This window comes from Secundilactobacillus silagei JCM 19001 (genome assembly GCF_002217945.1).
In the GTDB taxonomy this organism is placed as follows: domain Bacteria; phylum Bacillota; class Bacilli; order Lactobacillales; family Lactobacillaceae; genus Secundilactobacillus; species Secundilactobacillus silagei.
On sequence record NZ_BCMG01000012.1, the window covers coordinates 1 to 57,671 of the forward strand.

The 57,671-nt window shown below is 41.9% G+C and carries 56 protein-coding genes and 1 pseudogene (1 of these 57 running past the window's edge); 39 read left to right on the forward strand and 18 right to left on the reverse strand.

Going from position 1 to position 57,671, the window contains the following annotated elements; genetic code table 11:
- The first annotated feature begins 176 nt into the window (after positions 1-176).
- Complete coding sequence (locus CES79_RS10505) at positions 177-1,280, forward strand: DNA/RNA helicase domain-containing protein (RefSeq protein WP_235870465.1); 1,104 nt, start codon at positions 177-179, stop codon at positions 1,278-1,280.
- Positions 1,281-1,496: 216 nt separating this feature from the next.
- On the opposite strand, the gene CES79_RS12870 is transcribed toward CES79_RS10505, so the two are convergent.
- A complete protein-coding gene (locus CES79_RS12870; protein ID WP_089137154.1) occupies positions 1,497-2,492 on the reverse strand; it encodes a hypothetical protein in 996 nt (331 codons plus the stop codon).
- A 524-nt stretch (positions 2,493-3,016) separates the two neighbouring features.
- The gene (locus tag CES79_RS10515; RefSeq protein ID WP_089137155.1) at positions 3,017-3,745 is read right to left on the reverse strand and encodes a matrixin family metalloprotease; all 729 of its coding nucleotides are present in this window, start codon (positions 3,743-3,745) and stop codon (positions 3,017-3,019) included.
- A gap of 497 nt (positions 3,746-4,242) precedes the next feature.
- On the opposite strand from CES79_RS10515, the gene CES79_RS10520 reads away from it, so the two are divergent.
- The 4 genes from CES79_RS10520 to CES79_RS10535 all read left to right on the forward strand — a co-directional run bounded on the left by CES79_RS10520 (position 4,243) and on the right by CES79_RS10535 (position 7,531).
- A complete protein-coding gene (locus CES79_RS10520) occupies positions 4,243-5,349 on the forward strand; it encodes a hypothetical protein (RefSeq protein ID WP_089137156.1) in 1,107 nt (368 codons plus the stop codon).
- 362 nt (positions 5,350-5,711) lie between these two features.
- The gene (locus CES79_RS10525; protein ID WP_054655778.1) at positions 5,712-5,939 is read left to right on the forward strand and encodes a hypothetical protein; all 228 of its coding nucleotides are present in this window, start codon (positions 5,712-5,714) and stop codon (positions 5,937-5,939) included.
- Positions 5,940-5,997: 58 nt separating this feature from the next.
- Positions 5,998-6,936, forward strand: a complete 939-nt coding sequence (locus tag CES79_RS10530) for a DNA-methyltransferase (RefSeq protein WP_089137157.1) — start codon at positions 5,998-6,000, stop codon at positions 6,934-6,936.
- Between the two features lie 43 nt (positions 6,937-6,979).
- On the forward strand, positions 6,980-7,531 hold the full coding sequence (locus CES79_RS10535; protein WP_089137158.1) for a PDDEXK family nuclease: 552 nt from the start codon (positions 6,980-6,982) through the stop codon (positions 7,529-7,531).
- A 513-nt stretch (positions 7,532-8,044) separates the two neighbouring features.
- Here CES79_RS10535 and CES79_RS10540 read toward each other — a convergent pair.
- The 5 genes and pseudogenes from CES79_RS10540 to CES79_RS10560 form a co-directional block, all read right to left on the reverse strand.
- A complete protein-coding gene (locus tag CES79_RS10540; RefSeq protein WP_089137159.1) occupies positions 8,045-9,217 on the reverse strand; it encodes an IS256 family transposase in 1,173 nt (390 codons plus the stop codon).
- 107 nt (positions 9,218-9,324) lie between these two features.
- Positions 9,325-9,585, reverse strand: a pseudogene (locus tag CES79_RS10545) (IS4 family transposase); the annotation flags it as partial.
- Between the two features lie 395 nt (positions 9,586-9,980).
- Entirely contained in the window at positions 9,981-10,406 is a 426-nt protein-coding gene (locus tag CES79_RS10550; RefSeq protein ID WP_089137160.1) for a hypothetical protein, read from the reverse strand.
- 19 nt (positions 10,407-10,425) lie between these two features.
- Complete coding sequence (locus tag CES79_RS10555) at positions 10,426-10,848, reverse strand: hypothetical protein (RefSeq protein ID WP_089137161.1); 423 nt, start codon at positions 10,846-10,848, stop codon at positions 10,426-10,428.
- A gap of 27 nt (positions 10,849-10,875) precedes the next feature.
- A complete protein-coding gene (locus tag CES79_RS10560; protein WP_089137162.1) occupies positions 10,876-11,307 on the reverse strand; it encodes a hypothetical protein in 432 nt (143 codons plus the stop codon).
- 198 nt (positions 11,308-11,505) lie between these two features.
- Here CES79_RS10560 and CES79_RS10565 point away from each other — a divergent pair, with 198 nt between their 5' ends.
- The 6 genes from CES79_RS10565 to CES79_RS10585 all read left to right on the forward strand — a co-directional run bounded on the left by CES79_RS10565 (position 11,506) and on the right by CES79_RS10585 (position 17,898).
- Positions 11,506-12,207 (forward strand): leucine-rich repeat domain-containing protein, encoded by a 702-nt coding sequence (locus CES79_RS10565; RefSeq protein ID WP_054655787.1) that lies wholly within the window; start codon positions 11,506-11,508, stop codon positions 12,205-12,207.
- A 501-nt stretch (positions 12,208-12,708) separates the two neighbouring features.
- A complete protein-coding gene (gene nrdJ / locus CES79_RS10570; RefSeq protein ID WP_054655789.1) occupies positions 12,709-14,958 on the forward strand; it encodes a ribonucleoside-triphosphate reductase, adenosylcobalamin-dependent in 2,250 nt (749 codons plus the stop codon).
- A 260-nt stretch (positions 14,959-15,218) separates the two neighbouring features.
- Entirely contained in the window at positions 15,219-15,308 is a 90-nt protein-coding gene (locus CES79_RS12725; protein ID WP_204772910.1) for a type I toxin-antitoxin system Fst family toxin, read from the forward strand.
- Between the two features lie 504 nt (positions 15,309-15,812).
- Positions 15,813-16,457 carry a hypothetical protein gene (locus CES79_RS10575; RefSeq protein WP_054655791.1) on the forward strand — a complete coding sequence of 215 codons (645 nt, stop codon included), beginning with the start codon at positions 15,813-15,815 and terminating at the stop codon, positions 16,455-16,457.
- A 188-nt stretch (positions 16,458-16,645) separates the two neighbouring features.
- On the forward strand, positions 16,646-16,810 hold the full coding sequence (locus tag CES79_RS12875; protein WP_159459491.1) for a hypothetical protein: 165 nt from the start codon (positions 16,646-16,648) through the stop codon (positions 16,808-16,810).
- A gap of 134 nt (positions 16,811-16,944) precedes the next feature.
- Complete coding sequence (locus CES79_RS10585) at positions 16,945-17,898, forward strand: helveticin J family class III bacteriocin (RefSeq protein WP_089137165.1); 954 nt, start codon at positions 16,945-16,947, stop codon at positions 17,896-17,898.
- Positions 17,899-17,977: 79 nt separating this feature from the next.
- On the opposite strand, the gene CES79_RS10590 is transcribed toward CES79_RS10585, so the two are convergent.
- Together CES79_RS10590 and CES79_RS10595 are read right to left on the reverse strand one after the other, a co-directional pair.
- Complete coding sequence (locus CES79_RS10590) at positions 17,978-18,796, reverse strand: hypothetical protein (protein ID WP_054655799.1); 819 nt, start codon at positions 18,794-18,796, stop codon at positions 17,978-17,980.
- Between the two features lie 334 nt (positions 18,797-19,130).
- A complete protein-coding gene (locus CES79_RS10595) occupies positions 19,131-19,970 on the reverse strand; it encodes a D-alanyl-D-alanine carboxypeptidase (protein WP_089137166.1) in 840 nt (279 codons plus the stop codon).
- 484 nt (positions 19,971-20,454) lie between these two features.
- Between CES79_RS10595 and CES79_RS10600 the strand changes: the two genes are divergently transcribed.
- On the forward strand, positions 20,455-21,411 hold the full coding sequence (locus tag CES79_RS10600; RefSeq protein ID WP_089137167.1) for a helveticin J family class III bacteriocin: 957 nt from the start codon (positions 20,455-20,457) through the stop codon (positions 21,409-21,411).
- A gap of 9 nt (positions 21,412-21,420) precedes the next feature.
- Here CES79_RS10600 and CES79_RS10605 read toward each other — a convergent pair whose 3' ends face one another.
- Positions 21,421-22,281 (reverse strand): IS982 family transposase, encoded by an 861-nt coding sequence (locus tag CES79_RS10605; RefSeq protein ID WP_089137168.1) that lies wholly within the window; start codon positions 22,279-22,281, stop codon positions 21,421-21,423.
- A 241-nt stretch (positions 22,282-22,522) separates the two neighbouring features.
- Between CES79_RS10605 and CES79_RS10610 the strand changes: the two genes are divergently transcribed.
- From CES79_RS10610 to CES79_RS10635, 7 genes are all read left to right on the forward strand, one after another.
- Entirely contained in the window at positions 22,523-23,125 is a 603-nt protein-coding gene (locus tag CES79_RS10610; protein ID WP_054655807.1) for a hypothetical protein, read from the forward strand.
- 244 nt (positions 23,126-23,369) lie between these two features.
- Entirely contained in the window at positions 23,370-23,546 is a 177-nt protein-coding gene (locus tag CES79_RS12880) for a hypothetical protein (RefSeq protein WP_159459492.1), read from the forward strand.
- A gap of 977 nt (positions 23,547-24,523) precedes the next feature.
- Positions 24,524-24,916 carry a DUF722 domain-containing protein gene (locus tag CES79_RS10615; RefSeq protein WP_089137169.1) on the forward strand — a complete coding sequence of 131 codons (393 nt, stop codon included), beginning with the start codon at positions 24,524-24,526 and terminating at the stop codon, positions 24,914-24,916.
- Positions 24,917-24,935: 19 nt separating this feature from the next.
- On the forward strand, positions 24,936-25,346 hold the full coding sequence (locus tag CES79_RS10620; RefSeq protein ID WP_054655811.1) for a hypothetical protein: 411 nt from the start codon (positions 24,936-24,938) through the stop codon (positions 25,344-25,346).
- 1 nt (position 25,347) lies between these two features.
- Positions 25,348-25,947, forward strand: a complete 600-nt coding sequence (locus tag CES79_RS10625) for a GH25 family lysozyme (RefSeq protein ID WP_054655813.1) — start codon at positions 25,348-25,350, stop codon at positions 25,945-25,947.
- Positions 25,948-26,098: 151 nt separating this feature from the next.
- Entirely contained in the window at positions 26,099-27,037 is a 939-nt protein-coding gene (locus tag CES79_RS10630) for a helveticin J family class III bacteriocin (RefSeq protein ID WP_054655815.1), read from the forward strand.
- 152 nt (positions 27,038-27,189) lie between these two features.
- The gene (locus CES79_RS10635; protein WP_089137171.1) at positions 27,190-27,870 is read left to right on the forward strand and encodes a hypothetical protein; all 681 of its coding nucleotides are present in this window, start codon (positions 27,190-27,192) and stop codon (positions 27,868-27,870) included.
- Positions 27,871-28,117: 247 nt separating this feature from the next.
- Here CES79_RS10635 and CES79_RS12885 read toward each other — a convergent pair whose 3' ends face one another.
- Positions 28,118-28,264, reverse strand: coding sequence for a hypothetical protein (locus CES79_RS12885; protein WP_159459493.1), 147 nt, complete (start codon positions 28,262-28,264; stop codon positions 28,118-28,120).
- Between the two features lie 170 nt (positions 28,265-28,434).
- On the opposite strand from CES79_RS12885, the gene CES79_RS10640 reads away from it, so the two are divergent.
- The 5 genes from CES79_RS10640 to CES79_RS10660 all read left to right on the forward strand — a co-directional run bounded on the left by CES79_RS10640 (position 28,435) and on the right by CES79_RS10660 (position 32,432).
- A complete protein-coding gene (locus CES79_RS10640) occupies positions 28,435-28,833 on the forward strand; it encodes a hypothetical protein (RefSeq protein WP_089137172.1) in 399 nt (132 codons plus the stop codon).
- 127 nt (positions 28,834-28,960) lie between these two features.
- Positions 28,961-29,998: a nicotinate-nucleotide--dimethylbenzimidazole phosphoribosyltransferase gene (cobT, locus tag CES79_RS10645; protein ID WP_089137173.1), complete on the forward strand. Its 1,038-nt coding sequence runs from the start codon at positions 28,961-28,963 to the stop codon at positions 29,996-29,998.
- Positions 29,999-30,190: 192 nt separating this feature from the next.
- Positions 30,191-30,667 (forward strand): GNAT family N-acetyltransferase, encoded by a 477-nt coding sequence (locus CES79_RS10650; RefSeq protein WP_054655825.1) that lies wholly within the window; start codon positions 30,191-30,193, stop codon positions 30,665-30,667.
- A gap of 168 nt (positions 30,668-30,835) precedes the next feature.
- Entirely contained in the window at positions 30,836-31,639 is an 804-nt protein-coding gene (locus tag CES79_RS10655) for a hypothetical protein (protein ID WP_133286369.1), read from the forward strand.
- Positions 31,640-31,739: 100 nt separating this feature from the next.
- On the forward strand, positions 31,740-32,432 hold the full coding sequence (locus CES79_RS10660; RefSeq protein WP_054655831.1) for a B3/B4 domain-containing protein: 693 nt from the start codon (positions 31,740-31,742) through the stop codon (positions 32,430-32,432).
- Between the two features lie 87 nt (positions 32,433-32,519).
- Here the strand turns inward: CES79_RS10660 and CES79_RS10665 are convergent, their stop codons facing one another.
- Entirely contained in the window at positions 32,520-33,953 is a 1,434-nt protein-coding gene (locus tag CES79_RS10665) for an aminotransferase-like domain-containing protein (protein WP_089137176.1), read from the reverse strand.
- 112 nt (positions 33,954-34,065) lie between these two features.
- Between CES79_RS10665 and pdxS the strand changes: the two genes are divergently transcribed.
- Both pdxS and pdxT read left to right on the forward strand, forming a co-directional pair.
- The gene (gene pdxS, locus CES79_RS10670; RefSeq protein WP_054655835.1) at positions 34,066-34,950 is read left to right on the forward strand and encodes a pyridoxal 5'-phosphate synthase lyase subunit PdxS; all 885 of its coding nucleotides are present in this window, start codon (positions 34,066-34,068) and stop codon (positions 34,948-34,950) included.
- A gap of 16 nt (positions 34,951-34,966) precedes the next feature.
- Positions 34,967-35,539, forward strand: coding sequence for a pyridoxal 5'-phosphate synthase glutaminase subunit PdxT (pdxT, locus tag CES79_RS10675; RefSeq protein ID WP_054655837.1), 573 nt, complete (start codon positions 34,967-34,969; stop codon positions 35,537-35,539).
- A gap of 65 nt (positions 35,540-35,604) precedes the next feature.
- Here the strand turns inward: pdxT and CES79_RS10680 are convergent, their stop codons facing one another.
- Together CES79_RS10680 and CES79_RS10685 are read right to left on the reverse strand one after the other, a co-directional pair.
- Positions 35,605-37,062 (reverse strand): peptide MFS transporter, encoded by a 1,458-nt coding sequence (locus CES79_RS10680; protein WP_089137177.1) that lies wholly within the window; start codon positions 37,060-37,062, stop codon positions 35,605-35,607.
- A gap of 96 nt (positions 37,063-37,158) precedes the next feature.
- Entirely contained in the window at positions 37,159-37,857 is a 699-nt protein-coding gene (locus CES79_RS10685; protein WP_054655843.1) for a FadR/GntR family transcriptional regulator, read from the reverse strand.
- Between the two features lie 141 nt (positions 37,858-37,998).
- Between CES79_RS10685 and CES79_RS10690 the strand changes: the two genes are divergently transcribed.
- Positions 37,999-38,889: a 3-hydroxyacyl-CoA dehydrogenase gene (locus CES79_RS10690; protein WP_089137178.1), complete on the forward strand. Its 891-nt coding sequence runs from the start codon at positions 37,999-38,001 to the stop codon at positions 38,887-38,889.
- Positions 38,890-39,106: 217 nt separating this feature from the next.
- Entirely contained in the window at positions 39,107-39,796 is a 690-nt protein-coding gene (locus CES79_RS10695) for a matrixin family metalloprotease (RefSeq protein ID WP_089137179.1), read from the forward strand.
- 576 nt (positions 39,797-40,372) lie between these two features.
- Here the strand turns inward: CES79_RS10695 and CES79_RS10705 are convergent.
- Positions 40,373-40,930: a TetR/AcrR family transcriptional regulator gene (locus CES79_RS10705; RefSeq protein ID WP_054655854.1), complete on the reverse strand. Its 558-nt coding sequence runs from the start codon at positions 40,928-40,930 to the stop codon at positions 40,373-40,375.
- Between the two features lie 117 nt (positions 40,931-41,047).
- Here CES79_RS10705 and CES79_RS10710 point away from each other — a divergent pair, with 117 nt between their 5' ends.
- From CES79_RS10710 to CES79_RS10725, 4 genes are all read left to right on the forward strand, one after another.
- On the forward strand, positions 41,048-42,517 hold the full coding sequence (locus tag CES79_RS10710; protein ID WP_054655856.1) for an MDR family MFS transporter: 1,470 nt from the start codon (positions 41,048-41,050) through the stop codon (positions 42,515-42,517).
- A complete protein-coding gene (locus CES79_RS10715) occupies positions 42,514-43,380 on the forward strand; it encodes a DUF4811 domain-containing protein (protein WP_089137180.1) in 867 nt (288 codons plus the stop codon). The genes CES79_RS10710 and CES79_RS10715 overlap by 4 nt, the downstream gene beginning before the upstream one ends.
- 128 nt (positions 43,381-43,508) lie before the next feature.
- Positions 43,509-43,928, forward strand: coding sequence for a MarR family winged helix-turn-helix transcriptional regulator (locus CES79_RS10720; protein ID WP_054655862.1), 420 nt, complete (start codon positions 43,509-43,511; stop codon positions 43,926-43,928).
- Positions 43,921-44,784, forward strand: a complete 864-nt coding sequence (locus tag CES79_RS10725; protein WP_089137181.1) for an SDR family oxidoreductase — start codon at positions 43,921-43,923, stop codon at positions 44,782-44,784. Before CES79_RS10720 ends, CES79_RS10725 begins: the two co-directional genes overlap by 8 nt.
- Positions 44,785-44,842: 58 nt before the next feature.
- Here CES79_RS10725 and CES79_RS10730 read toward each other — a convergent pair whose 3' ends face one another.
- Positions 44,843-45,568: an SDR family NAD(P)-dependent oxidoreductase gene (locus tag CES79_RS10730; RefSeq protein WP_089137182.1), complete on the reverse strand. Its 726-nt coding sequence runs from the start codon at positions 45,566-45,568 to the stop codon at positions 44,843-44,845.
- 369 nt (positions 45,569-45,937) lie between these two features.
- Here CES79_RS10730 and CES79_RS10735 point away from each other — a divergent pair, with 369 nt between their 5' ends.
- From CES79_RS10735 to CES79_RS10770, 7 genes are all read left to right on the forward strand, one after another.
- Positions 45,938-47,326 carry an amino acid permease gene (locus CES79_RS10735; RefSeq protein WP_089137183.1) on the forward strand — a complete coding sequence of 463 codons (1,389 nt, stop codon included), beginning with the start codon at positions 45,938-45,940 and terminating at the stop codon, positions 47,324-47,326.
- A gap of 331 nt (positions 47,327-47,657) precedes the next feature.
- Positions 47,658-50,240, forward strand: coding sequence for a GbpC/Spa domain-containing protein (locus tag CES79_RS12730; protein ID WP_133286368.1), 2,583 nt, complete (start codon positions 47,658-47,660; stop codon positions 50,238-50,240).
- Positions 50,241-50,638: 398 nt separating this feature from the next.
- Positions 50,639-51,838, forward strand: a complete 1,200-nt coding sequence (locus CES79_RS10750; RefSeq protein WP_054655869.1) for an aminotransferase-like domain-containing protein — start codon at positions 50,639-50,641, stop codon at positions 51,836-51,838.
- Positions 51,839-51,955: 117 nt separating this feature from the next.
- Positions 51,956-52,558: a sugar O-acetyltransferase gene (locus tag CES79_RS10755; RefSeq protein ID WP_054655871.1), complete on the forward strand. Its 603-nt coding sequence runs from the start codon at positions 51,956-51,958 to the stop codon at positions 52,556-52,558.
- Positions 52,559-52,630: 72 nt separating this feature from the next.
- The gene (locus CES79_RS10760) at positions 52,631-53,476 is read left to right on the forward strand and encodes an aldo/keto reductase (RefSeq protein ID WP_089137184.1); all 846 of its coding nucleotides are present in this window, start codon (positions 52,631-52,633) and stop codon (positions 53,474-53,476) included.
- A 648-nt stretch (positions 53,477-54,124) separates the two neighbouring features.
- Positions 54,125-54,985, forward strand: a complete 861-nt coding sequence (locus tag CES79_RS10765; RefSeq protein WP_054655873.1) for a LysR family transcriptional regulator — start codon at positions 54,125-54,127, stop codon at positions 54,983-54,985.
- Between the two features lie 285 nt (positions 54,986-55,270).
- On the forward strand, positions 55,271-55,888 hold the full coding sequence (locus tag CES79_RS10770) for an LCP family glycopolymer transferase (RefSeq protein ID WP_089137185.1): 618 nt from the start codon (positions 55,271-55,273) through the stop codon (positions 55,886-55,888).
- Positions 55,889-55,951: 63 nt separating this feature from the next.
- Here the strand turns inward: CES79_RS10770 and pepI are convergent, their stop codons facing one another.
- Both pepI and CES79_RS10780 read right to left on the reverse strand, forming a co-directional pair.
- Positions 55,952-56,830: a proline iminopeptidase gene (pepI, locus tag CES79_RS10775; RefSeq protein ID WP_089137186.1), complete on the reverse strand. Its 879-nt coding sequence runs from the start codon at positions 56,828-56,830 to the stop codon at positions 55,952-55,954.
- Between the two features lie 323 nt (positions 56,831-57,153).
- On the reverse strand, positions 57,154-57,671 hold the 3' portion of the coding sequence (locus tag CES79_RS10780) for an amidohydrolase family protein (RefSeq protein WP_054655877.1). Its footprint extends 427 nt past the window's final position; the window shows 518 of its 945 coding nt (coding positions 428-945); its start codon lies beyond the right edge, outside the window — the gene reads right to left on this strand; the stop codon is at positions 57,154-57,156.

Genomic DNA, 57,671 nt, shown 5'->3' on the forward strand with positions numbered 1-57,671 from the left:
CGGATCCACCGAGGGTTCAAAGGACTCCAGGACACCTTGGAAGCATCATTTATTTAAGTTAGATACATATTATATGTACGAAGGCATTTCATTTACACAAGATTCTTGACGCTACCCAAAATTTTGTAATTAATGGTGATGCTGGTACTGGTAAGACAGTATTATTAACGCACTTAATCGCAAGAATTTTGAACCAAGAACCAGACTTTAATATCGGTGTTGTCGTACAACCAAATTGGGAAAAAACGGGTAAAGAAATTTTTAGGGTTTATGGAATGAATAAGCGTAATTTAACGGTTACGACTTCAACTAAAATGATAAAAAGTGGTAAAAAGTATGATGTCGTTGTGGTTGATGAATCGCATAAGTTATCGCGTAGGTATGGGAAGCAGCATCCGTCCTTTAATGCTGTTTATAAAATTAATGGATTTGAAAAATGTCAATCACATTTAGAGATTTTAAAGGCTCTCGGTAAGCAAATTATATTGATGTATGATGTTTTACAAGCAATTCGTCCAGCTAATGTAACTAGAAAACAATTCCATCAACTGACTTCAGAATTTGAACAGCGATATTTAACTACTCAATTTAGAATTCAAGCACCAAAAGGGAAAAAATATACTTCGGATGATTATATCAATGGTATTAAATATCTTCTCTATAAAGATACAGGATTGTTAAAATATACAAATTTTGATTCTAACTTTAATCGTGATGTATTTAAAGACAGTACGCCTGATGCTTATTTTGGTTACTTTACCGAACAACCATTACATAACCTGATTGATTGGGTTGAGGAAGATCGAAATTTTCATCCAGAACATGTTAACCGAGTTTTAGCAGGATTAGTTGAGCCTTGGCAACAAAAAGATGGTAAAGATAAAAGTATTATGCATTGGCATGAAGGAGATATTTATAGAAGATGGAATTCTAGTCAGGAAAATTGGATTAATTCTAAGGATGAGGATGCTGAAGATCAAATTGGGTCAGTTTTTGCAGTGCAGGGAATTGATTTAAACAAAGTAGGCGTTTTGATTGGTAATGATCTTCAAGTAGACCCAAATGGTCATCTATTTGGTAATCCTGAGCACTTTTTTAATACAAATGGGAAATTTACTAAGACGGACTTTAAGGCTCCTAAAAATCGTAAGGAATTTACTTTCTTTGTACTCAACATCTATTATGTTTTGTTGACACGGGGAATTGATGGCATCCGTTTAGGCTTTTGGAAAAACAATGAATTTAAAATGTATATGGAGGAGACGTTGGATATAATTTAAGCTTTAATAATAAGTACAAGAAGCTTGTTGTTACGAGGAAAGATAGTACGACTCCCCCGTACCTAACGAAATAAAAAGACTTTTTACTGATCAATAGCCAGCGCATAGCAATATACACAACATCCTGAAATAAATTTTTGCTGGAATAAAAAGAACGACCTAGTATTCTTAAAGAGTATTAAATCGTTCTTTTTAATTAAATGTGTAAATTAATAGTTATTTGTTAGTTGGATTAAATTGTTTTTGTAGCTCATTCATTTGATTGATATCCTGTTGAAGTTCACTTTTTGCAGTACGGTACTCATTTTCGTAGTTAGGATCATTTTTAACTGTTTGTCTAGCTTTTTCGACTAAGCTATCGTGTTGCTGTGTTTCATTAAGTTCAGTTGTGATATTGTCAACCAAATCATCAGCAAGCATACGTTCGTTTAAGGTTGAAGTTTTTGATGAATCAAGACTGTCCCTATCAGTTTGAGCTTTTTTTAATTGAGCATTCATGTTTTGATAGTATAAAGCACTTTCTGTAGCTGTTTCAGTAGCTGTATCAAGTGTTCCTTTCATACTGTTCACTTTAGACAGTAGAGAGTTAATCGTTTCTCCTAACTGACTAATTTGATGTTTAAGTTGTTCATTTTTACTTTGAGTGGAATCACTAGTTGAAGCAGAATCAGTGTTAGAAGATGAGTTGATTGATTGGGCAGTTGAGAATGTTGTACTGCTGGTATTAGTGGTACTAGAAGAGGTGGCTGAGCTTGATACAGTAGGTGTGCTGTTTGTAACACTATTGATTTGATTATTACTTGATGATGGTTGATTAGAGGTAATATTATTTGCATTAGTTGTAGAGGTGTTACTTGTAGTATTTTTTACATTGTTTGATGATGATGCTGGGATTTTAGCACTTTTAACATACGTGGTTGTTGTCTTATATCCCTTTTTAATAACAGTTAAACGATATTTCCAATTAGCATGCAGCTTATGTTTTAATTTTAAGCTGAATTGACCTTTGCTATTGGCTTTTCCATAAGCATAAGTAGTGTGATAGCGGCTAAGCTTGATGGTAGCCAGTTTTGTGGCTGATCCTTTCACATATGTACTTTTGCTAGTTAATTTAGCAAATTTAACACTTGTACTTCTAACATTAGCTTGAGCAATTCCGCTAACTAGAAAAATACTAGCAGCGGTGGCAATGGTGACAACGGATTTATTCATAATTTCTCCCTTATGAAGTCTTTGATACTATTAATATAGTCCTACTTTTATTACTTGAATAGAGCATTTGGTAAATGGTTTTAAATGTATGCTGCTTTTGACATATAGGAGTAGGCAATATACTGTTTTATGACCTAATTCAAGTTTTAAATGGTCAAAAATACGGAATAAAATCAAGTTTTTATCAAAACACCTTTCAATGTGCTATAAAGCCCGTTGTAAAGGCGCTTTTGATTTAAATATATTAGCTATATTTAATTGTGTTCTGTTCCATTATTGCCTTATCAAAAAAGTGATGTAATTATCTCCGTTGAGATTGATTACATCACTAATATTAGTAAGTTTGTGTATCAGCGAAAGAGGTGGAAGTTGGCTGTCTAGTAGGGGAGGACTGGATAGTTGAACAAAAGCACTGATACACGATTTGAATAGATGAAAAAATTTAATGGAAAGAAATAGAAAGTGAGAAAGTGAATTTATGTTTGCAAGTGATGCAAGCCGTTAATGCTTATTACAACGGTAAGTTATGCGGGGCGGGCAGTATCTACCGCTGTAAAATCAGAAACGGTTTTCACCTGGCAAAACGCATTCACTGAATCAGCCTGGAGAACGGCTTTTTTGGGGACAATTGGCTCGAAAAAGGTTTGCTGTAAAATTGGGGCATTAGTTGTAGTGTCATTAGCGATCAACGTGTGATAGTCTTTTTCCACCGCTGCTATATCGACTGGTTGGATGGATAAGTAGCGGTTTTTATAATACATCACACTTTTTTGCGAGGGGTTATGCAATAAGCCCATCGTATGACCGAGCTCATGTTCTGCCACGTTGGTTTTCTCGGCATTGGTGTAACGGTATTTGTTTAGGATGCCCGTATTGAGCCGAGTTTGAGCTGACAGCAGTTGGGTACCAGTATAGTTGGAATAAGTGATACCAGCGATCGTACTGTAGGCTGGTGCCAAACTTGAAAAACTATCAGCTTGAATAGTGCCACCAGTAGAAACAAGTTTAAAATCAAAGGCATGAGTAGCGTTCCACTTCTTAATAGCGGCGTCCCAAATGGACTTGGTTGAGGTAGTTTTAACTTGAATCGTGGCACTAGGAGATTCGTATCGATAGGAGCTATACGGGGTCGCAGAGATGGTTTGAGCACGAATAGAATGACTTAGGAATCCGAAACCTAGCATGGTTGTCAGGATGACAATGGCAGCCATGCTTAAAACATAGTGAATGAAGCCATCTTTAGTTTTTTTCATTGCTACTCCTCCAAAGTAAACACATCAAAAAAATAAATTAGTTAATGGCATATACAAGCTGTGATAATGGGATGAGTATAGCACCGGCAAAAATACAGCTCCAAGAAAAAGACTTATCTTTACACAAATAAAACATAAATGTGAAAAGACCAAGAAAATGTTCTAACAAGCCTGTGCGTAGGGCGTTTTATGCTCAGAAAAATTGACCTTTAGAGATAAAAAAGAGCTTCTCATAATGAGGAGCTCCGTGACTTTGAGGTGATGCCAAAAAAGTCACCCTGATAACTTTAGCTGGTTTAGATATCTTGATTGTACCACGGTTAAAGCTTGAAGGCTGGATTGAAAAAAAGAGTGAAAAAACTGGTGTTAATAAAGCGTACGTTCAGTGAACGATTTATTTTAACCAATTATGTAAAACTATTTCGTTGAATTAACTATTAGTTTAAGGCCTAACGAGTATAATTAAACTCATATTAAAATAATAAGAGGTAGAGAAATTGGATTTCTTAGGTAAGACAGTGGTTTTAGGGTTATCGATTACATGTTTAGGGGTTGTTGGGAATAGTCAAACAGCAAAAGCGTCAACAGTAAAAGTAATACAATATAAGAACTTGAAGGCTGCTCAATATAAGGTAGTTAAAGATGCTAAGGGTTACTTGTACAAGACTGCAACACTAAAGACTAAAGTACATAGCATTAAGAGTTATTCAAAAACAAAGTTTGCTGTGTCTAAAGAGGCCATTGTAAGACAGCATAATGGTAAAAAGGCTGTATATTATCAGGTTAAAAGTAGCAAGGTTTCAGGGTGGTTCTGGCACGGTTATTTAGTCAAGGTAGCGTCTAAAAAGCCTACAATGACTCAGACTGCGGCTCAGCAACAACAAATTACTAATTTACAACAACAGATAAGTGATTTAAAACAGCAATTAAGCGATTTAAAGACTCAAAATTCTAATTCTACAACCACAACACCAGTTTCCACATCAACTGATGTTTCAGCACAGATTGCTAGTTTACAAAACCAATTAAACACTCTTAAGAGTGTTGGAACTGCTTCTGTTTCAAAATCAACTACCATGGGGAGCACCGGTGATGATACAACTAACCCAGATGATATTGCTAAAATGGCAACCACCGATGATGTGTTTAACGGAACACCTACGGAATATTATGTAGAGAATGGAGACACGATCTATTTGTATCCAGATAATCATGGTGATGGATATCCCACTATTATTGGCAATAATGATGGTTTACACTCTAGTGACTATTTAAAAACTTTACAAACTTATTCTGAAACCTCCACAAATAACTACGGTACTTTTTGGCTCACAGGGGGATATGTTCCTGTAGAGTATAAAGGGCAAAAAGGTTATGTAGATCCAGGGCATATATCTATTGTTCCTGTAAACAAGCCCTTTTATCAATTGGGAAATAGACCAGATGATGCTGGTTATGGCAATGTGGCACCTACAGACACAAAAGTTAAATTTACCAATTCGCTGGTAGATGGTGCTACTTGGACGCAGTATAGTAAAGACGTAAAAAATGGTAATACAATTAGATGGTATTACAATGCTACTACAAAGACTTGGAAAAATTAGAACGATTAGAGTAAAAGCGATGTTTAACGACACCGCTTTTTTTGTTCTAATTGTATTTAGAAATATGAAGACTAATTGGGGACAGCATGTTTTAAAGATAGGTGTTAAATCTTTTTATAAAGTTATGATGCCTGTTATTAAAATATAGTTCCATTGCGAAATTACATGGTTATCTTTGACACCTTGTTTTCTACAATTATTTTGATTTAGGATAGTAATTATAAATGGAATAATTTTTCTAAAAGACTGAATAGTAAATTAATAATTAAGCTAATTGAAGTAAGTGGATTAAACATATTGCATTGCAACATGTTTATTGATATAATATATGTATCATATTTCAAAGGGGGCATATTAGAATCATGGTTGAATGGTATACATTTAGTACGGCTAGTAAAAGAATAAATAAAAATAGAAATTATTTTATTAATAGATATAGAAAAAGTCCAGAATATTTTGAGCCCGATACTATTAAAATTTTAGATGGAATTAAATTTATAAGTGATGATGGTATTGAACATGTTTTGAACAAAATAAAAAAAATGGCCGCCCACGTAAGCAGCAATAGTGCTTTTGTGGTGAACTATTGAGTTGCAGCTCAATAATTACGGCCTATATTATTATACTTAGAATTGAGGATAAATTAAATTGAAAATTGCATATAAGACAAATTTAGGTAAGGCATATATAGGTGATTCGCTAGATTTATTAAAGCAATTACCTGAAAAAAGCGTTAATTTAGTTGTAACATCACCACCATTCGCACTATTAAGACAAAAAGAATATGGGAATAAAAATGGCGAAGCGTATATAGAATGGCTTGCTAAATTTGCAAAATTGATTATGCCCGTTTTAACGGATGATGGTAGCTTTGTGATTGATTTGGGAGGAGCGTATCAAAAAGGAAAACCAATTAGGTCTTTGTATAATTATAAAGTACTAATTAAATTTTGTGATGAACTAGGATATAAACTGGCAGAAGAATTTTTCTGGGATAACCCATCCAAGTTACCTTCACCAATAGAATGGGTCAACAAAAGAAAAATACGTGCTAAAGATGCAGTAGACACTGTCTGGTGGTTTTCTAAAGGTGATTTTCCAAAAGCCGATGTTACCAAAGTGCTTGTACCGTATTCCGATAGAATGAAAAAGTTATTAAAGAGTAAAAAGCATTATTATGATCCTGCACTTCGTCCTTCAGGTCATAATATTTCAACTGGTTTTAATAAGGATAATGGTGGGGCACTTCCTTCAAATCTGCTAACAATTCCCAACTCAGAGAGTAATTCACATTATCTGCACTATACAAGAAAATTAGGAATAAAGGCGCATCCAGCTCGATTTCCAAGTAAATTACCAGAATTTTTTATTAAATACTTAACTGATCCTGGAGACGTTGTTGTAGATATTTTTTCTGGTTCAAATACAACTGGACAAGTTGCTGAGTCCTTAAATCGAAAGTGGATTTCTTGTGAACTAGAACCACAATATGTTGCTGCATCTGCATTCCGCTTTTTTGAGGATATAGATGATGGAAAGCAAGCATATGATAATATTATGGATAGCAAAAGTATTACTATAAATTAAATTAATATGATAAGATTAATGTCATTAATATGGAGGTATATTGATGACATTTTTTGATAGTTCCCATAAAAAAGAAATAGAAGGACTTAATAAGTTATGGGGAGCACTTGCAGACCTGGAAAAATTAGGAAAGCAAAAAGGAATTGACGATATTTTTCAAGATAATGGTGCCAAAGTTTTACAGCAAGTAATTATTAGTGACTTATCATTTCTACCTGGTAGAGAGGGAAATGATGCAATTGATAAAAATAATGTAGAATGGGAGTTTAAGAGTCTAAATACTGAAACTACTGCCTCGGGATTCTCTACAGATCATCATGCAACGCATGAGCTATTACAACGATTTAACTCTGTGCCGTGGTTGTTTTCATTTTATGCTGGTATTCATTTACAAGAAATGTATGTTTTGTCACCTGGTGGGTTATCAAAATGGACAGAACATCAACGTAATCATTTAGATGAAAGAATAAGGGAAGGCAAAGGAAAATCTCTTAATAATCCTAAAATTCCGATAAAGTATGTTAAGAAACATGGAACTAAGATTTTTCCCTTCCCGCAATCACCAATTGATCCAGCAACCTTAGATGGAAAATAATGAAGTTTGCAAAACATTTTATATTGATTAGATTGATAATAAAAAGCCGTTGCTCGAACTGAGTAACGGTATTTCATTGCCCTCATTAATATGATATTTACAGAAAACTTACAGAAAAAATATTGAATATATACGATCATAGCAACTAGTATAATTTAAAAAATGCTATTGTTTCGGTGTTTTACTAATCTACACTAAACTAGCCGAATTACATTATTACCAATTAGAGTCCTCGGGGGGCGCAATATAGTGTTTACCGGTTCGTACGGTTGAGCAGAATGCTGATGTATCGGCATTCTGCTTTTTGTTTGGTGACAGAATTGGTGACTTTTTGAATCGTTTTCGGTAAATTTTCGGTAAATTATTAAACTTTCAAAACTCAATGGAAGGATACTCCCATCTAAGACAATGTATAAAGAATTATTGAAACTAGTTAAAATTAGAATCGAATAAATCGTTCAGGGAGTGTCAAATATTTTGTGTAAATGGAAGTCCTCTCCCATTAGTCAGCTGTTAATACATTGATTCTAAAGTATCCTGAATTGGTTTGAATCCTCGATGGACTCGCTCAAAGTTGCGACCATTATAGTCACGGATAACTGTAACCAAGATCCGTTCTAAAGCCGATTCATTGGGGAATTGTTCCTTCTTTTTGGTCTGACGCTTTAACTTTTTGTTGAAGGATTCAATCAAGTTGGTGCTGTAAATACTACTGCGAATTGCAGCTGGAAATGTGAAACAAATCAAGAGGTGGGGATTATCTTTTAGGCTGTTCGTTACCTTGGGATAAGCCTTTTGCCACTTGGTGATGAAACTCGTTAAAGCCTGTTTGGCATCGCCCATGGTGGCTGCTTGGTGAATCAGTTTGAAGTCATTTAGGGTCTCTTGACGGTCCTTAGTTCGGACGTGAGCCTCGATATTTCGACTGATGTGGACTAGGCACTGTTGAAGCTTAGCTTTAGGGTAGTGATTGCCAATCGTGTTGGTAAGCCCAACTAAACTATCGGCCACGAATAGGAGAACCTCTTTTACGCCACGCTGCTGGATGTCTACGAGAAGCTCTTCCCAAACTGTACTGGATTCGGTTGGGGCGACTTGATATCCTAGGACTTCTTTCATCCCATTTGGCCGAATACCAATTGCGATATGCACCGCTTCTTTAGCTACTGAGTCCCGGCGCAAAGGTAAGTAGGTTGCGTCCACGTAAATGACTGCATAACGGCTTGCCAGCGGTCGAGTCTTGAAGGCGGTGACCTGTTGGTCAACGACCTTCGTTAAGTTAGATACGGTTTGTGGTGTGTAATGAGCCCCATACATTTTCTCAATCAGATCGGCGATTTCACTGGTTGTGATCCCTTTTTCGTAGAGCTGAACAACTGTGGCTTCTAAGCTATCCGTTTGACGCTGATAACTTGGGACAGTCTGCGTATTGAAGGCACCATTTCGATCACGAGGGACCTCTAAACTTAGTTCTCCATACTTAGTCTTAAAGGTCCGCAGATAGTGCCCATTGCGCGAATTACCGCTGTTAAAGTCTTGACGATCATAGGGCTCATAGCCGAGGAACGACGTAAGTTCCTCATGCATTAAATCATTGATAGCCGTTTCCAAATATTGCCGGAAAACTTCATCCAAATCTTGCTTTTGTGCTAGTGCTGCCATAATTTCTTTGTTAAACTGAGTCATGGGGAAAGCCTCCTATGTCCTATGAAGTAAGTGTGGTTGCTAATTATCATAAGGGAGAGGCTTTCCCTTTTCAATCGCTTATTTTTCTATTTACACATAATTATTTAAACACTCCGTTGCCAGTTAGTATGAGCGTTATTCAAACAATTGCGCACGGTGCGTTTTGAAAAATCATTGGCTTTTTCGGCTCTAAAAATCGAGTAGCGGTTAAAGATGGTGGTCAGTAACCATTCGAAGAGCAACTCGGTGCGAATACCACGCGATTTCGAAATATTAGATTGGCGTAATGTAGCGGAAAGGTGTACCAATTTAGAAAAGTGACGAAAAGAATGGTGAATATTAGTGGAATTGTATTGTATAGTAGACATGGGCATGAAACTCCTCCGTATATTTGGGCTTGGACACTTTAAGTATACAGACGTGGAGTGATTCATGTCTATTTTTGTACAATAAAGCCCCGGCAAGCCGGGGCTTTATTGTACATTTTTAACTTTCAACCTTTAGTTGAATTAACGCTTTTTTTGCTGATAGTTGTCCGAATGCGAATTATATCCTTGGAATAATTTTTGTACTCTTGGTGTCATTTGGTTTGCCACTTACCTTGAATAGTTTTAGGTGTTCCTCTGTACCAACTGGCAGCATCCGCTACTAAAATAGTATTACTACCACTTAGGACGGCTAATCCCATGATGAGACTTAAAGTTCCGGTAATTATTTTGTTATTCAATGCAATTTTCCCTTGCTTTTAGTTATTTGAGATTATTTAACGTCTATAGAGGTATTCTTTAAAATGTCGTTGGCTAATTTTTAGCTTATTGTGGCTATACCGCTTGACCTTAATCACACTAGTACCTGAAAAAAGCTCTTTCCCCTTAATTTGATATGTATGATTACCTAAATATTTATAACTTGCCCCGATAGCATTTGGTGCTGCTATATCTTCAGTAGTGTTCCCATCCGGTTGTTTTTCTTGGTCAGTTGAATTGAAGCTCTTCCTAGTGATGGTAACAAGCTCGCGTTCTTGGGGCATTTTCTTTTCTTCACTGTGCCAGTTGGTTTTCCATTTTCCTTGAACTGAAATAGGCGTACCTTTATGCCAACTAGCAGCATGAACAGGAATGGTGCCGTTACCTAAAATAGTTAAGCCGATAGCCAGGCTTAAAGTTCCGTTAACTAATTTACTATGCAATGTAATGCTCCTAACTTATTTATCTTCTGTAGAGGTACATTTTGAAGTTATATCCGTAATCACGTCCAAAAAGCTCAATTTTAGTATGACTGCATTTTTTTGCTTTAAACGTCCACGTACCAGTCATTTCCTTCCCTCTAATCTGATAAATGTGTTTGCCTAAATACTTATAGCTTGCTCCTATAGCGTCTGGTTCCCCCATATCTCCTGTGCCATCAGAGTTATATAAACCTGAATCAATACTTCTTTTGCTAATGGTTGTTCTCGTTCTTGTTCTAAGTGTTTTTGAATCACGGTGCCATTTGCTCTGCCACTTGCCTTGAAGTGATGTAGGTGTACCTTTATGCCAGTTAGCAGCGTGGGCAGAAATAGTATTACTATCACTTAGAACGACTAACCCAATGATAAGACCTAAAGCTCCGTTAATTATTTTACTATTCACTACAGTTTCCTCTTATCTTCTATTTATTTAACGTCTATAGAGGTATTCTTTGAAATGCCGTTGGGTAATTTTAAGCTTGTTGTGGCTGTACCGTTTAACTTTAAAGGTGTTAGTCCCTGCTAGATCTTTTCCTTTAATCTGGTATGAGTGGTTGCCCAAATACTTATAACTTGCACCTATGGCATCTGGCATTCCCATATCTGTCACCGTATTGTAGTGCCCTTTCAGTTTTGTCTTGCTAACATCAAGGGATACAACGTTTTTTCGGCTGATGTTAGACAATTCGCGTCCTTGAGAGACTCCTTTATCAATGACGTGCCACTTTGTTCGCCACTTGCCTTGAAGTGATGTAGGAGTACCCTTGTGCCAGTTAGCAGCATGAGCTGAAATAGATTCACTACCCAACACAGTTAGGGCAATAGTACAAGTTAAGACCCCCTTGATTAAGTGATTATGCATCGTGATACCTCCTAAATGTGATAATAAAAGTATAGCACTGACTAGTCGGACAATTTGTGTACCTTTCTTAAGGTGTGAAATGATAGATTAGATTCATAATATGTGTGCTATAGTTCCCCCTGAGATTGACAGGTGAAGTAATATAAAGTTAACCATGCAATGTATTTCAAATTTAATTTAAATATTGGGGGGATTTATGTGAAACAGCGCAATGCATTTTATATGTTATTGATGTCGTTAGCATCGGTATTGCTGTTTTTAGGGATTAATACTACGGGCGCTTCGGCCAAGGATAGTTTTGGATATCAAGGATTTTGGTATGAAGCTGCTGGAAAGCAGGCCACAGCTTGGGGAATTGACGATTCAGATGGAAACGAGCACACATATCCAGCTAATATCGTTATTCCAGAAAAGGTTGTAGATCCAGATAATGGGCAAACGTATACGGTGACCAAAGTTGGGAAAGGGGCCTTTCAATCGGGTGCATATGGAACCACAAAATCCGTCCATTTACCTGATACAGTGGCTTCAATTGGCGAATCGGCCTTTGAATCTGACCGTCTTACATCGTTCACTGCTCCGCGAAATTTGAAATACGTTGGTGAAGATGCGTTTGAATCCAACAAGATTTCGTCCTTAAAACTAAACAAAAAGTTGGTTAGTATAAGTTGGGGTGGGTTTGCTTTTAATAAGATTACAACCCTTAATTGTCCATCAACTCTTCGGTCCATTGGAACTGCCGCATTTGTATCGAATAAATTAAAGACAGTTAAGTTTAATAAAGGACTAAAAAATATATCACGGTACGCATTTGAAGGTAATAAATTACACGTTCATACACTGCATATTGCTAAATCAACAAAGGTTTCCAAGCTTGCCTTTGACGAGAATTACAAATAAAATGATTTTTGAATGGCTTATTGATAAATTCGAGATATAAAGCAACTGAATTTCTAAAGGTAGATTTTGGCCTAGTTTGAGAATCCAATTTTTCTAAAATCAATTAAAACTATCTGAAATTGAATATAACTAAATTACTGATGAAGTCCGGTATTCGAGGAGCTTTGAAACTATAAAAAATGATTGAAATAGGATCCTTAAACTTCGGTGCTCATGATTCGAGTTAGACCCTTAAAGGGTGCAATATATATATGTTAAATAAAGAGATTACATCGACTTTAATGACGTCAATGTGGTCTTTTTTAATGGTTCTACCTGCATAACTAATCTGCTAACCAATGATCCCCCAACATAATCTCAACCCCAAATAAATTTATAACCGGCAAAATCCGTGCCATGGGTGTTTTTAGTTCACGTAATCGAACTTGTGTTCAAACACTGCATATTGATATTTAATCCCGACCACGATACTATATATAGTGTTGAGAAAGGGGAATCGCTATGCAAGTTGCAGTTAAACGTTTAATAACATTATCAGATGATTTTATTGAAAGGGTCAAAGCCGAGATCACACCACATTGGGGTCCACTGGGCTGGGTCACTTACAAACGTACATATTCACGTTGGATCGAGTCAGAAAACCGTCATGAAGAGTGGGATGAAACCGTTAAGCGGGTCGTAGAAGGTAACGTTAACCTGGATCCACGCCTTCACGAAGACCACATTGATCCAGCAGTGATCAGTGAACTTGAGACCGAAGCACAAGATCTCTTTAAATTAGTTTATAGCCTTTCCGCTACACCATCAGGCCGCAACTTGTGGATTTCTGGGACACCATATCAAGAACGTAACGGCGATGCATTAAACAACTGCTGGTTTGTCGCAGTTCGGCCGCAACCATACGGCGACAGCCACATTGTGCCGGAATATCTTGATCAAGACCAGCCAGCGGTTTCAATGCCGTATTCATTTATGTTCGATCAGTTGATGAAGGGCGGCGGTGTCGGCTTTTCAGTTGTGCAGGATAACGTGCGCCAGATTCCAGCTGTGGACAACAACATTACCTTAACGATCTTGGTCGATAAGGCCAGTCAGTCTTACACGGATTCCGTTGCGCTGGGTGCCACCGATAAGCAGCAGTGGTTAGCTGACCACACCTTGGATGACGGTCGCTACTACAAATTACCAGATACTCGCGAAGGCTGGGTTTTAGCGAATGCCAGTCTGATAGATATGCACTTCAACGGGACTAACCCGGACCGCAAGACTAACCTGATCTTAGATGTTAGCGACATTCGGCCAAAAGGTGCCAAGATCAAGGGCTTTGGCGGTACCGCTTCTGGTCCAATGCCGTTGATTGAAATGTTATTTGATATTAATACCCTACTAAATTCTCGTGTCGGTCACAAGTTAACGTCGGTTGACTGCACCGATGTGGGTAATTTGATTGGTAAAACGGTAGTGGCTGGGAACGTGCGGCGCTCCGCTGAGTTAGCCTTAGGTTCCAGCAACGACGATGCCTTCATTACCATGAAGCAGGATCAAAAGAAGCTCTATCACCATCGCTGGGCATCTAATAACAGCGTGGCAGTTGATACGCATAAACAGGATTACACCGCGGTTGCCGATTCCATTTTACACAATGGTGAACCAGGAATCGTTAACCTAGAATTGTCTAAAAATTACGGCCGGCTAGTCGATGGTCGTCAGGAAAACATTGACGGCGCCGTTGAAGGAACGAACCCCTGTGGTGAGATCTCACTGGCTAACGGTGAGCCTTGCAACCTCTTTGAAGTCTTTCCTTCCGTCGCAATGGAGCAGGGTTTTGACCTCGACCAAGCCTTCACGTTAGGGACCCGTTTCGCTAAGCGGGTGACCTTTAGTGACTACGATTGGGAAGTTTCCCGCAACGTCATTAACCAGAATCACCGTATTGGGATCTCCATGTCAGGTATTCAAGATTGGATCTTAAAGGCCTTCGGTAATCGAGTAGTCCGTGGCTTTAAGGACGGCATTGACCCCGAGACTCACGAAGCCATCAAAGAACCCATTTATGATCAACGGGTAGTGGCTAAGTTTGACGAACTGTATCACGCTATCGTGGCAGCCGATAAGACCTATTCCGAAGCATTGGGCTGTGCACCTTCCCTGAAGCATACTACGGTTAAGCCATCCGGAACCGTTGCCAAATTAGCCGGTGTTTCTGAAGGGATGCACTTCCACTACGCCGGGTACCTGATTCAACGGATCCGGTTCCAAGACAGCGATCCGCTGCTACCAGCATTACGGCTGTCTGGCTACAAGATGGAACCAGATATTTACACGAAGAACACCGTTTGTGTTGAGTTCCCGGTTCGGGCCGCTCACGCTGACAGCAAAGAGTTTGCTTCAGCAGGGACCGTATCGATTGCAGAGCAGTTTGCCACCCAGGCCTTCTTACAGAAGTACTGGTCAGATAACGCTGTCAGCTGCACGATCACCTTCCAGTTGAAGAAGGAGAGTGACCAGATTGCTGGTCTGATGAAGCAATATCGGTTCAGCATCAAGTCCACTTCGTTGCTGCCATATAGCGGTAGTGGGTTGAAGCAGGCACCTAAGGAACCAATTTCTAAAGACGTCTACGAGCAGCGCAAAGCCCAGATCACCAATAACGTGAAGGACGTCTACACTTCACTGAATACGATGGATAAGAAGGACCTGGAACTGATCGACCAGTCCGACTGCATCGGGGGCGCTTGTCCAGTTCGGTAGATTTTGGTAATCACGCAAATTCATAAGAATAGTTCTGACCCATTAAATTTAAGCAAAGCAAAAAACGTTTTGGCAGTAATGCTGAAACGTTTTTTGATTGTCATGATGTATTCGGAAACTTAACAGTTTTTGCTTAATATCAAAATAGAAATATAGTACGGCATTTCCTTGCTACTATCGCCGAGATCACATATCAGGTACAATGAGATTTGTCGCAACGCCTTGCACGCGTGATACCGCGCCGAGAGGTGGTGATGATTTTGTCACAATTTGATAGTGCGATCATCGCGCCTTTACTGGTTGGCGTGATCTTACTTTTTGTGGGTCACTGGCTAGACGGCCGAAAGTAGAGTAAGTTGCGATAACGTCTAGCAATTTGGCACTAGAGGCATCACCTTGTAGCGGGGTGATGCCTTTTTTATTGCAAAAAAAAGACCGTTACGTGTAGCGACCGCAACGGCTTGTAATGATTTTGCCACAATTTGATATGACTATATTTTAACACGAGTAAGCGTCGTTATCTACTGAAGAACTTTAAGTATTCTGAGTAATTAATAGTCAGGAACATAATTTTTTGGCGCAACCTGCCACTAAGCAAAATACCTATTTTTGATAAAGAAAATCACGCTAATAATCAAACAGGTGATGCTAATTACACGACCGGCAATTACGTCTATACTGTTGATAAGGGTAATTGGTAATCTAATTTCAAATAGTTTCATGGAAAAGGCTACAGAGTCCGTCATTATTGACGGGTTTTGCAGCCTTTTTTTTTACATTAGTGGCACATTTACTTTTCCGTTAATACTTCCATGCTATAATTTAAATTGAATCAAATTTAAGGGGGGCTCATCATGAAAAAATGGTTGAAGGTCTGTGTTGCTGCATTTGCACTGACGCTTGGTTTAGTAACTGCTTCATCGGTTGATGTTCACGCCAGCTCATTTACTTACTTTGGCAACAATGGGACAAAAACTTATCATCATAAAGTGATTAGCTATCAGAAATACACGTTAAATAAGACTTATTACAATACGACAACTGGTACTGTGGATAATATAACTAAGGAGATCACATATATTCCTAAAAACAGCATTGGGAAGGTTGTTTTCTACCATGCTTACGTGTTCCATGTATCGCCGAAGGTATCACGTTATCAAACTTGGGTTAAACTAACAGGTCGGGTATATAACAATTCTAATTCACCAGCCAATGCTTATTGGCGCGAATACGATGCAGATGATGAAGACGTTAGTTATTCACAGAACAATATTTTTACAGTAATATCCAGATCTACCTATGACTATTACTTTTCTAAGGGTACTAGCAAGAGTCCCGTTTTGTTCAGTCAAGCAGGATTAGTGCCTGGCAAATCTGAAGGCTTTCAACTTCTAGCTCATTCAAAGTACCCAACATCACGGCTTGGAAAGACAACGCTTGTTGCTCGGTTGTATTGCAATGGTGACAAAATGAAAGCATTTAATGTGAATATGAAGTAGATACGAAAGCTCTCTGGCAATAATGCCAGAGAGCTTTTTTATTTTTCACAAAACGTTATTTAGGTATCAAAATATCATTAAGCTTGGTCTAAACACGGATACTGTGTGTGCCATTGATGTTGAAGATCAGTTTTTACAGTACAATGTGATCGCTGATATCAATCTATTTTTAGACTACGTGTATCAGCATGGGTTTCATTACTTGGTCGTCTATGCCTCAGCCAGCTATCTGGATTGCTTCTTACGGCGTCAATCAGCCCGGAGTAGATAATGTCCAGGATTGGCAATATACCAATAATGGGTATCAGTTAAAAACGGATTTTAATTATGATTTTGCCGGTATTTTATCGTAAAAGCCACCGAGTCTTGGTGGCTTTTTTCATGCCTACAGATTGCAACAAATCCGGGACACGGACAACGAAGAACCCTTTAGTATAGTCACTGTAATCGCCGGTGATTAACCAAAAAATTGAAATGAGGTTTTAATATGGATGGTTCTTATACAGGTGCAGGTGCACATTTAAAATACAGATTAAATTTGGAAGATACAAATCATGCGATTCAAACGTTTTATGCCGGTCCTTCTAATGTTTATACATTACAACGGGTTGGTAATGATTCTATTCTAAGTCGTTGTGCTATTCAGTCAGATGGCGAAACAGCGGTTCAGGCTGAAGCTTCCATGATATTACAAGGATTTGGGCACAGTCAAATTCTACAATACTTTGAACATGGTGCAGATAATACGCCATATTTCTGGGTTGGTACACGTGGTGCTCTAACTGATCAGGGCAGTACCACGGAATGGCCTACACAGCTAGGACGTGTACACTATGTCTCAGGTGCTACCTTAGATTATACAGCTACTACGCGTCTTATTAGTGCACGTTATATTGGTGGAGCTTCATTCAGTCATATTCTTCGAGTTGAAGGGGCTCTATCTAGTGATAAGTCTACCTTAATGGTAATTGGCATTGATACTGAGCATCCACGTCATGCACAGTTTGCTATTTATGATAATGAGGCAATCAACAATATCTTAGACACTGTTGATGGTAGTGGTGATCCAACAATTGGTTTTGATGATTCACGAGTAAATGCTAGTGGTGTTCGATTAGGCACATTCCCAGTATCTAGTGTTTACCCCTTGTCTCAGTATGATTCTATTCAAGGAACGGAATTGGCTGATAATAACGCTATTTATTTTTCAGCTAGTGCGTCTGAAAAAAACGCAATTGCTATTTCTAAAATGAATTGGGGCGCTCAATCGTCAGAACATCAAGTTGTAGATAACATGTACTGGACTTCTAGAGAAACGGAAGGTGAAGGTATCCAACTTTCTGGCGACGATGTACTTATCGGTATTTGTTTGTATCCAGATGGTTCAACTGGATCTGCTCGCGATAACCGAATTTACTCATTTCCTAAGTCAGCATTTTAGGATAGAAGTCTTCGGGAGCAGCAGTGAAAAAGGCACGCAATTTTGCGTGCCTTTTTCATATCATGAGATATAAAATAATCTAATTTGCTGGTTTAGCAAGAATGATGCCAACGCTGTTTTCGTCAACATCTTTAAGTGGTGCATTTTGATAGTAAATTCCAATTTGATAATCTTTTAGTGAAGCGCGTTTTGATGCGGTGTAACCCGCTGCATCAAGCGCCCTTTCGATTGCCTGAAAGCGTTGTGATTCAGTCTGTGTATCCTGATAGCCATGGTAGAATAATTGATTAACATTAGTGAGTAGAATTGGGTCACGATATGATGCGTTAAAAGTGCTTGCCTCAGTTTTAAGGTTAAGTAGTGCATCACGGTTTTCAACGTAGTGTGACAGATTCAGTGATAGCTGACTATTAGGGAACAGCTGAAGCACTTTGTTAGTCAAAGCTTGAGACGGTGATTGCTTAATGTAGTTCAGGTAATCCGAATCCGACGTAAAGCCACGTAAGTAGAGGTTATTCCAGTGAGAATAATGACGGTTGTATCCCTTGGTTAAGTAATTGTGCCAAACATAACCGTAAACTGGAGATTTTTTTTGCGTAGGAGTGTATGACTCAACGGAATAATAGGTGGCGTTACTGCCGTTATGTTTCATCGTCACTGAAGCTTGAACGCCCCAAGACGTATTAGGGTAGTTCTTCAGGTTGTGCAGCTTCTTGGTATGACTCTTGTTCCAAAGATAAACGTTTTTGGTAGCACTTTTGGCATGATAGACTGGTGAGTTTGTATAAGTTTTGGTTTTGATAACGGTGTAGCTACTTGCGCTAGCTTGTGTTGCTCCAAACGAAGTAATTCCCGCTATAGCAACAGCTAAACCGAGCAAGATTTTGATTTTCTTCATGATATTCTCCCTAAATAATTCATTCGTTATAGATTAAGATTAATCTATTCGCTAATTGTTGTAAACCTTTTAAGCCTCCGAATTGTCAAATTAAGTGCAACAAATCTGGGACACAGGCAGCGAAGAACCCTCTAGTATAGTCACTGTAATCGCCGGTGATACAAATAAAATTAAAAAATGAGGGAAACTATTATGGCTGTTATTAATACAAACGAAACTAGGCAACCAATCACCACTCGAATTTGAGCGATAACTGGTTGCCTAGAAGAATAAAACTACTTAGTTCCAACTTTTTGGGTACAGGTCAATTAGCCCCTTTTATATCAATATTTTTTTAATTTATCGGCTTTGCCAAAATAAATTCTATTTGAGTAGTTGCTGGAGTAGAAGCTGGCATATTATTTTTATCATTTGCTGTAGTGCTTACAGCATTTTGAACATATACACCTAACTCATAATCCTTCATACTAGCTCGCTTTTGTGCATTATAGCCATGTGTGTCAAAATAATTTGATAATTTGTTAATAGTGGTGAAGCTTAATGCTAAAGTTTGTGGAGAAAAAATTTCACGTGCTTTTTCAGGGGCGAAGACATCTTTGTATCCAGGAACGTTAGAAGTATAGCCCGGTTGGTTTGAGGTAACATCGGTCTCAGTCATTGGGTTGTCATGAATATACTTTGAAAGCTTTAAAGTTACTTTACTATTTGGAAAGAGCTTCATTAAACCTCTTGCCAGTTTTTGAGTTTGAGAGCTTTCCAGATAGTTCTTGTAAGACAGATCGTTATTAAAACTAGTAATTGGTGTAACCTTAGCTTTAATAGGATATCCGCCATATACCAAACCAGTTATTTTTTTACCAAAATTAGTGACTTTAAAGTAAGTTGATTTTTTACTATTCACTGTTCTTGTAAAAGTTTGTACAATATACCAATCGGTGTTCTTGTAGCTATTAAGATTGTGGATTTTTTTGGTATGTTTCATGTTCCACATATAGGCATTATGAGATTTGATTTTGGTTAAATTCGGGAAGTAAGTGACCCAATTTCCACCATTATTAATATTATCAGGTGATGTAGATTTAAGAGTTGCAGCCCGACTTGTCGAGGTATTAAATATAATTCCAAGTCCGAAGACTATTCCTATTAGCAAAACGTTTTGGATAATTTTTCGCATATCATATTTTCCCTTCGTCTGTGTGATTTTTAATATGGTACTGTACTGTGAATAATTTATACTTTGATTGAGATCGTGTTTCAGAATTGTGAAAAAATCAGAATAATGTGTTTCATGGTGCTTTCAAATGTATTTATACTATTTTATGGTTACAATTTATAGTTTATTTGAGTAAACAAAACCTCGTGATTGACAAGGGTGAGTTAACATTGCAAGACTTTTTAGTTATTTACTAAAGGTTGAATATGAAGTAGGTTAAAAAGCGTTCCGACAATCATGCCGGAGCGTTTTTTTAACTTTTCATAGAAAGCTATTTAGGTATCAAAACAATAGTAAAAGCTACCGAGTCTTGGTGGCTTTTTTCATGCCTACGAATTGCAACAAATCCGGAACACGGGCAACGAAGAGCCCTTTAATATAGTCACTGTAATCGCGATGACATGGAATTCCGGAGTTCCAAAATAATATTAAAGGGGTTAAAATTATGGCAACAGCTACAAAAGCATATACATTAATTAATTTACCGATTGATTCTACAGGACATCAAAATGCTGTTCAAAAGACCTACGTTGGTACGACAAATATTTATTGTTTACAAAAATTTGGAAATGATACTGTTATTTCACAAGCGAGTATTGCAAATGGACAAACAATAATCGATTTTTCTGGAAGTCCGCAGATGAGAATCAAAAACACAGGACATGCACAAACGCTAGATTGGTTTTCGCATAATGGCAGTGACTACTTTCTTGTAGCAATTGATGGTAGAGCTAACGACTCATCTAGTACTGAGGAATGGGCCACACAACTTGGTCGAATTCAATTTCGTGCAAATTCACAAATCGATCTATATACAGAAGTTACGCGTTTGTCAGTTTTAAATCGGGCTAATAAATCAGGCAATAACTTTGGGTCTTTGCTTCGAGTAGAAGGAGCAATTTCAACTTCTCACGAATATCTATTAACCGTGGGTATCCGTGTTGGCGATCATCACGCTCAGTTGGCTTACTACGATTTGGAGGGTATTAATAATGTCCTTGATTCTGTAGAAGCAAGTGGTGGTCATTATATTGAGTGCAATAATTCTGATGTCCAACAATATTGCATTGACGACTGGGAAACACCAGGGAGCCTTTACCGAGCAATGGGAGTTAATGATGGCGTTCAAGGCTTGGATTTCTCAGATGGCCTGGCCGTTTACTTTACTAGTGGTAATCAGGATGAAACTCCTACGGTAATTAAAGTAGATTGGAAGAGTACTGACTTTCGAGGACGCACATGTTCAGGAGATTGGGGTAATCTCAATCTTGTTGAGACTGAAGGTATTCAAGTCAAAGATACGCTATACATGGGAATTACCACACATGCGTTACCAAAAAATGATCCTAATAACTATACAACCGCAAATTATGTTTACACCGTCGATAAAAGTAATTGGTAACGCGTGGTGCTAGTTAATTCTAAACCAAGTATCGACAAACAAACATTGTTCAATTCGCGTTTGAAATCCTGACAATGATCTAGCACGATTATGCTCCAGGTCAAAACAACTTACCCACTTCGAAAAGACCGTTTCGATACGCCGACGTTGCCGCTTTAGTAGTCGCTGATCTGCTTTCGGTTGCTTCATATTTCGGCGTTTCGGCGTCCAAAAATCAACGCCGATTTTGGCTAACTGCTGATGTAGTTTTTGACTTAAATACCCGACATCTCCTAGAATATGCTGACACAGATATTGATCAACCAGGATTGGTACCATTTTAATATCGTGTTTTGATGCTGCTGTGATGGTATAAGCCACGGCAACGCCTTGATTAGTGACTTCAAAACTACCTTTAAAACCGTAATACCACATTTTTTTGATGGCATTATAGCCAATATCAGCCTTCGATTTGAACAGTTTTGCGCGCCGATTACAAATATTTTGACACAGTGGCATCGGAAAACTATCAATGATGGTATAACTTGGTTGGGGCATAGCTGTCCACATTAAACCGCAGCGAATCAATTGAAAAAGTCGATTAGTACGGGCACAAATTCGGCTGAAACGAGAACGTTCTGGTAAGTTCTGAAAGCCCAGACTGGTTAGGAAGCGATAGAATCGTCGTTGATCGGTCATGCCTAGTTCGACTTGCCAACACAGTAAAGCTAATACCACTACATCAGTTAATTTAGCTTGTTTAACGTTCCGTCTAAACCGAATCGAACTGGGAATAAAGCGCTGATATAGCGGTTCTAAAACCTCACTCCGGCGATTCAATGGGGATTGAAATTTAATCGTACTTTGGTTACACTTAGCGTAGTCTGACATTGGTCTCACTTCTTTAGTTAGTGGTAACTTAAAGTGCAGCCGATTCAGGCTATTTTTTGTGCAACAATATTTAACTAGCACCACGCGTAATTGGTAATATAGTTTTGAATCTTCAAAGGTGCACTCAGATTGGTGCACCTTTTTTTGGGTGGAGATGTATGTGACTGTTTGAATGATATTTAAATTGTGTGTTAGTATACTAAAGATAAGATCAGAAAATCAATGAAGGGGATATCATTCAATGAAAAGATGGTTAAAAATCTGTGTTGCTGCGTTTGCACTGACGCTTGGTTTAGCAACTGCTTCAACAGTTGATGTTCATGCTAGTTCATTTACTTACTTTGGCAATAATGGGACAAAAACTTACCATCATAAAGTGATTAGCTATCAGAAGTACACATTAAACAAGACATACAATTTAAAGGATCCTTGGACGGGAGCCAGCTCCCAAGTTAGGCTTTACCATCTGTACGTTTTTCACGTTGCCCGTTCACAATCGCGGTACCAGACTTGGGTGAAGTTAACGGGACATGCACACTGCACTAACTCTACTTCTAATCCTGTTTCGAATTTGAATTTTGAAAATTCGACAATGGATGGTTTGACGACAGTAGGAATCATGAGAATTTTTGATTCTACACCAGCTGGTTATACGTTTTCAGCCAATGCTAGTAAAGCGCCTTACATGTTGAGCAAAACTGGTTTACCAAATGGTAAATCAGAATCGTTTCAGTTGCTTGACCACTCCAAAACAGCTACTCATAAACTCGGTAAAACCACTATTTGGCTATACATTACCCAAGGATTTGCGCAGTATCAGACTCTTAAACTAAACCTTAAATAGTCTAAAAAACGTTTCATTAAATGATGTGCACTAACTACACGACTGACAATTACGTTTATACGGTCGATAAAAGTAATTGGTAATCAAATTTAGGATAGTTTTATAAGAAAGGTTACGGATCTCTTCATTACTGAAGGGGGTCTGTAGCCTTCCTTTTTGAAAACAAGCTACTTTCATTTACATCTCGGTTAATACTCTCATGTTATAATTCAAGTGAATTTAAACTTTAAGGGGGAAAATCACCATGAAAAAATGGTTAAAAATTTGTGTCGCTGATTTTGCCCTAGTACTGGGCTTAGCAACTGCATCGACAGTTGATGTACATGCCAGCTCATTTACTTACTTTGGTAATAATGAAACGAAAATCTATCATCATAAGGTGCTTAGTTATCAGAAATACACGTTATCAAACTTGGGTTAAACTAACAGGTCGGGTATATAACAATTCTAATTCACCAGCCAATGCTTATTGGCGCGAATACGATGATGCAGATGATGATTCAGACGTTAGTTATTCACAGAACAATATTTTTACAGTAATATCCAGATCTACCTATGACTATTACTTTTCTAAGGGTACTAGCAAGAGTCCCGTTTTGTTCAGTCAAGCAGGATTAGTGCCTGGTAAATCTGAAGGTTTTCAACTTCTAGCTCATTCAAAGTACCCAACATCACGGCTTGGAAAGACAACGCTTGTTGCTCGGTTGTATTGCGATGGTGACAAAATGAAAGCATTTAATTTGAATATGAAGTAGATACAAAAGCGTTCTGACAATAATGCCAGAGCGCTTTTTTGATTATATCTTTAGACCCAGTTTTGCACCTAGTGGTTTTCTAGGGACAGAACAAAAGGCCACCTGCTGTACGGGTGGAAGATAATTTTTACTGGCTACGGGTTATTATTCTAGACGGATAAATGATTAACACTATGTTATCTATACAAATGGGCAAAGGGTTAGTTTAATTGTAATTCATTTATTTTTACTTATTGGACAATGAGTAAATTTGATAATTGAGGATAATTGAAATTATAGCGAAATTTATTTATTTGGATTTAGCGATTTATTGTAGGTTTGATTTCCTGTATCTAACGGGAATCAGATTTTTTTTGACTAATTTTCTAAAATATTAGATATTCGAGTTAAATCACCTTGAAAATATGGGAACATACGTTCTGTAGTCGTCTTCGAATGGTTCGATATAAGGACCATTTAATGATTGTACCCGTAATAATTGCGGCGAATATATCAAAATTCCAATGGGAGACGATTAAAAATCGATGGACTATGCAACAAAAACGGAACGCATTGTTTTCCTAATTAATTAACATAGGTTTTGAGTTCTTATTAATAAGGAATCTGTTTAAGTTTCCAAACTATAATAATGAGGTGATCTGTAATGGACGATTACGAACGTCAGCATCTAGAAAGTATTTTAAGAGATTATCCAAAAATCGATAAGTATATGGCGGTACGAATGGCCGAACTTTCATATCCTTATCAAGGACATAGTCATGTGCTTTCTAAATTAGCAGTAGGGACCATGCTATTTGATGACAGTATTGGTACTGATCGTTGTTTGGCACAACTAGAAATCAATAAGGAATGTATCAATTTTTGCTTAAAACATTCCGATTCGGATACACGAACCATTATCGAACAACTGTACTTTCATCATGAGAATAATCTGACCTTGGAAGGCATAGGAATGATTTTAAATATGAGTAAGTCCAATGTCAGTCGGAAGCGGGCAGCTTTTTTTGAATTTTTGAAGCAAGAGCTGGGCTATTAATGAAAGGGGGGCCTTTAACATGACAACAGGAACGTTAGATTTTGCGTCAATCGTAACTTTAATTTGCACCACTATTCCGGCAATATACAGGTTGCTGCATCCCTTTATTGCCGAAAAAGTGGCTACCGAAAAGAACCGTCAAGTTCAGCAGTGCTTACAGATCGCTGATAATTTAGCTTATTCAGCTGTGGCTGCGATGGCAAATTATGCCGCACTGTCTAAGAGTGAACGAAAAGTCCAAGCGGTAGACTATGTATTACAGCATATGGCGAAAACAGCTGGGAATATCTCTAAAGACGTTGTGGCCGATAAGGTTGAACTAGCTTACCAGGAATATAAGCACGTCACTTTGGGTGATAATCACAAAGCAGCAAGAGTTGATGAAACCGTAGTTGATCCAGATCTATTAATTGCGAATGGGGATAAATGAAATGACAACTGAATTTGCCGATATCAGTTCGTTTCAGCCAGATACTTTAGACTACATGCGGAAGCTACATAACCACGCAACGGGGTTATTCGTTAAGCTCACTGAAGGTTCTGAAAACGGTTCTCATTATGTGAATCCTAAAGCTGGTATGCAGCTGTTAAATGGCTTTGAATTCTTCAAATCAATTGGAGTCTATCATTATTTTAGAGGTAACAGTCAGCGCTACGGAATGAACGACCCCGTAAATGAGGCTAAGTGGTTCGTTAAAAACATCATTAAGCTTGGTCTAAACAGGGATACTGTGTGTGCCATTGATGTTGAAGATCAGTCTTTACAGTATAATGTGACCGCTGATATCAATCTATTTTTAGACTACCTGTATCAGCAGGGGTTTCATTACTTGGTCGTCTACGCCTCAGCCAGCTGGTTTAACAGCCAGCGAATCAAACGGGAGCAATTAAAATATCAGCCAGCTATCTGGGTTGCTACTTACGGCGTCAATCAGCCCGGAGTAGATAATGCCCAGACTTGGCAATATACCAATAATGGGTATCAGTTAAAAACGGATTTTAATTATGATTTTGCCGGTATTTTATCGTAAAAGCCACCGAGTCTTGGTGGCTTTTTTCATGTCTACAGATTGCAACAAATCCGGGATACGGGCAACGAAGAACCCTTTAATATAGTCACTGTAATCGCGATGACATGGAATTCCGGAATTCCAAAAAATAATATTAAAGAGGTTAAAAATTATGGCAACAGCTACAAAAGCATACACATTAATTAATTTACCGACAGCTGGTGGTGAACACCAACATGTTGTTCAAAAGACCTATGTTGGTACGACCCACATCTATTGCTTACAGCAATTTGATAACAGTACCAATACTTATATTACTCAAGGAAATATTGTACCGGGCCAAACCACTGTTGATTTTTCGCAAGGTGAAACAATGACTTTGGCTAATACTGGTCACGCACAAACGTTAGACTGGTACCAACATGATGGTAAGGACTATTTCTTAATAGCAACTTATCCTAAGGATACTGGTGGTACAGAATGGGCTACTCAGCTTGCGCGGGTTCAGTTCCAAGCGGGTCCCGTTGATCCCGCTTCACTTGATCATTTATCATGGCTAGATCATGCCAATAAGTCCGGGACAGACCTTGGAGACATGGAACGTGTTGAAGCAGCTATTTCCACTTCCCGTCAGTATCTACTTATTTTGGGCATTCGTGCCGGTGATCACCATGCACAGTTGACTTACTATAATCTTGAAGGTGTCAACAATGCACTAGACGCTAGTGTGGCTAGCGGTGCAACATCATTACGATGTGATTCCTCAGCAATGAAGGCTCAGGCAATTGATACTTGGCCTATGGACTATAACATCTATGGCAAAGTGGGTAATGGATCCGTTCAAGGTATGGATTTCTCTGATGGCTTAGCAGTCTACTTTAGTGGAGGTGCTATCGGGAAGGCACCATCAGTTACTAAGGTAGCATGGAAGAGTACAAACTTCCGACCACTTTACTTTACTGGTGACTGGGGTCCAAACCAAGAAACGGAAGGTATTCAGGTGAAGGATACCTTATATTTGGGGATCGCAACTCACGCTAATGATCTCAAGGGTGATGCTAATTACACGACTGGTAATTACGTCTATACTGTTGATAAGGGTAATTGGTAATTTAATATAGTTTCATGGGAAAGACTACAGAATCCGTCATTACTTGACAGGGACTGCAGCCTTTCTTTTTTAAACATTAGTGCCATATTTACTTCTCAGTTAATGCTTCCATGTTATAATTTAAATTGAATCAAACCTAAGGGAGGATTATTATGAAAAAATGGTTGAAAATCTGTGTTGCAGCATTTGCACTGACACTTGGTTTAGCAGCTGCTTCAACAGTTGATGCTCACGCCAGTTCATTTACGTATTTTGGCAACAATGGGACAAAAACCTATCATCATAAAGTAATTAGCTACCAGAAATACACGTTAAATAAGACTTATTACAATACAACTAACTTTCGGTATGATCCTGCAACAAAGAAGACTACTTACATTCCTGAAACTAGAATTGGGAAGGTTGTTTTCTACCATGCTTACGTTTTCCATGTATCACCAAAGGTATCCCGTTATCAGACTTGGGTTAAGCTAACAGGTCGGGTATATAACTATTCTAATTCGCCAGATAATGCTTATTGGCGGAATTATATCGCAGATTATGATGAAGACGAGGATGTTACGCCAGTATATACCCAGAACGACATTTTTGGTGTAGAAATAGGAGCAACTAGGTCGTACACACGAGCTACCTTTGACGTTAACTTCTCTAAAGGCACTAGCAAGAGTCCTGTCCTGTTTAGCGAAGCTGGTCTGGCTCCAGGCAAGTCTGAAGGGTTTCAATTGCTAGCTCATACTAAGCATCAGACATCACGACTTGGGAATACAAGGCTTTCTGTTGCCTTGTATAGTTATGGTGATCAATCAAAAAATTTATATTTGAATATGAAGTAGGTTAAAAAGCGTTCCGGCAATTATGCCGGGGCGCTTTTTATGTTGTGACGTATTCAGAAACTTAATAGTTTTAGATAATTAAGCTTTCGGGTGTCCATTTATTACAAATAGCTACCCGTAAATACTGTTAAAGCAGCATTCTCATTTAATTTCTGCTCAAACGATATCTATAATTAAGCTAGTCAAATAAATGGATACCTAAAAAAGCACTTTAAGTGGTTTCAACGGTTAATTATCATGTGCTGGCCTATTTAATATTGGTGAGTATTCCCCACTGTATGTATAACAAAGTACCTACCACAAAAAGCATCACAATTGAAAGAAAGCCATAACCAATACAACCCAAACATGAGTTCATTACGCCAAAACAGCCGTCTGGTTCATCATCATCCATGCTGACATTCCCCTTTCTAAATAGCGTTAAAACGTTATTTCAAACAATTACTCGTATAACTATACTGAATGCGCCGTAGTTATTCAATGTGTCATCATTCGTTAGCTGATACCGTATTTTTGGGGTAAACTATTTAGTAGTAGCATGATTAATTATAAAGGGGATAAGTTATGATAATGACGACTCAAAAAATTACTGATTTTCTAGCTGCAAATAACGTGGATCCTAACACATTAGGTGGATTCGCTGTGCAAAATAACTTTGGTGATGATTTGGTGATCGATGAAAAACCAGTCGATGATTTTTACACCTGCTTACAGGTTACTCGCCAGCAATTCGAAGAAAAGGCAACTAAAACTAAAATGGTCACCGCTTACAATAATTCGAAAATTGAAATCGTGTTGTTTAGCTGGCGTAAAGAACGGGCAGCGGGCACACCTAAGTATACCGATAGCGGTGATACTGGGGTCATTGTTAATACTGGTGCTGCGGTTTACGTCGACGTCTTTTCAGATAAAGACTTAAACAAACAGTTAGGCGCGTTGATCAGTAACTATATCGTTAAATAGATGCCTCATTGATAGGGGTGCTGGTTAGGGCTGGCAGCCTTTTGAATTTACTCAAGTCAATCATTCGTGAAAGCCCTAACATGGTATACTTAACAAGATAATCAATTATTGTTTGGAGGATGGTTTAATGCATACTTATGCGATAAAGTCGATTTCACAGACGGACAGGGAAGCTATGCAACAAAAGCTTGACCAGCTTGCTAAGCCCATAGCCGGTTTAGGCCGTTTGGAAGAATTAGCGGTGACGATAGCTGGGATTCAACACCAGCCTGAATTATCGGTATCAAAACGGTGCTGTCTGGTCTTTGCGGCCGATCACGGTGTCGCCAGTGAAGGTGTTTCAGCTACTCCTCAAAAGGTAACTGCCATTCAGTCCGTTAATTTACTTAACGGGCATACAGCTGCTGGGGCGATGGCCGCTAGTGTTCACTGCGGCCTAGAAGTCATCGATATGGGTGTCCGCGCCTCTCTGCCAGATAAGCGCATTATTCATCGTAAAATTCGCTGGGGGACCCGGGACATGCTGGTAGAACCAGCCATGACGCGCGACGAAGCGCAGCAGTCTATCGAAACTGGGCGAGAAGTCGCCAAGCAAGCGATTGCGGATGGCAACCGGGTGCTGTTACTAGGCGAGCTGGGTATTGCGAACACGACTGCGGCGGCGGCCATTTTAGCTGCCCGCTACGCCCTTTCTCCAGCCCAAACGGTTGGTTACGGCTCCAATATTTCTGAGAAACGTTATCAGCATAAAATTGACGTGGTGACCCAAGCACTTCACAAATGGCAGCCGGCTAGTGATGACGCGCTTGAAATTCTGCGGACGGTTGGCGGTTATGAAATTGGTGGTAATGCAGGTGCTATCATTGGTGCTGCGGAAGAGGGTGTGCCCATTATACTGGATGGGTTTATTTCTTACGCTGCCTTGTCCTTAGCCGAATTATTGGTGCCAGGAATCGAGCAGCACGTAATTGCTTCGCACGCCTCTAAAGAAAGCGGCACGGCATTAGTCACCAATCTGTTAAACATTAACCCGTTATTAGACCTGAACTTAGCGGTTGGTGAGGGCACTGGTGCGCTTTTAGTATTGCCATTGATCGATGCCATTCAAAGCGTATTAACCCAAATGAATACGCAAACGGATATGCAGTTTGGGTATCAACCGTAGAGATTGTGCTGGGCTGCTGATTTAGAATCATAAAATCTTATACATGAAGGCTACTGCTCTAAATTGAGACAATAGTCTTTTTTATTTCTAATTGAATGAGTCATTAATAGGTATTTTGCTTGAATCAATAATTAATCATATAATATGACGTATATTGAACACAATAAACTACATATTTGGAGGCACCGTTTTATGAAAATTCGTCCCATTGAACCCAAGGATAATCAGCCGTTAAAAGCGATTATTCAATCAGCAATTCGCGAGTATGGTAATAATTTACCCAATTCGCCGTACTATGATACGGTTTTAGATCATCTGGCAGAGCATTATGCGGCCCAGGATAAAGCCAAGTATTGGGTGGCAGAAGTTGACGGTGAATTAGTCGGTGGCGCGGGTTTAGGTCCATTTAGCTACCCGAAAACCGCTGAATTTCAAAAGCTATACCTATCGCCGAAAGCCCGGGGACATCATATTGGGCATCAACTAGAAATTACAGCTGAAAAGGCTGCTAAAGAGTTTGGTTACGAAAAGTTCTACATCGAAACCTTTATGAACTATACAGCGGCTCGGGGGCTATACAAGCACGTTGGCTTTAAGCAGCTGGATCAGCCGTTAGCGAAACCGTCTCATAGTGCTTGTGATGCTTGGTATGTTAAGGATATTAAATAGGTGAAAGGGACAGCTATTCTGATTCAAAAAGAGTAAACAGCTTTTTACTCTAAACTTAATGGAAGAATTGAAATGAATCTAAAATTTAACAATAAATAATTGTACATTTGCTATATTGGTCCAGACACTGATGACATTAAAAGCTGAAATTAATTGGAGATTCTAGTGATGAAACTTTTTTTAAAGTCCTGTGTAGTATTAATAGCAGGGTTATCTTTTACCATTGCAACGCAAGTAACTTCTCATGCTTCTACGTATCATAGCTATATACCTGCTAAGCTTAGGGGGACATGGCAAATGCACGAGTATGACGATGCAGTGTCTGGCTCAGATTTACATATGTATAAACACAGTGTCGCCTGGGGTCATGCTCATATGAAGTTGACTAATTTACATGAGTATAAACACGATCATTTTTCTCTTCAATTTAAAAACCATCAAGGGTTTAGGGTGATTTATAAGAAACGTGTGATCCAGAGTCGTACGGGGGTACCTTCTATTTCTATTGCTGTGGGGTCTCAATTTGATTCTGATGCAATCCTTTATAAGGGGAATATATTTAAGTATCCTCTTAAAAAAGTTGATAATTTTATAGAACTCACTGATGAAGATGGTGAATTGGATTCTGAAGACTCACAACTTTATGACGATGATGTAATGTTTTTTGGAAAAACGAAGCCTTATTCAACCGTCACTTTTGATGATGATAGCGGGACAACTGCTATTGCTAGAAAAGATGGTACTTTTACGATGCATTTAAATGGGCGGATACATGATTATGCTCATGCAGGAGAAACCGTTACTTTAACCTCTGTTCAACCTCATCACTATCGTGGGGTTACTGAAACTTACATGGTTTATGAAGATCCAGATAGAGATGATGATGACGACGATAGCGAAATTGAAAATAATGATCTTCCAAGTAACGATATCAATTCATATGATCGGATTTTAGACGGTTATGCCAATTAGTGTTTAAATGTTTATTTGGAGCTGGGATACAGTACTGTAAAATTGAATTAAGTAGTATTTGTATATGTAATTACCAATCTTTAACTTAGGGTGTGACAAAATGGCAAATTTAGTAGTCGATTCAGCTTTTTGGGAACTATTTCCAGACGCACAGATCAGTGCGCTGTCCGTTCATGGACTGAATAACGCAATTGATGAGGCAAAGAAACCGCATTTTCAAGCGTTGCTAGATGACGCGATGGACAAGTCCCATCAGTATCTAACGGCAGATCCGTTTCGCAGTAATCCAGTGGTTGCGCAATGGCGCGAGGCTTATACGAGATTCAAAAAGAAGCGGGGTGCTCGCTCATCGATTGAAGCATTACTGAAGCGGGTCGATCAGGGGAAGAGTCTTTCACCGATCAATCCCTTGGTCGACGTATATAACAGCGTCTCCTTGGAATTTGGCGTGCCTTGTGGCGGTGAGAACTTAGCTGCGATGGATGGTCCAATGCATCTGGGCGTTGCTAAAGGTGGCGAGGCTTTTAAACCGCTGGGTGAAGATGAAGACGAACCGGCTCTGCCAGGTGAAGTGATCTACTACGACAAGATTGGCGCCATCTGCCGCTGCTTTAACTGGCGCGATGGTGAACGAACCATGTTAACTGATCAGACCACGGATGCCATTTTAGTGATCGAAGCCATCAATCAGGAACAGCGCGTGCGCCAGGCCGAAGCGGTGACCGCGATGAAGGCGCGGATTAAAGCCGAGTTTGGCGTTGATGCTGAAGTTGACGCGTTGACGGCTGAGTAAATAAGATAGTCATTAATTTTAAACAATAAGTGCCCAGTTTCATCTTTTTGGATGAGGCTGGGCACTTATTGTTTTGACTATTTTAGATTATAACGCTGATAGTATCTGCCGTAACCGTACCTGCAATTGCGGAATCTGGGCCGAATTCAAATCAGCGAACCCCATGCGTAGCTTGTTTTGATGCGCACCAAATAGAAAATCGGGTTGAACCAGCACCTTTTGCTTGAGAAACAAGGTGTAGTCCGTGACATTTAGCTGGCGTGTCAGCTGTAAATGCACCCAGAAACTATTGCCGTTAACGGGGAGCTGGTAGGTTAACTGTCCCTGATCAACAAAAGGTTGCAGGGCCTGTTGCAGCAAGGCTTGCTGTTGCTGCAGACGGTTGGCTTGACGCTGAATCTGCTGGTGCAGATCAGGCTGCGCTAAGAACTGCGCGGCGATAATCTGGGGGAAGATACTCATGCCGGCTTCCATTTGCTGGCGAATATCGGCTAACTGATCCACGATAAACGCTGGTGCCAATAGCCAGCCGACCCGCGCGTGGTTGCCGACCAGTGAAGACAGTGAGCCGACGTACAGCACGTTATTAGGATCCAGGGCTTTTAGCAGCGGCACCGATGCGGGCGCGTCAAAGGAGTTGGCGATACCAAAGGGATCATCTTCGACAATGGGGAGCTTCAGTGTTTGGCAGACCCGAATCAGGGCTTTTCGTTTAGCCAGCGGCATCATTTGCCCAGTGGGGTTTTGACCGTTGGGGTTAACGAACAGGAAGCGAAAGCGGTGTTTGTAGTATTCTTGCTGGAGCCGATTCAGGTCCAGACTGCCATCCGCCAGCAAGGGGATGCCGTAGACCCGGATACCAGCCACCTGAAAGAAGGTCAGCTGGTAAAAGTAAGACGGTTTTTCAATGGCGATCGCGTCGCCATAGGAAAGTAAGCCCTGCGTGATTAGATAAAAGGCCTGCTGCGCGCCAGAAGTAATCAGCAACTGGTTAGCGGTGACTGGTTGCTGCAGTAACGTTGATAGCCGGGAAACCAATCGTGATTTAAGCGCGGCGATCCCGCTGATATCGACCTGATTTTCCTGTTCCACCACTTGCTTGGCCGAGATGTGGTTTGGCGAAATGGGCAGTGCCATGGTGTTGGGAACCTTAAAATTGGTCAGATTAATGGCCTGCGGATCTGATTCTAGGTTACGCAGTTGGGTCAGGTAGTTTTCAGGGTCGCTGAAGCGGTTAGCGGCGAGGTAGGTGCGCCAATTAACGGTTTCGTTCAAAACGCCCCATTTATCCGTACTGACCCAGGTACCGCTGCCACGTTTTCGCGACAACAAGCCGTTACTGACGAGTTCGTTTAACGCTCGTTGAATGGTTGACCGGTTAACGGTGAGCATCTGGGCTAATTTACGTTCGGCCGGCAGCTGCTGACCGGGTAATAGATTGCCAGTATTGATGGCATTAGTGATCAGGGTAATGACCTTCACGTATAACGATTGGTTGCCACTGGGAAGCTGCCAATTCATGCTGTCACCTTCTTTTTAAAATTGGGTGGTTAATTTACCATCCAATTGGTTGCTGTCATTATAGTTGTTCAGCCTTAGTATGTAAATAATTTAAAGAGATGGAGGAATGACGATGAAAGAAACAGGAACAACAACGGTTAAACGTGGTATGGCGCAGATGCAAAGGGGCGGCGTCATTATGGATGTCGCTAACGTGGAACAGGCGAAGATTGCGGAGAATGCTGGTGCGGTTGCCGTCATGGCGCTGGAACGGGTCCCTTCAGATATTCGTGCAGCTGGTGGTGTGGCCCGGATGTCTGACCCAGCAATGATCAAGGCGATTATGGCTGCAGTCACGATTCCGGTCATGGCGAAGGTCCGCATTGGTCACATTGCTGAAGCCCGTATTTTGGAAGCCATTGGTGTTGATTACATAGATGAAAGTGAAGTATTGACGCCAGCCGATGATAACTATCACATTAATAAAAACGATTACAAGGTGCCCTTTGTTTGCGGTTGCCGTGATTTAGGTGAAGCTTTACGCCGAATCGGTGAAGGCGCCTCTATGATGCGGACCAAGGGTGAACCGGGTACTGGCAACATTATCGAAGCGGTGCGCCACATGGAAAAGGTCAACGAACAGATCGGTCACGTCAAGGTGGCTGATCCGGATCAACTGATGACTATTAGCCGGGATCTTAAGGCACCTTATGAACTAGTCAAGCAGGTGCATGATCTAGGCAAACTGCCCGTTGTAAACTTTGCGGCCGGCGGGGTCTCAACACCAGCGGATGCGGCCCTCATGATGAACTTAGGCGCTGACGGCATTTTCGTTGGTTCCGGGATCTTTAAGTCGGAGAACCCAGCGAAGTTCGCGAAGGCTATCGTGACCGCTACGGCGCACCCAACGGACTACGCGTTGATTGCTAAGGTATCCGAACATTTGGGCAAGCCAATGAAGGGTATCGACATTTCAACGTTGACGGAAGACCAAAAGATGGCGGATCGCGGTATCTAAAAAGGGGGCAATGTGCGTGAAAATTGGTGTTTTAGCACTTCAAGGTGCGGTCAGCGAACATGTGGATATGTTAACGGCTTGCGGCGTCACCGCACGTCCCGTTAAAGAACAGCCGGATCTTACCGGTCTCGATGGACTGGTGATACCCGGTGGTGAAAGTACCACGATGCGCAAGCTGCTGGTTCGTGAACAGCTGTTATCCCCAATAAAGACACTGGTTCAGCAGGGCTTCCCAATCTTTGGCACCTGTGCCGGACTGGTTCTGCTCGCCCAGCCGGAATCGCTGGACGGCTTGAATGGTACGGTAGTGCGTAACGGCTTTGGCCGGCAGCGTGAAAGTTTTGAAACGGCGCTGACGGTTAAAGGCTGGTCAAAACCGTATCATGGTATTTTTATCCGGGCACCGTACTTGTCTGAAGTAAAGCAGCCGGCAGAAGCATTAGTCACGTTAGCGGATGGGCAAATCGTCGCTGCTCAGCAGAAAAACGTGCTGGTCACGTCGTTTCATCCGGAGTTAACGTCAGATCCGCGGTTCCACCAGTATTTTATTGACCAGATGGTGGCAAAGCGGTCGGATCAAGTGAATTAAAATGATATAGCTTAAATGATTAGTGCCCAGTTTCATCATTTTTTGATGAGATTGGGCACTTATTTTTAACCATTTATTTTCCTTATAATTCCCCGGTTCTTGATGATCAACAAGACACCCCAGACAATTGCGATGAGTCCAATGACCAAGAAGTAGGCCGCTTCATGACCCTTGGTATAAAAGTTGGCGGCAATGGCTGACAGACCGGACCCGGCAGCTTGCGAAAGGGTGAAGATGGTCATCATTTGCGTCATGAATGCGGTGGGGGCGACCTCACTGGCCATGGCCCGACCAACTGGAGACGTGAAGGTTTCACCGGCCATGATCAGCGCGTAAAAGATGACGATCCATAATGGCGATACTTTAACGTTAGCCGGAAACAGGGACACGGGCAGCACCATAAATAGTGGCCCGGCGCCCCAAAGTAATAGACCAATACCAAACTTTAAGCCGTCATTGGGCTGATGAGGTCCCAGTTTACCCCATATTTGGCTGCTGATGGTGCCAAACAAAACGGCAAAAACGGCTGGGAACGTTTGAAAGCTGGCAGCGGAGAGGTGGATTCCCCAGACGGTCAAATTAACGTGATCCAGCGTATAAAGTGAGAGGATCCCGGTTGCCTGGCCGGAAACCAGCATGCTGATGCTCGTTCCGATCAGGAAGATACCATATGTTTTGACGCGACTGGCTTCTTGATGAGTCACCTTGGAACTGCGGACAATTTTAATCACGTATCCCACTGGTAAAACGATGCCAATAAGACCGACAGCACCGCTGAAACTTTTGGCGGTCAGCCAGCCTAAGCGGATGAGTATTCCAACTAAAATGATGACTACCGCAGTGATTCCCAGTAACCTTTTTGCTAACAGGCGGCGTTCTGCCGGCTGCATCGGGTCTGGCGGTACCATACCGAGATCACCGAAGTAACGGTGGTTCAAGAAAATGTAGGGCAGGGTCGTCAGTAACAGGACAACGACCGCCACTAAAAAGCCGGCGTTGTAGCCGAACTTCAGTGCCACGGCACCAGTAATGATTGGTCCCGCCGCACCCACGTTATTCATGATGTAAATCAGGGTAAACGCCGTATTGCGCATGGTCCCCATTTGCCGATAGATTAGGCCTACCAAGGCGTAGAGGCTTTGGCCGGTGATGCCAGAAGCGATGATCTGCAGGGCTAGGCTTATGAAGAACAGGGGCAGCCCGCCATGGGGCACGACCAGTAGTGAGATGGCTACGGCATTCAGCAGGGTCCCGTACAGGTACGGTTTCCGCAGCCCGACCAGTCGATCAGCGGCATAACTGCCAGCGATACCAGCGAAGTAGCCTAGTGAGGAGAACACCGCCATGATCTGGGTAGCGGTGATGCGGTCAATTCCCAGACCGCCGAGATGCAACGGTTCGTAAAGATATAGAATCATGATGGCGCTGACGGCGTAGGTAGCAAACCCAGTGCCTAGTGCGCCTAATGCCATCAGCCGAAATGCCTTTGGCTGTTTTGTAATGATGCCGTTTTGTTTTGACAATATGTAAGATCCTCTATGTTGCAGATTTTTGTTAACCAATCATAATACCACAACTGCGAACTTCGAGGACAGGTTGCTTCTTTTGTGTTAAATAAGTTACGCGCGCATTAAATCTCGAAAACTCCACTCGATCAATGCGTGATCCAGCTTCACTGCCAAGTTAACATCTTCGGCACTGATGGCATCTAAAAGTGCCTGATTGCGTTTAATAAACTCAGCGTTGCCACCGTCTTTGCTATTCCATTCGGCCAACTTTAAATACATCGGCCGAAAACTATTAATGATTAACGGATAGACCTGGTTTTGGGAGGCTAGCGCTAGGGCATGGAAGAAGTCAAAGGTGGTTAGCGACCAGTCTTGAATGGTGTTGCTCTGCTTAAATTGATCTAAAGCTGCCTGAGCTAACCGCAAACTGGGCTTGTCTTGGCGCTTTGCAGCTAACGTCACGATGTTTTCTTCAGTGACCTGGCGAAATTCGTAAATTGATTGGAGCAGTGACGGCTGGTAGTAGCCGCCATCAAAGGAGACGACTTGATTCAACGTTTCCAGAGTGCCTTCAGAGCGATAATCGGCCACGACAGCACCTTGCCGTGGCTGAATGTGGATGAAGTGCAGCTGCTGCAGTCGGCTTAACCCGGTATTAATAACGGAACGACTGACATTCATGCTTTCTGAGAGTTCCCGTTCATGGGGCAGTTTTTCGCCAGGTTTTAATTGACCAGCGATAATGGCATTTTTAATTTGCGTAACGAATAAGTCAGTCGCGCTGGGTGCTTCGATTGGTTTAAATTTCATGAGGACACCTTCTTGTATTGGTCATACCAGATACCAAGAACCATTTTAGCACCGAAAATGGAAAAACGGGTAAATGTGTATTTACTCACAAGTCGAAATTCTATACCCTGTAATTAACTTAAATATATGGAGGAATTTAACATGGAAATTGAACACGTAACCGTGATCGGCGGGGGCATTTTGGGTAGCCAAATTGCTTATCAAATCGCTTTTAAGGGACTGAAAGTTGTTCTGTATAATCACAATTCAGTAGAGAAGGCTAAACAGCACGTTCAGCAGTTAAAAGCAGACTATCAGCGTGACTTAAAAATCACGGCTGGTGCGTATGAAAAGGGACTGGAACAACTCAGTTATTCGACTGATCTGGCGGATGCAGTCAAAGATGCCGATTTAGTGATCGAATCAATTTCTGAAAAAATTGCGGTCAAACAAGCGTTTTACGAATCCTTAGCGAAGGTTGTGCCAGCTAAGACAATTATTGCCAGCAACTCATCGACGTTATTACCTAGCCAGCTGAAAGATTTCACTGGTCGGCCAAAGCAATATCTGCACATTCATTTTGCTAATCAGATCTGGATCCGGAACACTGCAGAAGTAATGGGCTCACCCGAAACTGCTCCTGAAGTCTTTGATCAAGTAGTGGCCTTTACCAAGACCATCGGCATGGTGCCGATTCCGTTGAAGAAGGAACAGCCGCGTTACGTGCTTAATACCATGCTGATTCCGTGGCTAAATTCCGCTTTGATCCTCTGGGCTAAAGGCGTTGCGGAACCGGCAACAATCGATAAAACCTGGATGATCGATCTGGGTGTTGCAGTAGGGCCCTTTGCCGTCCTTGATGCGATTGGGATGAAGACCCATTACAACATCGTGGTGACTGAGGCTGAGGCTACCGATAATGATGATCTCAGGTTGGTCGCTAAAAAGATGAAGGAACGCATCGATGCCAACAAGCTTGGCCCAACTACCGGTGAAGGTTTCTATCACTGGCCTAACCCAGAGTTCATGACACCCGATTTTTTAACTAAATAGACGATTAATAGGCGCAATCCCATGTTGAAAGTTCATGGTATCGCGCCTATTTTATGGCATTATTGAAAGAATCCCGTATAAGTGATAACTTATATAATTTTAACAATTAGTGAGCATATCAGCGTGTGTTTTTACGCGTTCATGCTAATATAAAAAGCAATTATAGGAGTATGGTGCTGTTAACTAGGAGTAGTTAAATGTGAATGGGGGATTCATTATGTCCACGACGAATAGGGAAACCAGGATACTTTTATTAGTGGTGATGGTGATTGTATCTGTGTTTTGGTTTCCAGTTAAAGGTGTCGCTGCAATTACGCCGGCCAATCCTTACCGGTTTAAAACCGCGCAGGCAACGGTTCATCTATCGGTTGATGCCCACTACAATAACATCTGGCGTAAAGCCATCGCAGCTTGGAATAGTAAGGGCGTGTTTGAATTTAAGATTACTCAAAGTTCAACTGCCCAAATTAATATTTTATCCATGCCAGCCGCTTTAAAAAAACCTAATCTGACGGGACTGACCTACGTTTATCATGATGAAAATGGCGTGATCACTAAAGCAGATACCTACTTGAACAATACGGCACTGACAGCGTATCGTTATACGGATACGCAACGAGTCAACGTTGCGGAACATGAACTCGGCCATACAATGGGACTGGCGCATAATCCAAGTCAGAAAAGTGTCATGTACTATGAAAACCGGTATTATCCGATTCAGCCGGTAGATGTTGCGGCAGTTCGGGCCCACTACCAGCAGACGGCAACGGTGCCACCAATGCCGGCAGCACAGCAGATGGATACGTTCACACGAACTGGCATACGGCGGCCAGAATTACTTAATCACCTATGTCCAGTTCTGTATCCGATTCGGGGATTAGATATGCAGATTATGACGTATGATTAACTTAAAAATGAAGCTGTGACAAAACTCGGTAGATTCCAGAATTTAACCCCAAAAATGCTTGTTCCGGCGAACTTTGTCGGGACAAGCATTTTTGGGGTTAAATGGCCGGAATCTGAGCTTTGGCACGTGATTAGACTATATAGAAGTATTGAATAAATAGACATTTTCTTGCTATCTTCAGTTAAGAAGTCAGTTGAAATACTTACCAATATCGACTTAAGTCACAAGCCTATTTATTTTAACTATTTTGCCTGTTAATGATGTTCCCATAGCATACTGATCAGTTCTATTAGTGCAAAGAATACAGCGGAACCACTTATACCTCTAAGAAAGAGTAGCCAGTAATGAAAGAGGTAGAGCTGACCAGTTGTAAACAGGTCAATGGCACCCTTAATTAGGATTAGAACAATCAAGAGAACCAACATGAGTAGCAGATCAAATAGATAGCTACTGATGTGTTTACGCCAATTCATAATGGTTTTCACTCCTTAACTAATCTACTTTCATACTATCAAGGACAGTTAAATCGAGTCAATCATCACCACAAACGGGATTGTATATTAACGATGTGAGAACTCACTTAATGCCCTGAATCACCAATTTCAAAATATCATCTAAGGCTTCTTTGCCCTGTTTCTTCTCATCTTGAAAGAAGTGATTGCGGTCGTTTAAGACGAAACCGACAAACACTGACATTAAGGTTCGCTTGTAAAGCTGAATCTGATTCGGATCAGAAGTCACACTGGTTAACAGTCGCTGGAGAATCTGGATGACCGCGCGAAACGACTGGTCTAAGGCTTCCGAACTTTCCTTACCCGGCAAAAAGAGCACTTCGTAAAACTGATCGTACTCCACACTAAAGGCGTAGAAAATCGTAAAGTAAGCTTCAATTGCTGGTTTACCCGTTAAGCCCAAGATGCCTTCCAACAGCCGATCCTTTAGGGATTGAAAAAGTGAAATACTCATATTGGTTTTGACTTCATTTAAATTACTGACGTGATTATAGAGTGATTGGGATTTGATACCCAAAGCTTTGGCAATTTTGGGCATAGTTAAACTGGTCAGCCCATCTTGTTTAGTGATGGCAATGGCACTTGTTGTGATTGATTCGGTACTAATTCCGCGATGCTGCATGTTATTCACCTCAAATACAGTATAAATTAAAAAAAACCATTTCACAATTACAAGATAACGTGTTAAACTACATTCTAACAAATTAATACTTCATAGTGTAGTTTAAGGAGACGCGGAATGAATAATCAAGCAAAAGCGGTCGATGTAAAAAGCAAACCATATAGCCGAATGATCCTGGTGCTGGTCATGTCGCTAGGCAGTTTTACCACCACGATGACCGTCACCATGTTACTGAATGCTTTTCCTAATTTAATGAGTGCGTTTAATATTTCAGCCGATACCGTTGAATGGCTGACGAATGGATCAATGCTGGTGCTCGGTGTAATGGTGCCCATCAGCGCGTTTTTGATCAACAAAGTACCAACCAAAACGTTATATCTTTCGGCACTGGTCTTTTTCAACGTGGGGCTTGCCATGAGTGCGGTTTCCACGAACTTTGCCACGCTACTGACTGGGCGATTGATTGCCGCGGTAGGCGTGGGGGTCATGGCACCGCTGATGCAGACCACGTTACTGGTGATCTTCCCGGTTGAAGAACGGGGAATGGCCATGGGGCTCAATGGTCTGGTGGTGGCGTTAGCGCCCGCGGTGGGGCCAACGCTTTCTGGCTGGCTGCTGCTGCATTATTCGTGGCGGATGCTGTTTTGGGCAATCTTATTGCTTGGGGTACTGGTCTTTGTTTTGGCGCTGTTCACCATGCGTAATGTGTTGCCGAACACGGCTGCCAGTCTTGACGTGATATCGGTCATTGAATCCACGTTAGGCTTTGGCCTGTTACTATACGCCTTTACCGAAGTTGGGACTTGGGGCTGGACTAGTATTGAATTCTTTACCTATTTAATAATTAGTTTGTTAGTGATCCTATTGTTTGGTTACCGGCAGCTTAAGCTTGATAAACCAGTCTTAGATCTGAGCGTTTTAAAATCTAAAAAATTCACCCTTTCAATCATTATTGTGGCGATCAACTATGCCGCCATGATCGGGGTTCAAACCTTATTCACGTTGTATATTCAACAGGTTCGCGGCGAATCAGCTTTTCATGCCGGACTACTGCTATTTCCAGGGGCCATTGCCGTGGCCATCACTTCGCTGATTTCCGGCCGGACGTTTGATCGACTGGGGGCCAAAGGGATGGGTGTTGCTGGTTTTACCTTGCTGATTGTCGGCAGTTTAGCCATGACGCAACTGGACGCGCGATCATCATTGGTTGTGATCATGACGCTTTACGCCGTGCGGATGATTGGGATTGGCCTAGTATTGATGCCGATCACGACTTCTGGAATGAACGAACTGCCCATTAACAAAATGGGTGATGGGACCAGCGTGAACAACACCCTGCGGCAAATTGCCGGGGCGGTTGGGACCGCGGTTTTAATGAGTATTTTAACTAATCAAGCTAAGCAGAACCTACCAGGTAAGCACGTCTTAAAAGCGACTCCGTTGAAGTACAAGCATTTAGCGGATAATGCTGTACTGACAGGCTATCACACAGCCTTTCTAGTTTGTGCGCTGTTCTGTATTTTAGGGCTCGTTTTAGTCATGTTCTTGTCCAATAACAAACAGCAAAAGGAGGGAGAGCAAGCATGATCTACATTTTCCTATTTGTCGTGATCACGTTATTTTGTATCAGTGCCGTGGCGATGTTTTTGAATAAACGCTATATCGGCACCACTCTTCTGACGCTGTTATTGGTGATCGGTTCCCTTGGGTTGATTGCTAAAAACGATAATGATCATCTAGGAATGCACGTGACTGAGGAAACGACCACTCAAAAATTGGCCAGCAGCTATCACAGCCCATTGCCATTCCTAGTGTACAAACAGTTAGGGACCACCGATCAGATGAAAGAACGGGTGTACAGCTATCGGGTTGCTGGACAATCAAAGCGGCAGGAAACGAAACTCGACCATTTTAAGATTCAGGTCACTCGTTCTAATCAATCCGGTGATCACGCTAAGTTAGTAAAGACGGTCAAACAGTATCAATATAAAAATAATCTGTGGCACAGCCTTTTTCTAGGCAGCAAGGCCAAACGAACCAAATCGACCAGCTACGTTTTTGAAGTGCCGCAAGACTGGTTAGTATTAGAGAGTAAGCAAGCAAAACGGTTACCAAAAGTTGCTAAGGAACTGCAAGTTCAGGCGACTCAAACTGGTGAACGAGAAGTTAAACAGCGGGTCACCCAACTTGTGACCCAACAAGTAAAAGCCCAAGCGCCAGCGGTAATTACCGCCCAGATGAAGGCGAAGGTCAGCGCTGATCCTTCATTGATGCAGGATCAAACGCAATTTCGTGCGCTGCAGCAGCAAGTGACTACGCAAGTCACGGCGAGCTTGACCCGTAAAGTAACGAAACAGGTTGAAGCTAAAGAGCTGCCTAAGATCAAGCAGCAAGTGACTGCTAAGGCTAAGTCTAAATTGATTCAAACGCTGCGACAGGAACTGGAATAACGAATTTAAAGAGTGATCAAAGTAAGGTCGGACAGCTATTTTGTGTCCGACCTTGCTTTTTTGACTTTGCTCCAGCCATTCGATATAGTTAGTGTACTAAACGATATTAAAAGGTAGTGGGCTCAACAATGAATAATTTTGGTTATCTGATCATGATTGTGGGCAAAAAGTTACGGTATCAGTTAAACATCGCATTGGAAAAAGAGGGGGTCACCAGCAGCCAGTGGGCGGTAATCGCGCAGATCAATCTGTCTGATAAACGGCTAACTGCTTCTGATATTGCGGATATAGTGGGGATGGATCGCGCAACGGTCTCTGGTATCGTTAAGCGGCTGGAAGCCAAACAGCTGATTGCAACTCAGCCTTCTAGTGAAGATCGGCGAGCTCGCGTTTTAACGTTAACAACTGACGGTGAAAAGATATTTAAGCACTGTGAGCGCATCGCAAACGTCCAAATGTCAGAATTTGTGGGCCCACTTAATCCAGAAGAACAGGAAACATTATTTCACTTATTACTTAAATTGGAAGAGGGACACAAGGTTGGATAAGATTCTTGTACTGGGTAGTACGGGTCATATTGGCTGGCCGATCGTTAAGCAGTTGGCAGCAGCCGATGATGTTGACGTGGTTGCAGGTATTTATCACACGGAATCAGCGGCCATGAAACAGCTGGGAGTTGAAACCCGGCACTTTGACTTTTTGGATGCCGGTACGTTTGAATCGGCTTTAAAGGGCGTCAATAAAATCTTCTTCGTTCGCCCGCCAGAATTGGCGAAACCTCAGAAAGATATGCTGCCGTTTTTGACGGCGGTAAAGCAGCATGGCATTGACCAAGTCGTCTTTGTCTCCTTAATTGGCGTGGAGAAGAATCCCATGGTGCCGCACCGGAAAATTGAACGGATGATCACGGAGATGAAGCTGCCGCACACCTTCATTCGGCCCAGCTTTTTCATGCAGAATTTATCTAGTACCCATTTGCAGGATATCCAGCAAAACCACGATCTATTTGTACCGGCGGGGCATTCTAAAACCAGCTTTATCGATGCTGAAGACATTGCTGCCGTGGCCGTGACGGCTTTGCGCGACCCGAAGTACCTTGGGCAGGCGCTGGAAATTACTGGTCCGGAAGCCATCACTTATAACCAAGCCGCTCAAATCATGACGACCGAATTAGGGGTACCGATTACTTACAGTAAACCCAGTTTGTTGAAATTCCGCCGCACGATGCTTCAGCGCGGGATCAAAAAAGAGTTCGTCAATGTCATGATCATGTTATACGTCATTACACAGTTGGGTAATGCCAAGACGGTCAATCATACGATTGAAACAATCTTACACCGGCCAGCGACGACTTTTACCGAATTTGTGCGGCGTAACAAGGCGCTGTTTTTAAATCAAAAATAAGCATAAAAAATGTATAAAAAAACACCGTGATGTGATATCACGGTGCTTTTGCTATTATTTACATGGTAAATTTAACTGCGGAAATGATTTTTTGATCAGCACCCACGATATCACCGTTGTGGTCCTTACCGTCAAAGATGATTGCCATCAGCTGTTCGCCGGCTTCTTGAACGGTCTTCATGAACTTGCCGGTTCGGTTATTGTTGATGTCAGTCGTGACACCGCCAGGGAAGATGCCATAGATTTCGACTGGTGCTTTTTCATTATAGAAGTCAATTGCAATTGATTGGATCAAGCCGTTTAACGCAATCTTGGAAACCCGGTAAGCGGCTGGGTTATAGAATGGTGTCGCAAAATTAGGGCCAGACAGGTTCACGATTTGACTTTGATGTTTTTTCAAAACGGGAACTAACTGCTGGATCACTTGTAAGGTACCCAGCACGTTCACGTTCCAAGTCGCCTGGTATTCAGCTGGCGTAGTGGCCAGAGTGGCTTTTTGCATATCACCAGCAATCCCTGCGTTATTGACCAGTAGATCGAGATCAGGGTGTTTTTCGGCAACGTAGCCAGTGGCCTTCTTAATTGAGTCCGCATCGTTTAAGTCGATCAAAACGTGGTCGATTTGATCTGGGTCAATGCCGTCAGCGACCAAGGTCTGCTTGGTTCGAGTGGCGTGGGCTTCGGTTCTGACGCCAAGAATCACGAAGAGTCCCTTGTGTGCTAACCGTTTCGTCAGTTCCAGACCAATTCCGCGATTGGCGCCAGTAATCAGTGCTTTTTTCATGAGTTTAGATTGCTCCCTTTTAGTTGTAATGATAAGTTATTTTTAACGTATTATACAACCCTGACAGGTAAATGGAAGCCCCGTTATGAGACATGCAAAGCATTCGTGTCGCATAGCCGATGATCGTGGGGTTGGCAACGCTATCATATGAATAAATAGTCAGATTTGCTTTTTTTAATCATCAGTTGGTGATAATATATTAAGGGTAAATGATACTCATAAGCAATTTTTCATTTTTAATTCGAGTTTGATTCTCGAAGAGCATATTGGTAAGATTTAACTTCGGGCGTAATGATTCGGTTGTCACCGGCATTACGCCCAATTTTAAATCAACTAATAATTTTGGTAAGTTGGAGAGGCTGTTAGGTAATGAAGCGAAAAGTAAAAAAGTCACCTGCGTTACGTCGTTCAATGACGGCGGGCCAAATGGAAATGATTTCCTTAGGTGGCGCGATTGGTGTTGGACTGTTCATGGGCTCCACTTCGACCATTAAGTGGACCGGGCCTTCCGTATTACTGGCCTATATGTTTGTTGGTTTGATTTTGTACATCGTTATGCGGGCGTTGGGGGAAATGATCTACGTCAACCCCGGAACTGGTTCCTTTGCGGACTACGCCACCGAATACGTGCATCCCTTGGCAGGCTATCTAGCCAAATGGGCGAACGTCTTCGAATACATCGTTGTGGGTATGTCGGAAGTTGTGGCGGCGACCCAGTACCTGCAATACTGGTGGCCGCACATTAATACCTTTACGGTGGGGGTCATCATCATCGCCTTTCTGGTAGCGGCCAACTTGGCCAGTGCCAAGGCGTACGGTTCACTGGAATTCTGGTTCGCCATGATCAAGGTGATTACGATCATCATGATGATTATCTTGGGCCTGCTGGTGATCTTCTTTGGCCTTGGTAATGGCGGCCATCCGGTTGGGTTCAGTAACCTTTGGTCTCATGGTGGCTTCTTCACCGGTGGCGTTAAAGGGTTCTTTTTCTCAATGTCGATCATCGTCGGCTCATATGAAGGAATCGAATTACTGGGAATCACGGCTGGTGAAGTTGCTAACCCGCAAAAAGCGATCGTTAAATCGGTTAAATCAGTTCTGTTCCGGATCTTGATCTTCTACGTTGGCGCGATTTTCGTGATCGTGACGATTTATCCTTGGAACCGGCTGAGCGCGATTGGGTCACCATTCGTATCGACCTTCGCTAAGGTGGGGATCACCGCAGCGGCTTCCGTGATCAACTTCGTGGTGCTGACCGCTGCCTTGTCCAGTGCCAACTCCGGTATTTATTCATCTAGCCGGATGCTGTTTAAGCTGGCACATGAAAGTGACGCGCCGAAGATTTTCGGCCGTCTGTCTAAGCGAGTGGTACCGGATGCGGCTATTTTAGGGATTTCCAGTGGTATTTTCTTAGGTTTCCTGTTAGATATTATCTTTTCAGCTTATAACAAGTCCACCTCGGACCTGTTCGTTGTGGTGTTCAGTTCATCAGTCTTGCCAGGGATGATTCCGTGGTTCGTGATTCTGTTGGCTGAACTGCGTTTCCGTAAGAATAATGCTATTGTCATGAAAGATCATCCGTTTAAATTACCGCTCTATCCGTTCTCAAACTACTTCGCGATGTTCGTGTTAGTTGTCATCGTTGGGTTTATGTTCGTTAACCCTGATACACGAGTTTCCGTTATCGTTGGGGCAGCAGTCCTAGTAGTGGCGACGCTCTTTTATGTCGTTCGTCACCGTAAGGGTCGATTAGATTAATAGTCATAACGTCAGTCTGATTAGCAGATTGGCGTTTTTTTGCGGCTTAAATTAAACAGATGTTATTTGATGTTTTAGGAATAAACGTTATTCAGACATTGCTTTATGCTTATATAGATAGTACACTAACTATGTAGTTAGTGTACTATCTATAATTTAAATATATCTGCTCACTTTAATGTTCATTATTAAAGACGACCCGTGCTCAGGACAACTGTTGCTGAGCGTCTTTTCGTGTGGTTCTCGTCTAGTGAACGTGAGCCACATTTTTTATGGGGAAGATAACGCTTATTGATAGTTCAAATATTGATTGAATGCAGGAGGATAGATTTTGAGACAAAGAAGACAGCAAAATATTAGGTTGCATTACAAGATGTATAAGAGTGGCAGAACATGGATCATTGCCGGTTTATTAGCCGGTTCAATGAGTTTCTTTATGATGCCTGGGGAAGTATCAGCGAAGACCGCCGTGCCTACTACGCAACAGGAAAATGTAAATAAGGATAATGTTAGTTCTAAACTGGGAGAAGTATTGTTAAATGGTGGCACCTCAACAACGGTGTCTGATAGTACTACGGCAGCGGATAAGGATGCTAGTCAAGCAGGGCTTCAACATCATTCTGAAAATGAACAGCAACCAAAAAAAACGCAATCTGCTCCAAGTGAAACAACTGATCAGGTTAAAGAAGACGATTATCAGCAAGACAATCGAGTTTATAACGCTGCCATGGCTAATTATCAGCAGCAAGAAAAGCAGTATCAGCTTAAAATGGTTAAATACCAGCAGCAAAGCAACCTTGATCAAGAGAAAAAAGGTCAATATGACCTTGAAATGGACAATTACCAGCAACAAAGAGAACTTAATCGAGCAGAGATTAATCAGTATTATCTTAATATGGAAAATTATTTTCAGCAAAAAATACTTAATCAAGCACAAAATAATCAGTACAATCTAAGAATGGCTGATTATCAACGAGAAAGCCGGCTTGATCAGGCAGAGACCAATCAGCATGCGCTTGATATGACTAATTACCAACGGGAAAGCGGTCTTTACGATGACTATTTGCAGGATAGTAGAGTCCTCACAAAGGAACAAAGTCTGTATACAAAAGATCAAGAAAAACTGGCGCTCCAAGAAGCGGACTACCAGCAGGATAGTAGAGTCTACAAAACGGCTTTAATTCTGTATGGCACTGATAACATCAAATACGCGCTTGATAAAGGTACATATTCAACAAGACTGAAAAACTATAATGATGAAATGCACCAATTAAGACAAGCAGGGATAACTGGTAAAAATTCATCAGAAATTATTCAGGATTTAACTTTAAGTCACGAACCAGGGGCAAAGATGACCATTACTACTAATGATCCAGCCAATGTTCAGGAAAATAACAAGGATGCTACGACATTTGATGACAAGGAGGGTGGTGATAGTAACGCAGAAGCAGATATGAGCATTCATATCAGTAACGCCCCGGATGCCAAAATTAAAGTCACCTATACCGGTTTGAAAAATAGTCGCTATCAAGGAACCAAAATTAATAAAATTGTGTTCAAGTTTAGTCAGATTAAAGCACAACAAGGTCATCCTTGGGTGACGTTAAAGTTGCTGAATGACCCACTAGATGGGTTTTGGTACTACGATATTAAAAGTTTGCGACTGGATGCTAACCTATATGGATTGGATAATAAGTTGATCAATATAGGTGATAACGCGCAATTAACCATTCATTCCTTAAACACATATGATACTAATCACCAACCATCACTTGTTGAAAAGGTAGCTTCTTTAGGAAAAGGTGATACCGCGGAAGCAATGATGGGTTCCAGTGTGACTGCACACAAAGATAATTCATTATATTCGGATGGTGATAATTCGGGTGGTAATAACGACCCAGCTTCTAGTTGGGATAATAATCTGTCTCCAAACGAAGGCTACGGAGCAGGGATCATTCATGTGAAGAGTGGTCATTTTGCGTTGAAATTTTCGACAGAGATTGCGCCAACGGTCCCTACTGTCAGAACGTGGGTAGAATTTACGACCCGAATTTTGAAAGTTAAAGGCATGCCAGAAATGCCAGGCAAGCCTAAAAGACCCATGCAATTTAATCTGAAGCCATTGACACCACCGCAACTGCCAAATAACCACAATGTACCGCGATTACTGACACCACCGACGCCACTTGGTCAGCTACCAAAGCTGTCGCAACAAACAAAACTGACGCCGCCTACACCTCCTACGCAACCGGTTCGACCCGTAAAGCCGGTAATGTCAGGTCACCCAGGCGGCCTACAGCGGTTCCGCAGCCAAGTGCCACCGGATGCACCGCACGTAATGCCAGGTCACCCAGGTGGCCTGCAGCGCTTCCGTAGTCAAGTGCCACCGGATGCACCGCATGTAACGCCAGCACCAAAGACGCCAACACCGGATGCACCAACACCAGATACATCGGTAACTCCAGACACACCGGAGCCAGCAACACCGGTAGCACCAGATACGCCGACAACGCCGGATACGCCAGAACCAGCGACACCGGTAGCACCAGATACGCCGACCACACCGGACACGCCAGAGCCAACGATAGTGCCAGACACACCAGAGAAAACGGTAACGGTCAAAGCACACACACCTGCTTCACCAGTTACCCCACTTGAACCAAATGTTCCAGAAAGAACAACGGTCCAGGGTACACCGACTAAGGCAGGTAAGCGCACATCAACAGGAACGCATGCTGTAAAGCTGATTACCTCTTCGGAGTTGGTGCCAACAGTACCCAAGGCTGCAACTAATGAAAAATCAGCAAGCTTGCCACAAACGAACGAACAAAGTAGTAGTCTGTTTGGGCTGATCGGTTTAAGTTTACTGTCATTAGCGGGTGTACTTGGACTTCGGAAGAAGCAAGAAAACTAGTTTTAAAGATTCTAAAATTGATTGCTTGACCAACTGAGGCTGTGACATAAGTCAATATTGGCAAGTATTTCAACTGACTTCTTAACTGAAGATAGTAAGAAAATAGCTATTTATTCAATGCTTCAATATAGTCTAATCGCGTGCCAAAACTCAGATTCCGGCCATTTAACCCCAATAATGCTTGTCCCGACAAAGTTCGCCGGAACAAGCATTATTGGGGTTAAATTCTGGAATCTACCGAGTTTTGGCACAGCTTGATTTTTATGTTTAATGGTACGATTCTGAAATTCCTAATCATAATCTCATATTTGTGATATAATACTACTTAAACTACTACATGTGCAGTGGTTAACATATATTGTCCATTAGTCATAATACATATAGAGGAGTGTTTTTAAATGACATATAAATTTTCTAAGCGTGTTCCCGATCCTAAAAACGATGCTGTTGGTGACATTTTAAAGGCTGCGGCTGATCCTAAAGTTACTTCATTTGCGGGTGGGTTACCAGCGCCAGAGCTTTTCCCTGTTCAAGGCGTGAAAGCTGCTGCGGACAAGGTCTTAGATGAAAAGGGCCCAGCTGCCTTACAGTATGGTTCTGCACAAGGGGTTCCGGAACTCCGTAACGTGGTCTTGAAGCGCCTAGAGGTCGAAGGCATTCATACCACGGCTGATCATGTCATGATTGCGACTGGTTCACAGCAATCAATCGATTTAACGGGTAAGATGTTCCTTGATGAAGGCGATGTTGTCATCGTTGAAAAACCAACTTACTTAACTGCCGTTGATGTTTTCCGTTCATATGGTGCACGGTTTGTCGGTGTTGATATGGATGAAGACGGGATGAAGATGGATTCGCTTGAAGAAGCGTTAAAGAACAATCCTAGAGCGCGTTTGATCTATACTGTACCAACGTTCCAAAACCCAACTGGTCGGACGATGACGCTAGAACGGCGTAAAAAGTTAGTCGAATTAGCTGACAAATACGACGTCATGGTCCTTGAAGATAATCCTTACGGTGCAATCCGCTGGGAAGGTGAGAACTTACCTTCACTGAAATCATTAGACAAGACTGGCCACGTCATCTACATGGGCACCATGTCGAAGATCTTCTCACCAGGCTTACGGCTTGGCTGGGTAGTGGCTGAACCTAAACTGCTCAAGCGTTACACAATGATGAAGCAATCGGCCGACTTGCACACTGATAGTTTTTCACAGTATGTCTGTGCCCAATACTTCACTGATAATGATATCAATGACCATATCAAGAAGATCACCGCGCTTTATCACAAGCGTGAGCAGCTCATGATGTCAGCCATTGATAAGTACTTCCCTAAGGGTGTTCAGCACAGTAATCCTGAAGGTGGGATGTTCCTGTGGGTCATGGTACCCGGTGTTAAGGACTCCAAGGAGCTGTTTAATGCAGCTTTGAAACGCAACGTTGCCGTGGTTCCTGGCGATCCATTCTACGGCAGTGACCCAGTCCCAGGGACGTTCAGAATGAACTACTCTAACACTCCTGAAGACGGCATTGTCGACGGTGTTAAACAGTTAGCTGCTGCACTGGATGAAGTCATGTCTGAACCTGCAACTAAATAATTGAATCAGTATTAATGAATTTTAAGCCTCGTTATGTTTAAGCATAACGGGGCTTTTGCGATATACTAGATTTAAAAGACTACAAGGAGGTTGGGGAGAAATTACCCGCAAAATAAAATGAATCTAGACGAAAAATTTGCTTACATGGCCACTGGACAGCCCTATGATGATGTTGATCCCAAACTGATGAAAGCCAGGGAACGGGCGACTGCCATTACGCAGAAACTTAACAACACCATGGATCCGACTAAACGAAATGCACAGTTTACCAAGCTAGTTGGACAGGCTGGCAAAGACCCCTTTGTCGAACCGAATTTCCGGTGTGAGTTTGGCCGTAACATTACGGTTGGCGACCATTTTTATGCCAACTATGATTGTGTCATGCTGGATGGCGCGCCCATTACCATTGGCACCCACGTTTTATTTGGACCTAAAGTGGGGCTGTATACCAGCAATCACTTGTTTGACCCCGTTGAGCGGCGGACCGGTGGCTGCACGGCCCACCCGATAACCATTGGCAACGATACTTGGCTGGCGGCTAACGTCACGGTTTTGCCCGGCGTCACCATCGGCAGTAACGTCATCGTTGGCGGTGGCAGCGTGGTCACCAAGGACATTCCAGATAACGTGATTGCGGCTGGTAATCCTTGTCGGGTATTGCGACCAATTACGGCGGCGGACAAGACCGGCTTTAACGGTCAGGACCTTTCAGCAAATTAGGCATAGGGTTTTGCTTTAGTCCTACCATAATGAGATATACTAAGAGATATAACGGATAGGGAGGAAATGCAATTGACGACAATTACGGATACATTTGAATTAAACAACGGCTTAAAGATGCCTAAAGTTGGTTTTGGGACTTGGCAGACCAAGCCTGGTAAGGAAACTTACGATGCCGTTAGCAACGCCTTAAAGGCTGGCTATCGGTTCATTGATACCGCTACGGCTTATGCCAATGAGCAAAGTGTTGGTGAAGCCATCGCAGATAGTGACGTGGCCCGCAAAGACATCTTCGTTCAGACTAAGCTGCCTGGCGAATCAAAAACTTACGATAAAACCATGGCCGATTTCGATCGTAGCTTAAAAGCCCTCAATTTGGATTACGTTGATTCTTATATCATTCACGCACCATGGCCATGGGACCAAATGGGTTCGAACCACGATGCTGAAAACCGCGATGTCTGGCGGGCTATGCAAGATATTTACCTTAGTGACCGGGCTAAGTCGGTCGGGGTTTCTAACTTTAACTCCCACGATCTAGAGAACCTCTTAACCTGGGATGGGTTGACAATAAAGCCTGCTGTGGATCAGATTCAGTACTATATTGGCTACACCCAGGATTCAATCGTTAAGACGGCTGAGGATAACGGGATTGTGGTGCAGGCTTATTCACCACTGGCAACCGGTGATTTAGTTAACGATTCTGACTTGAAACGCATGGCTGACAAGTACCACGTGTCAATTCCGCAACTGGCTTTGCGCTTCGTGATTCAAAACGGCGTCGCACCATTGCCGAAAGCCCGTTCAATGGCCCACGTTAAAGCTAACGCGCAGCTTGATTTTGAAATTAGTGACGCGGACATGGCCTTCTTGAAGCAGGTAAAGGCTGTGGACCATATTCATCCGGCTGGTGATTAAAAAAAATTACAATAAATAAGAGCAGTGTTGATATTTTTAATCGCGATGCTGTTCTTTTTTTATAGCGCATGAGGGAATCTAATTTCACGGTATTTTACCGAAAAAAGACGGTAATTAAATTTAATTTGGCTTATAAAAGTGGTAAACTAATGGTACCCAAGGTAGTATTTTAATGGGTATTCGGTGCCTCGAAAATAGCGGGATCACCGAGTTACCGTTCTGATAGTGATGATCAACTTTGTAGGTATGCGCACGCTTTGACGTGTCACAAGTTGATTAGTCAACTTGGCCAACAATCTTTGTATTTAAACTTCTGAACGGTCCTGTATCTTTTCTTAAAGATCCACTGTAGTTGAGAAAACCGGTCGGTATAAGTCCTGGCGAGATAAAATAAACTTCTCCCTGTAAATTTTAATAAACTAAGTGTTATTTCCCCCATAATAGATAACCAATAGTTCTCGCACAGGTTGATCAGGCGACTATTAATTATGGTGTTAAAGAGCTTCGAACCTCCCCAGTTCGGAGCTTTTTGTTTGCTCAAATTAAGCGCCGATAATGACCCTCATTCAGTATGGTATGATAGGGTATCATTAGCATTGCGCAAAAATCGATAGCTGGCACAATCGGCTGAACGGGAACGTGATTGAAATGGAATTTAGACAACTCGTCTATTTTAGAACTATTTTACAAGCTGGCAGTTTCACTAAAGCTGCCAAACAATTACATATGGCACAGCCGCCCCTTAGCCGGCAGATCAGTCAGCTGGAGGCTGAACTTGACGTGCAACTGCTGAATCGGCGCTCGACCGGGGTGACACCCACGGATGCGGGTACCTTGCTGTTCAATTACGCTGAACAGCTGATCGTGTTACGTGACCAAGCGGATCATCAGGTGCGTTTCCTAGGTACCGCGGTTTCTGGCAAGCTGCGAGTGGGCTTGATCTCGTCGGCAGCCGGGGTGTTGCCTAGTGGGCTATCTTCAATGACGACGCACTATCCTGACATTCAGTTACTGATCACGGAAGGGCACACTTACCAGTTGGTCGATCAGCTCAGTAAACGGCAGCTGGATGCGGCCATTGTCCGCACACCGTTTTCGGCCACCGGGATGCAGGAGAAGCCTTTGCGAGCTGAGCGGATGACTGCGGTGGTCCCCAAGAAGTATGAACATGACTTACCGGCCCATTTATCAATCAAGGATCTCGCTGACTTACCATTAATTGTGTATCGGCGCTTTCGAAGCATTTTCGCGCAAACGTTTTATCAGGCACAAATCAATCCCTTCATTGCCAGTTACTGCGACGATGCCCGGACGGCGGTTCAATTGGCCAATGCAAGACTGGGAGTAGCCTTGGTGCCGGAGTCAGTGGGTTTAGCTTATTTGGGAATCGGGATGACGGTACACCCAATCAATTATGCTGGCTGGCGGACGCAAGTGAAGCTGATTTGGCCTAAATCACAAGCTGAAAGTCCGCTTCTCAAGCTGTTTGTCAGCCAATTTTATGACTGATTGTGAAAATAAATTAGGAAAACTGATTATGTATTGTTCCCATACTTTTTAGGTATACCATGCTAGAGTTGATATACCAGTGATGACAGTGCTTTTATGAAATTATTTGACTAGACTTATCTAAATTCAAGAACCGCACGCTATCAGATAAATACTGGTAACGTGCGGTTCTTTATTATCTAATTTTTCACAATATACCCTGTAGGTAATTTAAAATGGCCACGATAATCATACGCAATTATTCCATAATCATTCCTGTAGACCAGATTGCAGGAGGAATTTGTTATGAAAAGAAACGCTGTACTAACGTTTATTGCACTAATGATTTTTGTGGTCGGTGGAATAGGAGCCGTTTTGTACCGAACCAATATTCAGTTTACCCACGCTGCCAGCCGGAAAATTGCGCAGCAGCAACCCCTTAACGTATTGGTGATTGGCACCACTCATAAGGGCGCCAAACAGGCCAACATGGTATTGGCTTCGATCAATCCAAGCAAGCAGAAAACCTTATTGACCGTGATTCCCCAAAATGAACAGACGATCATTAACGGTTACCGCAGTAATGACGAAGTTCAAGTTGCGACCGCCTATAACTCAGGTGGGGTGGCGACCGCTGCGCAAACTATTCGTGAGCTGATGAGAGTTCCAGTCGATAACTATATTGTGACGGATGCGGCTACTGGTGAAAAAGTGGTTAAAACCGGTTCGTTGAAGTCGATCAAAGCCCCAATTAAAACGAATCTGTCAAAGCAGAAATTCCAAACGGTTAGAAAAAACTACTTTGATTCCGCTAAGGTAATTGATATTCAGCAGCTTCAAGGAAAAGAGCAAAATGACTTATTAGTCTCGACACCACGTGAAATCAATATCGCGCAGCAGGGTATCAAACGGGTCATTGATTAATACGTTAAAAAACGGTAATTCCTGTTTTAGGAATTACCGTTTTTCGTAGCATTAATATTGACCTTAATCGTTTTCTTTGAGCCACTTATCCAGCACACTGATAAATTCATCATGCTGATCTAGTAGGGCCAGGTGGCGGCTGTTTTCAAACAAGTGCCATTTAGCACCTGGAATGTGGTCGTAGACTGACTTGGCGATGAGCGGTGTACAGAGATCATCCGTTCCATCAGTGACTAAAACGGGCACGTGGATTTTATGCAGGTCATCGGTCACATCGTAATCGCTGATCGTGCCGTTTTCAGTAAATTCGTTAGGGCCTTCAGCGATTAGACTAGCGCGCTTACCGTTGGTTTCCCGGCGAAGTGGTTCTGGTGAATTTTCATCAGGATCGTCCCAGCAGTAGCGTTCCATGTAGCGGTCATTGGCGGCTAAGTACTTAGGGCCGGTAAAGTCCCCGGTGCGTTCAGCTTCGGCGATCGCTTCGCGGTCTTCGTAGCTTAGATAGGAAATTAAACGGTGCTGTTCTTTTGTCCAGAGCTTAATTGAAGCAGGGGAGCCATCGATCATGACACTCTTTACACCAGTTTGGTCGTATTGGGTCAGGTACAGCATTTCTAGCATCCCGCCCCATGATTGGCCCAGCATATGAATCTGGTCGAGGTGCAGGTATTTCCGCAGCGCAACTAATTCTTCAGCCCAAGTTTCCTTAACGTAGACACTTTTATCTTCTGGTAATGATGATTTACCGCAGCCAACTTGGTCGTACATGATTAGCTGACGGCCAGTTTCGGCATAGTCGTCCAGTAGTTCAAAGTAGTTGTGTGATGAACCGGGACCACCGTGAATTAGCAATAGTGGTGCTTTTCCAGGTGTTTTTTCACCCACGATACGATAGTAGGTTTTGTAGCCGTGAAATGGCATGTAGCCTTCTTGGATCTTCATTGTCTATCAATCCCCTTTGTTATGTAGTTTCGGTTTTAATTGTACTCCTGATTTTGGCGGGTGTTGAGGGGGAGGTTAGTGCATTTATTTTACCTAGCCGAAACGTGCAAAAAAAGGCATGTCCCTGCCGTATAAGACGAAAAATAGGAACCCAGTCAAGGTTCGACTAGGTTCCTATTTTGGTGCATTAATTTTACCTAGCCGAAACGTGCAAAAAAAGACAGCTCCCGGCCATATAAGCAAAATAACACCACACAGTCAAAACCGGACTGTATGGTGTTATTTCACTTATATTCTGGGAGCTAAGCGTCTTTTTTTACACTCTACTTCTTTAACAACTCCTGCCCATTCTTCATAAAGATCCGTTGCTTCAGCGCATCTGACAATAGGCCAGTGGTTTCCAACTGTTTAGTTAATGACAATACCGCTGGAGTTGGCGTATATGGTGTATCTGAGGCATACAGTAATTTATTCGAGTCGATCAGTTCCAGCAAAGTTGGCAGTTGCTGTGGCAGAACCATACCGGCTACATCAAAGTACTGGTTGCTCATCACACTCATGATATCAACTTGATCATCCGTTAAATCATGGTTTAAGGCCTGAGTCAAATTCTGTACTCGGGCAGCAACAATTGGTAACACCGCACCGGCATGAGGAATGATGAAGCGGATGTTTGGATAACGGGTGAAGATGCCATTTTGCAGCATGTTCAAGACCGTCCGCGTAGTATCAAAGAAGAATTCCACGATTGGTGCTGGAATCTGACTGGTAACCGTTGGATCTTCGACGCCAGGTGCGTTGGGATGCAAAGCCACGATGGCATGGTTATCATCCAGCGTCT

Bases quoted from the DNA above. Each gene is read 5' to 3' on its own strand.
- CES79_RS12870 (WP_089137154.1), bottom strand. From the start codon at position 2,492: ATGAATAAATCCGTTGTCACCATTGCCACCGCTGCTAGTATTTTTCTA.
- CES79_RS10515 (WP_089137155.1), bottom strand. From the start codon at position 3,745: ATGAAAAAAACTAAAGATGGCTTCATTCACTATGTTTTAAGCATGGCT.
- CES79_RS10525 (WP_054655778.1), top strand. From the start codon at position 5,712: ATGGTTGAATGGTATACATTTAGTACGGCTAGTAAAAGAATAAATAAA.
- CES79_RS10535 (WP_089137158.1), top strand. From the start codon at position 6,980: ATGACATTTTTTGATAGTTCCCATAAAAAAGAAATAGAAGGACTTAAT.
- CES79_RS10540 (WP_089137159.1), bottom strand. From the start codon at position 9,217: ATGACTCAGTTTAACAAAGAAATTATGGCAGCACTAGCACAAAAGCAA.
- CES79_RS10560 (WP_089137162.1), bottom strand. From the start codon at position 11,307: ATGCATAATCACTTAATCAAGGGGGTCTTAACTTGTACTATTGCCCTA.
- nrdJ (WP_054655789.1), top strand. From the start codon at position 12,709: ATGCAAGTTGCAGTTAAACGTTTAATAACATTATCAGATGATTTTATT.
- CES79_RS10575 (WP_054655791.1), top strand. From the start codon at position 15,813: ATGAAAAAATGGTTGAAGGTCTGTGTTGCTGCATTTGCACTGACGCTT.
- CES79_RS12875 (WP_159459491.1), top strand. From the start codon at position 16,646: ATGGGTTTCATTACTTGGTCGTCTATGCCTCAGCCAGCTATCTGGATT.
- CES79_RS10585 (WP_089137165.1), top strand. From the start codon at position 16,945: ATGGATGGTTCTTATACAGGTGCAGGTGCACATTTAAAATACAGATTA.
- CES79_RS10590 (WP_054655799.1), bottom strand. From the start codon at position 18,796: ATGAAGAAAATCAAAATCTTGCTCGGTTTAGCTGTTGCTATAGCGGGA.
- CES79_RS10595 (WP_089137166.1), bottom strand. From the start codon at position 19,970: ATGCGAAAAATTATCCAAAACGTTTTGCTAATAGGAATAGTCTTCGGA.
- CES79_RS10600 (WP_089137167.1), top strand. From the start codon at position 20,455: ATGGCAACAGCTACAAAAGCATATACATTAATTAATTTACCGATTGAT.
- CES79_RS10605 (WP_089137168.1), bottom strand. From the start codon at position 22,281: ATGTCAGACTACGCTAAGTGTAACCAAAGTACGATTAAATTTCAATCC.
- CES79_RS10610 (WP_054655807.1), top strand. From the start codon at position 22,523: ATGAAAAGATGGTTAAAAATCTGTGTTGCTGCGTTTGCACTGACGCTT.
- CES79_RS12880 (WP_159459492.1), top strand. From the start codon at position 23,370: ATGAAAAAATGGTTAAAAATTTGTGTCGCTGATTTTGCCCTAGTACTG.
- CES79_RS10615 (WP_089137169.1), top strand. From the start codon at position 24,524: ATGGACGATTACGAACGTCAGCATCTAGAAAGTATTTTAAGAGATTAT.
- CES79_RS10620 (WP_054655811.1), top strand. From the start codon at position 24,936: ATGACAACAGGAACGTTAGATTTTGCGTCAATCGTAACTTTAATTTGC.
- CES79_RS10625 (WP_054655813.1), top strand. From the start codon at position 25,348: ATGACAACTGAATTTGCCGATATCAGTTCGTTTCAGCCAGATACTTTA.
- CES79_RS10630 (WP_054655815.1), top strand. From the start codon at position 26,099: ATGGCAACAGCTACAAAAGCATACACATTAATTAATTTACCGACAGCT.
- CES79_RS10635 (WP_089137171.1), top strand. From the start codon at position 27,190: ATGAAAAAATGGTTGAAAATCTGTGTTGCAGCATTTGCACTGACACTT.
- CES79_RS12885 (WP_159459493.1), bottom strand. From the start codon at position 28,264: ATGGATGATGATGAACCAGACGGCTGTTTTGGCGTAATGAACTCATGT.
- CES79_RS10640 (WP_089137172.1), top strand. From the start codon at position 28,435: ATGATAATGACGACTCAAAAAATTACTGATTTTCTAGCTGCAAATAAC.
- cobT (WP_089137173.1), top strand. From the start codon at position 28,961: ATGCATACTTATGCGATAAAGTCGATTTCACAGACGGACAGGGAAGCT.
- CES79_RS10650 (WP_054655825.1), top strand. From the start codon at position 30,191: ATGAAAATTCGTCCCATTGAACCCAAGGATAATCAGCCGTTAAAAGCG.
- CES79_RS10655 (WP_133286369.1), top strand. From the start codon at position 30,836: ATGAAACTTTTTTTAAAGTCCTGTGTAGTATTAATAGCAGGGTTATCT.
- CES79_RS10660 (WP_054655831.1), top strand. From the start codon at position 31,740: ATGGCAAATTTAGTAGTCGATTCAGCTTTTTGGGAACTATTTCCAGAC.
- CES79_RS10665 (WP_089137176.1), bottom strand. From the start codon at position 33,953: ATGAATTGGCAGCTTCCCAGTGGCAACCAATCGTTATACGTGAAGGTC.
- pdxS (WP_054655835.1), top strand. From the start codon at position 34,066: ATGAAAGAAACAGGAACAACAACGGTTAAACGTGGTATGGCGCAGATG.
- CES79_RS10685 (WP_054655843.1), bottom strand. From the start codon at position 37,857: ATGAAATTTAAACCAATCGAAGCACCCAGCGCGACTGACTTATTCGTT.
- CES79_RS10690 (WP_089137178.1), top strand. From the start codon at position 37,999: ATGGAAATTGAACACGTAACCGTGATCGGCGGGGGCATTTTGGGTAGC.
- CES79_RS10695 (WP_089137179.1), top strand. From the start codon at position 39,107: ATGTCCACGACGAATAGGGAAACCAGGATACTTTTATTAGTGGTGATG.
- CES79_RS10705 (WP_054655854.1), bottom strand. From the start codon at position 40,930: ATGCAGCATCGCGGAATTAGTACCGAATCAATCACAACAAGTGCCATT.
- CES79_RS10710 (WP_054655856.1), top strand. From the start codon at position 41,048: ATGAATAATCAAGCAAAAGCGGTCGATGTAAAAAGCAAACCATATAGC.
- CES79_RS10715 (WP_089137180.1), top strand. From the start codon at position 42,514: ATGATCTACATTTTCCTATTTGTCGTGATCACGTTATTTTGTATCAGT.
- CES79_RS10720 (WP_054655862.1), top strand. From the start codon at position 43,509: ATGAATAATTTTGGTTATCTGATCATGATTGTGGGCAAAAAGTTACGG.
- CES79_RS10730 (WP_089137182.1), bottom strand. From the start codon at position 45,568: ATGAAAAAAGCACTGATTACTGGCGCCAATCGCGGAATTGGTCTGGAA.
- CES79_RS10735 (WP_089137183.1), top strand. From the start codon at position 45,938: ATGAAGCGAAAAGTAAAAAAGTCACCTGCGTTACGTCGTTCAATGACG.
- CES79_RS10750 (WP_054655869.1), top strand. From the start codon at position 50,639: ATGACATATAAATTTTCTAAGCGTGTTCCCGATCCTAAAAACGATGCT.
- CES79_RS10755 (WP_054655871.1), top strand. From the start codon at position 51,956: ATGAATCTAGACGAAAAATTTGCTTACATGGCCACTGGACAGCCCTAT.
- CES79_RS10765 (WP_054655873.1), top strand. From the start codon at position 54,125: ATGGAATTTAGACAACTCGTCTATTTTAGAACTATTTTACAAGCTGGC.
- CES79_RS10770 (WP_089137185.1), top strand. From the start codon at position 55,271: ATGAAAAGAAACGCTGTACTAACGTTTATTGCACTAATGATTTTTGTG.
- pepI (WP_089137186.1), bottom strand. From the start codon at position 56,830: ATGAAGATCCAAGAAGGCTACATGCCATTTCACGGCTACAAAACCTAC.